The 56,269-nt window shown below is 56.1% G+C and carries 64 protein-coding genes and 4 tRNA genes (1 of these 68 cut by a window edge); 13 read left to right on the top strand and 55 right to left on the bottom strand.

Annotated elements, in window-relative coordinates:
* Both clsB and FQ185_RS27475 read left to right on the top strand, forming a co-directional pair.
* Positions 1-1,141, top strand: the 3' portion of a protein-coding gene (clsB, locus tag FQ185_RS27480) for a cardiolipin synthase ClsB (RefSeq protein WP_149420171.1). It extends 155 nt beyond the left edge of the window; 1,141 of the gene's 1,296 nt are visible here — the last part of the coding sequence; its start codon lies beyond the left edge, outside the window; it ends in the stop codon at positions 1,139-1,141.
* Entirely contained in the window at positions 1,128-2,114 is a 987-nt protein-coding gene (locus FQ185_RS27475) for a lysylphosphatidylglycerol synthase domain-containing protein (RefSeq protein ID WP_149420170.1), read from the top strand. Before clsB ends, FQ185_RS27475 begins: the two co-directional genes overlap by 14 nt.
* A 32-nt stretch (positions 2,115-2,146) precedes the next feature.
* Here FQ185_RS27475 and FQ185_RS27470 read toward each other — a convergent pair whose 3' ends face one another.
* From FQ185_RS27470 to FQ185_RS27460, 3 genes are all read right to left on the bottom strand, one after another.
* Entirely contained in the window at positions 2,147-2,905 is a 759-nt protein-coding gene (locus tag FQ185_RS27470; RefSeq protein ID WP_149420169.1) for a S9 family peptidase, read from the bottom strand.
* Positions 2,895-4,004, bottom strand: a complete 1,110-nt coding sequence (locus FQ185_RS27465) for a DUF3182 family protein (RefSeq protein ID WP_149420168.1) — start codon at positions 4,002-4,004, stop codon at positions 2,895-2,897. Before FQ185_RS27465 ends, FQ185_RS27470 begins: the two co-directional genes overlap by 11 nt.
* A 203-nt stretch (positions 4,005-4,207) precedes the next feature.
* Positions 4,208-5,203: a GlxA family transcriptional regulator gene (locus FQ185_RS27460; RefSeq protein WP_149420167.1), complete on the bottom strand. Its 996-nt coding sequence runs from the start codon at positions 5,201-5,203 to the stop codon at positions 4,208-4,210.
* A gap of 102 nt (positions 5,204-5,305) precedes the next feature.
* On the opposite strand from FQ185_RS27460, the gene FQ185_RS27455 reads away from it, so the two are divergent.
* The 10 genes from FQ185_RS27455 to FQ185_RS27405 all read left to right on the top strand — a co-directional run bounded on the left by FQ185_RS27455 (position 5,306) and on the right by FQ185_RS27405 (position 14,447).
* Entirely contained in the window at positions 5,306-5,860 is a 555-nt protein-coding gene (locus tag FQ185_RS27455) for a cysteine hydrolase family protein (protein WP_149420166.1), read from the top strand.
* 36 nt (positions 5,861-5,896) lie between these two features.
* Positions 5,897-6,721, top strand: a complete 825-nt coding sequence (locus tag FQ185_RS27450; RefSeq protein WP_149420165.1) for an alpha/beta fold hydrolase — start codon at positions 5,897-5,899, stop codon at positions 6,719-6,721.
* A 273-nt stretch (positions 6,722-6,994) separates the two neighbouring features.
* Complete coding sequence (locus FQ185_RS27445) at positions 6,995-7,576, top strand: YjfI family protein (protein ID WP_178113613.1); 582 nt, start codon at positions 6,995-6,997, stop codon at positions 7,574-7,576.
* A 24-nt stretch (positions 7,577-7,600) separates the two neighbouring features.
* Entirely contained in the window at positions 7,601-8,299 is a 699-nt protein-coding gene (locus FQ185_RS27440; protein WP_149420163.1) for a PspA/IM30 family protein, read from the top strand.
* 155 nt (positions 8,300-8,454) lie between these two features.
* On the top strand, positions 8,455-9,018 hold the full coding sequence (locus FQ185_RS27430) for a rhomboid family intramembrane serine protease (RefSeq protein ID WP_149420161.1): 564 nt from the start codon (positions 8,455-8,457) through the stop codon (positions 9,016-9,018).
* Positions 9,019-9,069: 51 nt separating this feature from the next.
* Positions 9,070-9,744, top strand: a complete 675-nt coding sequence (locus FQ185_RS27425; RefSeq protein ID WP_149420160.1) for a DUF2491 family protein — start codon at positions 9,070-9,072, stop codon at positions 9,742-9,744.
* Positions 9,745-9,758: 14 nt separating this feature from the next.
* Positions 9,759-10,187, top strand: a complete 429-nt coding sequence (locus FQ185_RS27420) for a DUF350 domain-containing protein (protein ID WP_149420159.1) — start codon at positions 9,759-9,761, stop codon at positions 10,185-10,187.
* A gap of 18 nt (positions 10,188-10,205) precedes the next feature.
* Positions 10,206-10,916 carry a DUF1190 domain-containing protein gene (locus FQ185_RS27415; protein ID WP_149420158.1) on the top strand — a complete coding sequence of 237 codons (711 nt, stop codon included), beginning with the start codon at positions 10,206-10,208 and terminating at the stop codon, positions 10,914-10,916.
* A 12-nt stretch (positions 10,917-10,928) separates the two neighbouring features.
* Positions 10,929-12,086, top strand: a complete 1,158-nt coding sequence (locus tag FQ185_RS27410; RefSeq protein ID WP_149420157.1) for a glutathionylspermidine synthase family protein — start codon at positions 10,929-10,931, stop codon at positions 12,084-12,086.
* A gap of 156 nt (positions 12,087-12,242) precedes the next feature.
* On the top strand, positions 12,243-14,447 hold the full coding sequence (locus FQ185_RS27405) for an OsmC domain/YcaO domain-containing protein (protein ID WP_149420156.1): 2,205 nt from the start codon (positions 12,243-12,245) through the stop codon (positions 14,445-14,447).
* A 65-nt stretch (positions 14,448-14,512) separates the two neighbouring features.
* On the opposite strand, the gene FQ185_RS27400 is transcribed toward FQ185_RS27405, so the two are convergent.
* Both FQ185_RS27400 and FQ185_RS27395 read right to left on the bottom strand, forming a co-directional pair.
* Positions 14,513-15,043, bottom strand: a complete 531-nt coding sequence (locus FQ185_RS27400) for a single-stranded DNA-binding protein (protein WP_149420155.1) — start codon at positions 15,041-15,043, stop codon at positions 14,513-14,515.
* A 9-nt stretch (positions 15,044-15,052) separates the two neighbouring features.
* Positions 15,053-16,450, bottom strand: a complete 1,398-nt coding sequence (locus tag FQ185_RS27395; protein ID WP_149420154.1) for an MFS transporter — start codon at positions 16,448-16,450, stop codon at positions 15,053-15,055.
* Positions 16,451-16,641: 191 nt separating this feature from the next.
* On the opposite strand from FQ185_RS27395, the gene uvrA reads away from it, so the two are divergent.
* Entirely contained in the window at positions 16,642-19,476 is a 2,835-nt protein-coding gene (uvrA, locus tag FQ185_RS27390; protein WP_149420153.1) for an excinuclease ABC subunit UvrA, read from the top strand.
* Positions 19,477-19,541: 65 nt separating this feature from the next.
* Here the strand turns inward: uvrA and bfr are convergent, their stop codons facing one another.
* The 50 genes from bfr to birA all read right to left on the bottom strand — a co-directional run bounded on the left by bfr (position 19,542) and on the right by birA (position 56,066).
* Positions 19,542-20,006 (bottom strand): bacterioferritin, encoded by a 465-nt coding sequence (bfr, locus tag FQ185_RS27385; RefSeq protein ID WP_007943775.1) that lies wholly within the window; start codon positions 20,004-20,006, stop codon positions 19,542-19,544.
* 155 nt (positions 20,007-20,161) lie between these two features.
* On the bottom strand, positions 20,162-21,610 hold the full coding sequence (locus tag FQ185_RS27380; RefSeq protein WP_149420152.1) for a catalase: 1,449 nt from the start codon (positions 21,608-21,610) through the stop codon (positions 20,162-20,164).
* A 188-nt stretch (positions 21,611-21,798) separates the two neighbouring features.
* Entirely contained in the window at positions 21,799-22,185 is a 387-nt protein-coding gene (gene rplQ / locus FQ185_RS27375) for a 50S ribosomal protein L17 (protein ID WP_008145500.1), read from the bottom strand.
* 42 nt (positions 22,186-22,227) lie between these two features.
* Entirely contained in the window at positions 22,228-23,229 is a 1,002-nt protein-coding gene (gene rpoA, locus FQ185_RS27370) for a DNA-directed RNA polymerase subunit alpha (protein ID WP_003186012.1), read from the bottom strand.
* 22 nt (positions 23,230-23,251) lie between these two features.
* The gene (rpsD, locus tag FQ185_RS27365; protein ID WP_003210056.1) at positions 23,252-23,872 is read right to left on the bottom strand and encodes a 30S ribosomal protein S4; all 621 of its coding nucleotides are present in this window, start codon (positions 23,870-23,872) and stop codon (positions 23,252-23,254) included.
* An 18-nt stretch (positions 23,873-23,890) separates the two neighbouring features.
* Positions 23,891-24,280, bottom strand: a complete 390-nt coding sequence (gene rpsK / locus FQ185_RS27360; RefSeq protein WP_002555466.1) for a 30S ribosomal protein S11 — start codon at positions 24,278-24,280, stop codon at positions 23,891-23,893.
* Positions 24,281-24,310: 30 nt separating this feature from the next.
* Entirely contained in the window at positions 24,311-24,667 is a 357-nt protein-coding gene (rpsM, locus tag FQ185_RS27355; protein ID WP_003186020.1) for a 30S ribosomal protein S13, read from the bottom strand.
* A gap of 130 nt (positions 24,668-24,797) precedes the next feature.
* A complete protein-coding gene (rpmJ, locus tag FQ185_RS27350; RefSeq protein ID WP_002555468.1) occupies positions 24,798-24,914 on the bottom strand; it encodes a 50S ribosomal protein L36 in 117 nt (38 codons plus the stop codon).
* A 27-nt stretch (positions 24,915-24,941) separates the two neighbouring features.
* Complete coding sequence (gene secY / locus FQ185_RS27345; RefSeq protein WP_007896784.1) at positions 24,942-26,270, bottom strand: preprotein translocase subunit SecY; 1,329 nt, start codon at positions 26,268-26,270, stop codon at positions 24,942-24,944.
* Entirely contained in the window at positions 26,271-26,708 is a 438-nt protein-coding gene (gene rplO / locus FQ185_RS27340) for a 50S ribosomal protein L15 (protein ID WP_007896782.1), read from the bottom strand.
* 3 nt (positions 26,709-26,711) lie between these two features.
* On the bottom strand, positions 26,712-26,888 hold the full coding sequence (gene rpmD / locus FQ185_RS27335) for a 50S ribosomal protein L30 (protein ID WP_003186033.1): 177 nt from the start codon (positions 26,886-26,888) through the stop codon (positions 26,712-26,714).
* 2 nt (positions 26,889-26,890) lie between these two features.
* Complete coding sequence (rpsE, locus tag FQ185_RS27330) at positions 26,891-27,391, bottom strand: 30S ribosomal protein S5 (RefSeq protein ID WP_007943782.1); 501 nt, start codon at positions 27,389-27,391, stop codon at positions 26,891-26,893.
* Between the two features lie 3 nt (positions 27,392-27,394).
* Positions 27,395-27,745 (bottom strand): 50S ribosomal protein L18, encoded by a 351-nt coding sequence (gene rplR / locus FQ185_RS27325; protein WP_003186037.1) that lies wholly within the window; start codon positions 27,743-27,745, stop codon positions 27,395-27,397.
* A 10-nt stretch (positions 27,746-27,755) separates the two neighbouring features.
* Complete coding sequence (gene rplF, locus FQ185_RS27320) at positions 27,756-28,289, bottom strand: 50S ribosomal protein L6 (RefSeq protein ID WP_007896774.1); 534 nt, start codon at positions 28,287-28,289, stop codon at positions 27,756-27,758.
* Positions 28,290-28,301: 12 nt separating this feature from the next.
* A complete protein-coding gene (gene rpsH, locus FQ185_RS27315; protein WP_003186040.1) occupies positions 28,302-28,694 on the bottom strand; it encodes a 30S ribosomal protein S8 in 393 nt (130 codons plus the stop codon).
* A gap of 208 nt (positions 28,695-28,902) precedes the next feature.
* On the bottom strand, positions 28,903-29,208 hold the full coding sequence (rpsN, locus tag FQ185_RS27310; protein WP_003176414.1) for a 30S ribosomal protein S14: 306 nt from the start codon (positions 29,206-29,208) through the stop codon (positions 28,903-28,905).
* A 13-nt stretch (positions 29,209-29,221) separates the two neighbouring features.
* On the bottom strand, positions 29,222-29,761 hold the full coding sequence (rplE, locus tag FQ185_RS27305) for a 50S ribosomal protein L5 (RefSeq protein WP_003176415.1): 540 nt from the start codon (positions 29,759-29,761) through the stop codon (positions 29,222-29,224).
* A 20-nt stretch (positions 29,762-29,781) separates the two neighbouring features.
* Entirely contained in the window at positions 29,782-30,096 is a 315-nt protein-coding gene (gene rplX, locus FQ185_RS27300) for a 50S ribosomal protein L24 (protein WP_033059465.1), read from the bottom strand.
* 11 nt (positions 30,097-30,107) lie between these two features.
* Positions 30,108-30,476 carry a 50S ribosomal protein L14 gene (rplN, locus tag FQ185_RS27295; RefSeq protein ID WP_002555479.1) on the bottom strand — a complete coding sequence of 123 codons (369 nt, stop codon included), beginning with the start codon at positions 30,474-30,476 and terminating at the stop codon, positions 30,108-30,110.
* 23 nt (positions 30,477-30,499) lie between these two features.
* Positions 30,500-30,766, bottom strand: a complete 267-nt coding sequence (rpsQ, locus tag FQ185_RS27290; protein WP_003176419.1) for a 30S ribosomal protein S17 — start codon at positions 30,764-30,766, stop codon at positions 30,500-30,502.
* A gap of 2 nt (positions 30,767-30,768) precedes the next feature.
* On the bottom strand, positions 30,769-30,960 hold the full coding sequence (gene rpmC / locus FQ185_RS27285; RefSeq protein ID WP_008030901.1) for a 50S ribosomal protein L29: 192 nt from the start codon (positions 30,958-30,960) through the stop codon (positions 30,769-30,771).
* A complete protein-coding gene (gene rplP, locus FQ185_RS27280) occupies positions 30,960-31,373 on the bottom strand; it encodes a 50S ribosomal protein L16 (protein WP_008145497.1) in 414 nt (137 codons plus the stop codon). The genes rpmC and rplP overlap by 1 nt, the downstream gene beginning before the upstream one ends.
* Positions 31,374-31,385: 12 nt before the next feature.
* Positions 31,386-32,072 carry a 30S ribosomal protein S3 gene (rpsC, locus tag FQ185_RS27275; protein ID WP_003176422.1) on the bottom strand — a complete coding sequence of 229 codons (687 nt, stop codon included), beginning with the start codon at positions 32,070-32,072 and terminating at the stop codon, positions 31,386-31,388.
* A 13-nt stretch (positions 32,073-32,085) separates the two neighbouring features.
* Positions 32,086-32,418, bottom strand: coding sequence for a 50S ribosomal protein L22 (gene rplV, locus FQ185_RS27270; protein ID WP_003103908.1), 333 nt, complete (start codon positions 32,416-32,418; stop codon positions 32,086-32,088).
* Positions 32,419-32,431: 13 nt separating this feature from the next.
* Entirely contained in the window at positions 32,432-32,707 is a 276-nt protein-coding gene (gene rpsS, locus FQ185_RS27265; RefSeq protein ID WP_002555486.1) for a 30S ribosomal protein S19, read from the bottom strand.
* Between the two features lie 16 nt (positions 32,708-32,723).
* Entirely contained in the window at positions 32,724-33,548 is an 825-nt protein-coding gene (gene rplB, locus FQ185_RS27260) for a 50S ribosomal protein L2 (protein WP_003176423.1), read from the bottom strand.
* Between the two features lie 14 nt (positions 33,549-33,562).
* Positions 33,563-33,862 carry a 50S ribosomal protein L23 gene (rplW, locus tag FQ185_RS27255; protein WP_002555488.1) on the bottom strand — a complete coding sequence of 100 codons (300 nt, stop codon included), beginning with the start codon at positions 33,860-33,862 and terminating at the stop codon, positions 33,563-33,565.
* Positions 33,859-34,461, bottom strand: a complete 603-nt coding sequence (gene rplD / locus FQ185_RS27250) for a 50S ribosomal protein L4 (RefSeq protein ID WP_007896707.1) — start codon at positions 34,459-34,461, stop codon at positions 33,859-33,861. Before rplD ends, rplW begins: the two co-directional genes overlap by 4 nt.
* A gap of 12 nt (positions 34,462-34,473) precedes the next feature.
* Positions 34,474-35,109 carry a 50S ribosomal protein L3 gene (rplC, locus tag FQ185_RS27245; protein ID WP_003186059.1) on the bottom strand — a complete coding sequence of 212 codons (636 nt, stop codon included), beginning with the start codon at positions 35,107-35,109 and terminating at the stop codon, positions 34,474-34,476.
* A gap of 80 nt (positions 35,110-35,189) precedes the next feature.
* Positions 35,190-35,501 (bottom strand): 30S ribosomal protein S10, encoded by a 312-nt coding sequence (gene rpsJ / locus FQ185_RS27240; RefSeq protein ID WP_003186070.1) that lies wholly within the window; start codon positions 35,499-35,501, stop codon positions 35,190-35,192.
* Positions 35,502-35,642: 141 nt separating this feature from the next.
* Positions 35,643-36,836 (bottom strand): elongation factor Tu, encoded by a 1,194-nt coding sequence (tuf, locus tag FQ185_RS27235; protein ID WP_008145495.1) that lies wholly within the window; start codon positions 36,834-36,836, stop codon positions 35,643-35,645.
* A gap of 31 nt (positions 36,837-36,867) precedes the next feature.
* Positions 36,868-38,973 carry an elongation factor G gene (gene fusA / locus FQ185_RS27230; RefSeq protein WP_010467261.1) on the bottom strand — a complete coding sequence of 702 codons (2,106 nt, stop codon included), beginning with the start codon at positions 38,971-38,973 and terminating at the stop codon, positions 36,868-36,870.
* 30 nt (positions 38,974-39,003) lie between these two features.
* Positions 39,004-39,474: a 30S ribosomal protein S7 gene (rpsG, locus tag FQ185_RS27225; protein ID WP_002555493.1), complete on the bottom strand. Its 471-nt coding sequence runs from the start codon at positions 39,472-39,474 to the stop codon at positions 39,004-39,006.
* Between the two features lie 118 nt (positions 39,475-39,592).
* A complete protein-coding gene (rpsL, locus tag FQ185_RS27220; RefSeq protein ID WP_002555494.1) occupies positions 39,593-39,964 on the bottom strand; it encodes a 30S ribosomal protein S12 in 372 nt (123 codons plus the stop codon).
* A gap of 216 nt (positions 39,965-40,180) precedes the next feature.
* On the bottom strand, positions 40,181-44,380 hold the full coding sequence (gene rpoC, locus FQ185_RS27215) for a DNA-directed RNA polymerase subunit beta' (RefSeq protein WP_123365583.1): 4,200 nt from the start codon (positions 44,378-44,380) through the stop codon (positions 40,181-40,183).
* A gap of 64 nt (positions 44,381-44,444) precedes the next feature.
* Positions 44,445-48,518 carry a DNA-directed RNA polymerase subunit beta gene (gene rpoB / locus FQ185_RS27210; protein WP_149420151.1) on the bottom strand — a complete coding sequence of 1,358 codons (4,074 nt, stop codon included), beginning with the start codon at positions 48,516-48,518 and terminating at the stop codon, positions 44,445-44,447.
* 220 nt (positions 48,519-48,738) lie between these two features.
* Positions 48,739-49,104, bottom strand: a complete 366-nt coding sequence (gene rplL / locus FQ185_RS27205; RefSeq protein ID WP_010467258.1) for a 50S ribosomal protein L7/L12 — start codon at positions 49,102-49,104, stop codon at positions 48,739-48,741.
* A gap of 80 nt (positions 49,105-49,184) precedes the next feature.
* Positions 49,185-49,685 carry a 50S ribosomal protein L10 gene (gene rplJ, locus FQ185_RS27200; protein WP_028621539.1) on the bottom strand — a complete coding sequence of 167 codons (501 nt, stop codon included), beginning with the start codon at positions 49,683-49,685 and terminating at the stop codon, positions 49,185-49,187.
* Between the two features lie 198 nt (positions 49,686-49,883).
* Entirely contained in the window at positions 49,884-50,579 is a 696-nt protein-coding gene (gene rplA / locus FQ185_RS27195) for a 50S ribosomal protein L1 (RefSeq protein ID WP_019693883.1), read from the bottom strand.
* Positions 50,579-51,010: a 50S ribosomal protein L11 gene (gene rplK, locus FQ185_RS27190; protein WP_003210097.1), complete on the bottom strand. Its 432-nt coding sequence runs from the start codon at positions 51,008-51,010 to the stop codon at positions 50,579-50,581. Before rplK ends, rplA begins: the two co-directional genes overlap by 1 nt.
* Positions 51,011-51,127: 117 nt before the next feature.
* Positions 51,128-51,661, bottom strand: a complete 534-nt coding sequence (gene nusG, locus FQ185_RS27185; protein WP_007896622.1) for a transcription termination/antitermination protein NusG — start codon at positions 51,659-51,661, stop codon at positions 51,128-51,130.
* 9 nt (positions 51,662-51,670) lie between these two features.
* The gene (secE, locus tag FQ185_RS27180) at positions 51,671-52,039 is read right to left on the bottom strand and encodes a preprotein translocase subunit SecE (protein ID WP_008145488.1); all 369 of its coding nucleotides are present in this window, start codon (positions 52,037-52,039) and stop codon (positions 51,671-51,673) included.
* 45 nt (positions 52,040-52,084) lie between these two features.
* A tRNA-Trp gene (locus FQ185_RS27175) sits at positions 52,085-52,160 on the bottom strand.
* Between the two features lie 53 nt (positions 52,161-52,213).
* Entirely contained in the window at positions 52,214-53,407 is a 1,194-nt protein-coding gene (gene tuf, locus FQ185_RS27170; protein ID WP_007896619.1) for an elongation factor Tu, read from the bottom strand.
* An 84-nt stretch (positions 53,408-53,491) separates the two neighbouring features.
* A tRNA-Thr gene (locus tag FQ185_RS27165) sits at positions 53,492-53,567 on the bottom strand.
* 26 nt (positions 53,568-53,593) lie between these two features.
* Positions 53,594-53,667, bottom strand: a tRNA-Gly gene (locus FQ185_RS27160).
* Between the two features lie 25 nt (positions 53,668-53,692).
* A tRNA-Tyr gene (locus FQ185_RS27155) sits at positions 53,693-53,777 on the bottom strand.
* 142 nt (positions 53,778-53,919) lie between these two features.
* The gene (locus tag FQ185_RS27150) at positions 53,920-54,360 is read right to left on the bottom strand and encodes a hypothetical protein (protein ID WP_149420150.1); all 441 of its coding nucleotides are present in this window, start codon (positions 54,358-54,360) and stop codon (positions 53,920-53,922) included.
* Between the two features lie 7 nt (positions 54,361-54,367).
* Complete coding sequence (locus FQ185_RS27145; RefSeq protein ID WP_149420149.1) at positions 54,368-55,117, bottom strand: pantothenate kinase; 750 nt, start codon at positions 55,115-55,117, stop codon at positions 54,368-54,370.
* Positions 55,107-56,066, bottom strand: a complete 960-nt coding sequence (birA, locus tag FQ185_RS27140; protein ID WP_149420148.1) for a bifunctional biotin--[acetyl-CoA-carboxylase] ligase/biotin operon repressor BirA — start codon at positions 56,064-56,066, stop codon at positions 55,107-55,109. The genes FQ185_RS27145 and birA overlap by 11 nt, the downstream gene beginning before the upstream one ends.
* Between the last annotated feature and the right edge of the window lie 203 nt (positions 56,067-56,269).

The following is a 56,269-nucleotide window of genomic DNA, read 5'->3' as shown; positions in this document are numbered from 1 at the left end:
CGAGGTCATGCGCCAGGCAAAGAGCGAAATCCTCCTGGAAACCTTCATTGTGTTTGAGGACAAGGTGGGTGATGAGCTACAGAAAGTGCTCATCGACGCCGCTCAACGTGGCGTGCGGATCACCGCCAGTCTTGATGGTTTTGGCTGCGGCGAATTGAGCACGGGATACCTCGCTGCCCTGAGCGAGGCCGGCGTGCACATCCAGATTTTCGATCCGGCGCCAAAGCATCTGGGCATCCGCACCAACTGGTTCCGCCGCCTGCACCGCAAGATCGTGGTGGTCGATGGCGAGATCGCGTTCGTCGGCGGGATCAACTTTTCCGCCGACCATTTGGCCGATTTCGGCCCCGAGGCCAAGCAGGATTATTCCGTTGAAGTGCAAGGTCCCGCGGTGGCCGACATCCATCACTTCGCGCTGCTGCAAAGCGGTCGCCGCGCGAGGGCCAAATATTGGTGGCAGCGCAGGCGGCAACGGCGCGCGGAACTGGCGTTCAGCGATCACGACGGCCAGGTTCGGCTGGTGTACCGCGACAACGGTGAGCACCCGACCGATATCGAAGAGGTTTACCAGCAAGTGCTGCGCAGCGCCCGGCGGCGGGTGGTGATCGCCAACGCCTACTTCTTTCCGGGCTATCGGCTGCTGCGCGAGATCCGCAATGCCGCTCGCCGTGGCGTTGAAGTGCGGCTGATTTTGCAAGGTCAACCGGACATGCTGGTGGCCAAACTCGCCGCGCGCATGACCTACGACTACTTGCTCAAGTCGGGCGTAAAGATTTACGAATACTGCGACCGACCGCTGCACGGCAAGGTCGCGCTGGTGGACGAAGACTGGAGCACGGTCGGCTCCAGCAACCTCGACCCGCTGAGCCTGTCGATGAACCTGGAAGCCAACGTGTTGATCCGCGACCGGGCCTTCAACCGTGAACTGTTCGAACGCCTCGACGAACTGAGCAACAACCACTGCAAGGCCATGTCCGCAGACAAGTCCCCTCGCGGACGGGTCTGGCACATGACCATCGGCTTTCTGGTGTTTCACTTTCTGCGCCACTTCCCGGCGTGGGCCGGTTGGCTGCCGGCGCATAAGCCGCGCCTGAAACCCTTCACCCATCCAAGCGGGAGCGACAACCATGAGCCGCGCTGACGCCCCCTCGACAACCCACGCCGACAGCCCGGGCAAATCGCGCTGGAGCCGCTGGAAACGGCCGCTGACGATGTTGTTTTTTTTGGCGCTGATCGTGCTGTTCACGATGCTTGCCCAGCGGATCGAATGGAACGAAGTGTTCGAGACGCTGGCCGATTTCAAGGTACGCACGCTGATCATCGCGTCAGGTCTGACCTTGGTGAGTTTTCTGGTGTACGCCTGCTTCGACCTGATCGGCCGCACTTACATCCGCCAGGATTTGACCTGGAAGCAGATCCTGCCGGTCGGAATTATCAGCTACGCCTTCAACCTCAACCTGAGCGCCTGGGTCGGCGGCATCGCCATGCGCTATCGGCTGTATTCGCGACTCGGGGTGAGCAAAAGCAACATCGCGAAAATCCTCGGGTTGAGCCTGGCGACTAACTGGTTCGGTTACATGGTGATTGCCGGCACTGTGTTCAGCAGCGGGCTGGTGCGGATGCCGCCAGGGTGGAAGTTGAGCAGCGGGTCGTTGCAAGTGGTGGGGGTGTTGTTGCTGCTGGTGAGTGCCGGGTATCTGGCGGCGTGTCAGTTTTCCAAGCGTCGGGTGTGGGCGATACGCGGGGTGGAAATCAACCTGCCGTCGCTGCGTATGGCGGTCCTGCAATTGGCGCTCGGGGCGCTGAACTGGTCGCTCATGGCCGCGGTGATTTTCACCCTGCTGCCGAGCAAGCTGGACTATCCGCTGGTACTGGGTGTGCTGCTGATCAGCGCGATCGCCGGGGTCATCACGCACATTCCTGCCGGGCTTGGGGTGTTGGAGGCGGTGTTCGTGGCGCTGCTGCAGCATGAAGCCTCGCGGGGGAGTCTGGTGGCGGGGTTGCTGGCTTATCGTGCGATCTATTTCATCTTGCCGCTGCTGATTACGGTGGTGATGTATTTGATTGTGGAGGCCAAGGCCAAGTCGTTGCGGATCCAGAAGAAACCCAAGTGATGGTTGTGTTTGTGAGGACGCCATCGCACAGTTCAGCTCGATTGAATAATGCTCAACCGCTCACCCACCACCATCTCGGTTATCCAGTCCACCAGGATCGAGGTGTACGCTTGTTGCGAAATGGGGGTACTCAATGCGTGATCGGAACCGTCGATGATGCGGTGAGTCAGGGAGTGGGTCTGCTGACAGGCCGCGCGGTAACTCATGATGGTTGAGTGGGGCACATAGTCGTCGGTCTCGGACTCCACCAGCAGCACATCCCCGGTAAATTGCGAACAGGCATGCAGTGCTCGATTGCTGTCGGCGCGGACCAGCGTACTGCGGTAATCGCGTAAATCGACCTTGTCCAATTCACGCTTGGGCGTGTGCCACAAGTCGTCGCGATACAGCGCCGGCACCCGCAGCGCCAGCCAGCGAACCGGGCGCAACGAGGTCAGGATCGAGGCCAGATAACCGCCATAACTGGTGCCGACCACGGCAATCGCCGACGTGTCGAGCGCCGGGTGCGCAAGCAAGCGGTCATATGCGGCCAGAAGGTCGCGCAGGTTATCTTCACGGGTTACGCGCGACAACGGAATTCCGGTCCCGCCAGTGTGCCCGCGCAAATCGAAGGTCAGGCATACGCAACCCAACCCGGCGATGCCTTTGGCTCGCTCCAGATCCCGCTCCTGACTACCGCCCCAGCCGTGCACAAATAGCACACCGGGGACTTTCGATTTGGGGCTGAGAAAAGTCCCGCTCATCTGTTCATCATCGATGTCGATCTGAATGGTTTCACTTCTAGCCGTCATAGGATTTAACCGTTACGTACTTGAGAAGAAAGTCACTGCTTTGCGCCGGCCCGCGGTACACCTCGATAGCGTCCGCCGGCAGCGGTTGATCGGTGTAGGTCTCCACCGAAGAGACGCGAATCGCGCGCATCCCCGGATCATTGACGAAGCTCTGCAAGGCTGCTACTTCGGCGCTGCTGGCACCGCCCATGCGCCAGGATTGTTCGAGCACACCGCTGCGTTGCTTGCCGTTACTGGCCAGGCCTTGGGCGATGTCATAGTTGCGCCGCGAGGCGTAGAAACCGGGATAGGCTTCATCCGCTGCATTGTCGAATACCTGTGCCTGCTGGATCGCCAACCGCACATCGTCAGGCAGTTCCAACTCAAGCAGGTCGTCGTAATAACCCTGCACCACCAACAGATTGGAACCTCCATAAACCTGCTCGCCCTGACCGTCGTTGGTCAAGTATTGATCACCGCAATAACTCAGCACCTTGTCGCCGAAAAAGCTCTGGCCGACGCTGTGGGTGATGACCTGGTCCAGGTCCTGTTCCAGCACCACGCCTTCGGTGAACAGCTTTTTGGCATCGGGCCTGGCGAGAATGGCATCGAACTGGTCGAGATTTTTGATCACTTCCTGACCGCGCCCGGCGCAGGCGTGAATCGGCTTGATGCGAATCGGCCCGCTGTAGAGCAGGTGTTCCGCCGCGGGACGTGCATCGTCGAGGGAAAAAACGCTGAGACCGTCGAGCACCACGTTACGCACTCGCTCGGAAAACAGCGGCGCCCAGCCGTCGGGGGCAAAAGCATACCTGTTCAGCAACCCGTGGCTAATGGCTTTGGTGCAGATGAAATCATGATCGACATAACCGCCCCACAAATCTTCCGGCCCCTTCACCCCGAGTTTCCGGGCGGCCACCACGCCGACCAGGGTTTGCGTCGGTAACAGGTAAAGGTCTCGATCGTTGTGAAGTTCGGGGTCAAAACTGCCGCCGTATTTGAGCCCTAGAATGTGCGCCAGCCAGCGGGCCAGCGCGCGATTGGTTTCAACTTCGTGCAGCGGAGCTTCGGGGCACACCGAATGGGCGACCACCAGCTTCTTGCGGTTTGTTGGGGTCATGCATCCCCCTTCAATCTGCGCGTGATGAATGTAGTTGAGTGGGTGCAGAGATCAGGCCAAGGGTGGCTGAAAGGAAACGTTTTGCGAATCAGTCAGTTGCACAAAAAGTGATGGCAACAGGCCTGTCTTATTCTGCACGACCGCCTTCAAGACGCCGGCATTTTGCACGACTTCAACCTTTCGTTTGATCTGCTGTACTCTGACTACCGAGCAACAACTGCACTCGGTGTCACTCCGAACCGTGCCCGGTAATCACTCGGCGCCAGCCCGGTAATTTTCTTGAACGTCGTCCGAAATGCACTCGGGTCCTGATACCCCACGGTCCAGGCGATGTGATCGATGGTGCCATTGGTGAATTCGAGCATTTCCCGAGCCTTGCCGACCCGCAAATGCTGGCAGTACTCGGTGGGTTTGAGGCCGGTCGCCGCGCGGAATCGACGCAGGAATGTGCGTTCCTCCAGCGCTGCCCGTTCGGCCATCGAAGTCAGCGATACGTCGGTCGCGCCGGTGCTTTGCAGCCAATGCTGAACCTTGAGAATCGACGCATCGCCATGGCTGAGAATCGGTGAGAAATTGCTGCCGCACTCGCTCGCGCTGTCGCTGTGTTCCACCACCAGAAAACGCGCCGTGCCGGTGGCGATGCTCGGCCCCAGCAGACGATCGACCAGACGCAAACCCAGTTCAGACCAGGCCATCAACCCGGCAGTCGTAATCAGGTCGCCGTCGTCGACGATGGGCGTATCGGCCTTGAGTTTGATCGCCGGGTAACGCTCGGCAAACGATTTGGCCGAAGTCCAATGGGTGGTGGCGCTGCGACCGTCGAGCAGGCCACTTTCGGCCAGCAGGATCGAACCCACGCAAACGCCGCCGAGGGTTGCGCCATTAGCGTGTTGCTGACGAAGCCAGCGGATCAAACCCTGCGGAGCCTGACCTTCGGAAAAACCGGCGATCGATGGCGGGATCAACACCGCTACCAACGCGTTGTCCGGCCCCGAATGACTGTCGAAAACCCGCTCGGGCGCCTGATCGCCATCGACCTGCCAATGGCTGACCCGCAGTAGCGGTAACTGCGCCGTCTGATGCTCGGCGGCAATCCGGTTCGCCACTGCGAACAAGTCCGTCAGCCCGTGCACCGCGGCCATCTGCGCGCCGGGATAGATCAGCACGCCCAGCTCGGCGATTGATCTTTCTACGCCCATTGTCAGTTTTCCCCTTTCTATTGTCGGTGCGGCCAATCCTCGGACGGCCTGCCAGAGCCAATACTACATTCCACACCCAACACACACTTCGAGGAAACAGTCATGGCCAAGCAAGCACTCATCGTAGTCGATATCCAAAATGACTACTTCCCCCAAGGCAAGTGGCCGCTGGTCGGCGCCGATGCCGCGGCGGACAACGCCGTACGTCTGATCAAAGCCTTTCGCGACGCCGGTGATTCGGTGGTGCACATCCGCCACGAATTCACCTCCGACGCCGCACCGTTCTTCACTCCGGGCTCCGAAGGCGCGAAATTGCACCCCAAAGTCCTCAACCGCGCCGACGAGCCGGTGGTGCTCAAGCACTTCGTCAACTCGTTCCGCGAAACCGAACTGAAATCGATCCTCGACGAGCAAGGCATCGACAACCTGGTGGTCGTCGGCAGCATGAGCCATATGTGCGTCGACGGCATCACTCGCGCTGCTGCGGATATGGGCTATACCGTCACGGTGATCCACGACGCTTGCGCCTCCCGTGATTTGGAGTTCAACGGCGTCACCGTTCCGGCAGCCCACGTTCATGCCGCCTTCATGTCGGCCCTGGGTTTTGCCTACGCCAGCGTGGTGTCCACTGACGAATTCCTGGTGGCCAGCCGCTAAGCCTTACCCAACGCAATCTCACTGGAGATGATCGACATGGCTACTCTGACGACTCGCGAGGGCAACACGCTTTATTACAAGGACTGGGGCAGCGGCCAACCGGTGGTGTTCAGCCACGGCTGGCCCTTGAGCGCCGACAGTTGGGAATCGCAGATGCTGCACTTGGCAAACAACGGTTTCCGCGCCATCGCTCACGACCGTCGGGGCCATGGCCGATCGAGCCAGCCGTGGGACGGCAACGACATGGATCACTACGCCGACGACCTGGCAGAGCTGATCGAACACCTGAACCTGAAGAATGTCATTCTCTTTGGCTTCTCCACTGGTGGCGGTGAAGTCGCTCGCTACATCGGCCGTCATGGCACTAAACGCCTGGCGAAAGTCGGGCTGATCTCCGCCGTGCCGCCGCTGATGCTGAAAACCGAGAGCAACCCCAAAGGTCTGCCGATCGAAGTGTTCGACGGCATCCGCGCCGGCGCCATTGCCGACCGTTCACAGCTCTATAAAGACATCGCCAGCGGCCCGTTCTTCGGCTTCAACCGCCCCGGCATCAAACCGTCACAAGGGCTGATCGATTCGTTCTGGATGCAAGGCATGATGGGCGGCCACAAAAATACCCTGGACAGCATCAAGGCGTTTTCGGAAACGGATTTTCGCGAGGACCTGAAGAAGTTTGATGTGCAGACGCTGATCATCCACGGTGATGACGACCAGATTGTACCGATTCAGGCAGCCGGGCTGGAGAGCAAGCGGTTGATCGAACATGCCAAGTTGCTTGTGTATCCGGGGGCGCCGCATGGGCTGACGGACACACATAAAGAGAAGGTGAATGCGGATCTGCTGGCGTTTGCCAAGAATTGATCGAACCCCGAAAAATAATAAGGCCCGCAGCGTTTGAGCGCTGCGGGCCTTTTTTCGTTAACCCATGCACGGCGGTCATAAAATCTCACGCGTGAGCTATTGTGAGTCACAAAAATTGACTGTAGTGTTTCCCACGCGTGAGATTTTCATAACGGAGTAACTGCGATGAAAAGCCGCTCTTCATCCGGTTCGCCGGTCGAGCCTGTTACTGCGTCAGAGAGCAAAAAAGGAGAGCGCTCGAAACCGTCCGCGAAAAAACCATCGAGCTTTTACATGAAGCAGATGCGCGCGGGCCTGGGTGCCGCCGGTTATGTGAAACACGAGACTTGGGTGCTTCCCGAAAATCGAAGCCTGCTCAAGCAGATGGAGAAACAGCTACGCCAACCGATTCTGGCTGGCTCATTCATGTCGGAGAATTACATGAGCGCAGGTACCAACTGGAACATCGACCGCCTCTTCAGCGCCCTTCAGGCCCTTGATGAAGTGGTTTCCAACGACATCACCCTTTCCCTCGTCCAAGGTTCCGAATCCAGCATCAAGCTGGAAATGAACGATTTCGGTGGCTTGCCCATTTACATCGCGGTGGTTGGCGAACAGATCATCGTGGATACCGTCCTGGTCGATGTCGAGTCCATCAAGGATGTACCGGCCTTCAACGATGCCGTACTGCGCAGCCGGGAAATGTTCCCGCTGTCTTCGATCGGTATCGAGTCGATGCCTAACGGGCAGGTTGTTTACAACATGTTCGGCGCGCTGAGCTCCGACTCCAGCCTGACCAACATCGTGACCGAGGCCAAAACCCTCGTCGACAACGTGCAGCGCGCCAGCGAAGCCTTCGAACGCTTCTTCAATTAATTATTCGGGAATAGGCAATATCCAATGACTCAGTCTATCTGGAGCAAACTGTTCACCGCGCTGCGCGGCGGTGCCAACGAAGTCGGCGAATCGATCGTCGACCAACAGGCCCTGCGTATCCTCGACCAGGAAATTCGCGATGCTGACAGCGCCTTGGCCAACGCCAAGCGTGAGCTGGTCACCATCATGGCCAAACACAAACTGTCGGCGGATCGCGTCAGCGAGTACAACGCCAAGATCAAGGATCTGGAGTCCAAGGCGATGGCCGCGATCCAGGCCAACCGCGAAGACCTGGCTTTGGAAGTGGCCGAAGCCATTTCGACCCTGACCAATGAACTGGATGTCGAGCAAAAGCAGGCCACCGAATTCGGCGGTTACGCTGACAGCATGCGCAAAGACATCACCAAGGCCGAAAACCGCATCAAAAGCCTGCGCCAGCAAGTGGACATGGCCAAGGCCCGCGAAAGCGTGCAGAAAGCCCAGGTCAGCGCGTCCATCGCCAGTGGCGGCGCCAACGGCAAGCTGGAAACCGCCGTCGGCACGCTGAACCGCCTGCAGGCCAAGCAGCAGCAACGTGCTGCTGAACTGCAAGCCCAGGACGAACTGGCCGATGCGTCGACCGGCACCGATCTGGAACGTAAGCTTCGCGAAGCCGGCATCACCCCGGATACGGGCAGTGCCAACGCGATTCTGGAACGCCTGAAGCAAAAATCGGCCGAGTAATCGACCCAGGTGCTGGATGCATAACCTGTGGGAGCGAGCCTGCTCGCGAAGAGGGAGTGTCAGTCGACATCGATGTTGCCTGACAAAAACGCTTTCGCGAGCAGGCTCGCTCCCACATGGGTTGCGTACCAGTTTTTTGTTGATTCGAGGTCAAGATGGATGCCCTGAAGGGTTTCAAAACAATCGCAGGCCTGGCCCTCTTCATGGTCGCGCTGCAACTGCTCAATGTTGCGACCGGCTACAGCCTCATTACCTTCGGCCTCGTGCCAAGAACAGTGCACGGCCTGACCGGCATCATCACCTCGCCTTTCTTGCACGCCTCTTTTGCGCACCTGAGCGCCAATCTGATTGCCTTTTTGATCCTCGGCACGCTGGTCATTATCGATGGGCTCAAGCGGTTCCTGGCCGTCAGCGCCATCATTATTCTGCTAGGCGGCTTGCTGGTCTGGCTGTTCGGTTTTGCTGGCGTACACGTCGGTGCCAGCGGCTGGATATTCGGGCTGTGGGCGTACATCCTGTCGCGCGCCTGGTTCCAGAGAAGCTGGGGCAACCTGATCATCGCCAGCGTCGTCGTCCTGCTTTATGGTGGTTTGATTTTTGGTTTCCTGCCTCGCCGGGGCGTTTCCTTCGAAGGGCATATCTTTGGTGCGTTCGCCGGGTTTATTGCCGCCAAGGTACTTTTATCCGTGCCGCGCAGCAGGTTAAATGCCGCCCGATAACCGCACTCGAACGCGTCTACCTCGCCTCTACTCGCCTCAAGGAAGTCTTCAATGGGATGGTTAAAACAGTTGATGGGGCTTGAGGCCCCGAACGCGAATACAGATTCGAAATGGACAGCCAACGAAACCCCGCCAGCCACCGGTCCGCTAGGCCTGGGGCTGGGCAAGGGCGTGATGTTCGACTCGACCCTGAGATTGTTGCTCGACGGAAAAACCACGGTGGCCATACCGGGTTCCCAGCAGATCTGGAGCAATGGCACCATTGATCTCGGGCAGTCGACCTGGCTGTCGCGCTATTACATGAACGATGAAGACCACTGGTTGCAGGTGCACACCACCGGTGACATCGCCGGGCAGATCGAGTCGGTGATCCTGTTCAACTACCTCAGTTACATCCCCATCAGCAGTGAAGCCGAACTGCGTCGGCTGGCCGGTCCGCAAAGCCTGATCGGGCTGCCGACCTACACCCACAACGGCGTCGAATACACCCGCGAATGGGGGACCGAGAACGGCCAGACGGAATTGGTGGCGCTGAGCGAACACCTGAAAAATCCGGATCAGTCCTACAACATCGAGCACCGTTCGATGCTGTACGCCCGCGAAACAGGCCTGACCGATCGCCGGGAGTTCCTGCTGTTTTCCGTCGAAGAAGACGCCGAAGGCACCATCAGTTTGAGTACGTCGCTGGGAATCTCGCTGTACACAACCGACCTGAACACGTTTTAACAAGGAAGAAGTCCATGCTCGAAGCACTCTCCATCTCCCTGAACAAAGCCGCCGTACTCGGTTTTGTTTCGTACATCCTCGGCGCCGCCGTGTTGTTCGCACTCTTCCAGTTCATCTACACCCGCATCACCCCGCACAAGGAGTTCGAACTGATCCGTGCCGGTAACGTTGCGGCTGCGATTGCCCTGGGGGGTGCCATCATCGGTTTCGCCATTCCGGCCAGCAACGTCATTGCCTACTCGATCAACATCGTCGACTTCGTCGTCTGGGCAGTGATTGCCGCTTTCGTCCAATTGCTGGCGTTTCTGATGACCAGTCTCGTACTCAAAGGCGCTTCAGAGCGCATCAAAAAAGGTGAGATCGCGGCAGGTATCTATGTCGCGGCAGTGGCCATCAGCGTCGGCATGTTGAACGCCGCGTGCATGACCCCTTCCCAGAACTGATTGCGCACGGAGCTCCTGATGAAACGAAGCAAGTACGTTCAGCTGTCTCTGGCAGCGTCGGTCGCCATGGCGATATCAGGCTGTGGGCCGACGGAAAAAACCTACGCGGTACAAAAGAAGTACAACTTCCAGTCCGTTCAGCAATGCGCCGATGAAAAACTACCGGTGGACGTCTGCTCGGACGCCTACATGACGGCCATGACCGAGCATCGCCGCATTGCGCCGGTGTATGACAACCAGGCCGATTGCGACGCCGACTTTGTCGCCGACTGGTGCCAGCAGGATTCCGCCGGCAAGTTCATCCCCAAGCTGGGCGGGTTCGAACTGACCGCCGATGGCCAGGTCACGCAATCCCAGGTCGACGCCGCCAAGGCTCAATTACCAGCCTCGGAAGCGAACACGGGGGGCTCGGGCTTCTCCACCGGCAGCCTGCTGACCGGCCTGCTGATCGGCAACATGCTGAGCAGTAACCGCAATAGCTACCACTCCGAGCCGGTGTATCGCTATCGCGATGATCGCGGCAGCTACTCATCCTCAACGCTCGGCCAGCGGATTTCCAAGGGCTCAACCTTTACCAAATCCAATCAGGCGCGATACGGCAGCAGCAACTACTCCGACTCAATCCGTTCCGCCAGCAAGCCGGTTTCCGTTGCCTCGTCCACCTCCCGAGGCGGCTTCGGCAGCAAGGCCAGCGCACGCAGCGGCTGGGGCGGCGGGTCGAGCAGTTAAGGAAACAAGGCCATGAAGAAAATTCACTGCGCAGAACGTCATGACTGGAAACAAACCGCCGACAGTCTCGGCTTTTTGTTCCACACCATCGACGATGAGCCCTACTGGGACGAGAGCGCGTATTACCAGTTCACGCTCAAACAGATCGAAAACGATCTCGAAGACCCGACCACCGAGATTCATGAGATGTGCATGGACTTGGTCAGTCGGGTGGTTCAGAGCGAGCAAATGCTGGAGCGCCTGAGCATTCCCCCGCCGTTCTTCGACATGGTTCGCACTTCATGGCTCGAAGGCCACCCGCACTTGTACGGACGCATGGACTTCTCCTACAACGGCACCGGGCCTGCCAAGTTGCTGGAACTCAACTACGACACGCCGACCAGCCTGTACGAAGCTGCGGCGTTTCAGTGGGGCTGGCTGGAACAATGCATCGAACGCGGCTTGCTGCCCAAGCACGCAGATCAGTTCAACAGCATCGACACCAAACTGCATCAAGCCTTGGCTCAACTTCAGCTCAAACAGCCCTTTTATTTCGCCTCGATGAAAAACTCGGTCGAAGACAAGGGCACCACCGACTACCTTCGCCTGATCGCGGAAAAGGTCGGAATAGAATCACGGCATATCGATATCGAGGACATTGGCCTCACCAGTGAAGGACGTTTCGTCGACCTCGAAGATCGCTGGATTCCTCACCTGTTCAAGCTGCATGCCTGGGAGTTCATCTTCCACGAGCCCTTTGGTGCCGCGATTGCCCAGAGTGATACGCAGTTTTTTGAGCCGGCCTGGAAATCCATCATTTCCAACAAAGGCATCCTGCCGCTGCTGTGGGAGTTCAATAAAGGTCACCCGAACCTGCTCGCGGCTCACCTGGATACCGATCCGAGCAAAGCAGTGCCCAAGGGCTGGGTGCGCAAGCCGTTCTTCTCGCGCGAAGGCGCCAATATCGAGCTGCAAACCGCCGAAGGTCTGATCGTGAAAGAGGACGGGCCCTACACCGACGCGCCATTCATCCTTCAGGAGTTTGCGCCGCTGCCGCAATTTGGCGACAGCTTTACGCTGGTTGGCTCCTGGGTGATCGGCGACCAGGCAGCCGGTATCGGCGTGCGGGAAGACAACAGTTTGATCACCAAGGATTCGAGCCGTTTCTTGCCGCACCTGATACTCGACTGAAAAACTCATCGCCCATGAAAAGGCCCGGTGCCGTGCATCGGGCGTTAGGGGTGAAACAGGTGCAAACCTGTCTCGGGACCAGACAACCACAAGACTTACCGCTGAAAAGCCGGATAATGGCGGCCAATTCGTCTGCCGCTATTCTGGTAATCCCCCATGGAAATCAAGGTCAACTTTCTCGACAACCTTCGACTTGAAGCCAAGTTCGACGACTTCACGGTGGTGGCCGATCAACCTATCCGCTACAAGGGCGATGGCTCCGCACCGGGTCCGTTCGATTACTTTCTGGCTTCATCGGCGTTGTGCGCGGCTTATTTCGTGAAGTTGTACTGCGACACTCGCAGCATTCCCACCGATAACATCCGCCTGTCGCAGAACAATATTGTTGACCCGGAAAACCGTTACAACCAGATTTTCAAGATCCAGGTCGAGCTACCGGCGGACATCTCCGATAAGGACCGCCAGGGCATCCTGCGTTCCATCGACCGTTGCACCGTGAAAAAAGTGGTGCAAGCCGGGCCTGAGTTTGTGATCGAAGAAGTGGAGAACCTCGACGCCGATGCCCAGGCGTTGCTGATGCCTGCTTCTAATTCAGAGGCGCACACCTATATCGCGGGCAAGGATCTGCCGCTGGAGCAAACCATCGCCAATATGTCGGCCATTCTGGCGGACCTGGGCATGAAGATTGAAATCGCTTCGTGGCGCAATATCGTGCCTAACGTGTGGTCGCTGCATATCCGCGACGCGCACTCACCGATGTGCTTTACCAACGGCAAGGGTGCGACCAAGGAAGGCGCGTTGGCGTCGGCGTTGGGCGAGTTTATCGAGCGACTCAACTGCAACTTCTTCTACAACGACCAGTTCTGGGGCGAAGACATCGCCAACGCTGAGTTTGTGCATTACCCGAACGAGCGCTGGTTCAAGCCTGGTCGTAAAGATGAGCTGCCGACTGAGATTCTCGACGAGTACTGCCTGAAGATTTACAACCGCGACGGCGAGCTGCGTGGTTCCCACCTGATCGACACCAACTCGGGCAATGAAGAGCGCGGCATCTGCTCGTTGCCGTACGTGCGCCAGTCGGACGGCGAGGTGGTGTACTTCCCGTCCAACCTGATTGAAAACCTTTTCCTGAGCAACGGCATGAGTGCCGGTAACACACTGGCCGAAGCCCAGGTGCAGTGCCTGTCGGAGATCTTCGAGCGCGCGGTAAAGCGCGAAATCATCGAAGGCGAATTCGCACTCCCGGATGTACCGGCCAGCGTGCTGGCGAAGTACCCCGCCATACTGGCCGGTATTCAGGCGCTGGAAGAGCAGGGATTCCCTGTGTTGGTGAAGGATGCATCCCTGGGAGGTGAATTCCCGGTGATGTGCGTCACGTTGATGAACCCGCGTACCGGCGGTGTGTTCGCCTCATTCGGCGCGCACCCGAGCCTGGAAGTAGCGCTGGAACGCAGCCTGACCGAATTGTTGCAGGGCCGCAGCTTCGAAGGCCTCAACGACCTGCCCCAGCCGACGTTTGAAGGCCATGCGGTGACCGAGCCGAATAACTTCGTCGAGCACTTTATCGATTCCAGCGGCGTGGTGTCGTGGCGTTTCTTCAGCTCCAAGTCCGATTACGAATTCGTGGAGTGGGACTTCTCAGGCCAGGGTGAAAACTCCAATGCCGAGGAAGCCACAACCTTGTTCAGCATTCTCGAAGGCATGGGCAAGGAAGTGTACATGGCGGTCTATGAGCATATCGGCGCCAAGGCGTGCCGCATCCTCGTACCGGACTATTCGGAAATCTATCCTGCGGACGATCTGATCTGGGATAACACCAACAAAGCGCTGTTCTTCCGCGCCGATATCCTCAACCTGCATCGCCTGGACGAAGACGAACTGCGCGCGCTGGTTGAGCGTCTGGTGGAAAGTGAGCTGGACGACTACACCGATATCACCTCCCTGATCGGCATCGAATTTGACGACAATACGGCGTGGGGCCAGCTGACGATCCTGGAGTTGAAGCTGCTGATTTATCTCGCCTTGCAGCAATTTGAAGAGGCGAAAGAGGCGGTGGAGATGTTCCTGCAGTACAACGACAACACGGTTGAGCGCGGCTTGTTCTACCAAGCCGTCAACGCGGTGCTGGAGATGAAGCTGGACGAAGACCTGGAGCTGGAAGACTACGAGGCTAATTTCCGTCGGATGTTTGGTAACGAGCGGATGGATGCAGTGATCGGCTCGGTGGCCGGCAGTGTGCGCTTTCATGGTTTGACGCCGACCAGCATGAAACTGGAGGGGCTCGACAGGCACCTGCGATTGATCGACAGCTACAAAAAACTGCACACCGCGCGAGCCAACGTGACGACGTTATCCAGTTAACGGCGCCAACAAAAAAGCGAAGCCAGATGGCTTCGCTTTTTTGTTACTGACTGGATAGCTGCTTTTTAGAACGGGATATCGTCATCGAAGCTGTCGAAATCCGGAGCCGGCTGTGGAGCGGCCTGCTGTGGAGCCGGAGCCTGACGCGACTGTTGCGGTGCCGACGACTGCTGCGGACGCGGAGCCTGTTGGCGTGGGGCCGGGGCGGACTGCTGGTAGTTATTGCCCCCGCCTTGTTGGTCGCCCTGCTGCGGACGGCCGCCCAGCAGCTGCATGGTGCCTTGCATATCGACCACGATTTCGGTGGTGTAACGCTTGATACCGTCTTTTTCCCACTCGCGGGTTTGCAGCTTGCCTTCGATGTAGACCTGCGAACCTTTACGCAGGTACTCGCCGGCGATTTCGGCAACCTTGCCGAACATCGACACACGGTGCCATTCGGTCTTCTCGACCTTCTGACCGGTTTGCTTGTCGGTCCACTGTTCGCTGGTCGCCAGACTCAGGTTGGTCACGGCGTTACCGTTAGGCAAGTAGCGAACTTCGGGATCCTGGCCGCAAGTGCCGACCAATATGACTTTGTTAACCCCACGGGCCATAACGTTCTCCTAGGCTACGCACGCTGCCCCGGCCGGGTTGTTCACCAGGCGTTCAAGGGTGGTGCGATCCAATAGTTCGGTGTCCAATTTGATGTAAATCGCCGCTTCATCCTCGACGATCACTGCATCTGTTACCCCTACGACGGCCATCAGGCGCTCGACCAGACCCGCTTCGCGGATCGCCTCGGGCGACAACGGCAAGCGCAGGCTCGTCACGTAGGGAGGTTCGCGCATGGTAACAGCAAAGACCAGCCAGAGGGCAGCCAGACCGGCGCATCCAAGGAACACAACCGATAAGCCGCCATGCTGGAACAACCAGCCGCCGAGTATCCCGCCCAGTGCCGAACCGAGGAACTGGCTGGTGGAATAAACCCCCATCGCCGTGCCCTTGCCGCCTGCCGGTGAAACCTTGCTGATCAGCGATGGCAACGAAGCTTCCAGCAAGTTGAACGCGGTAAAGAACACCACTGTCCCGATCACCAGAGCCCGCAAGCTATCGCCGAACTGCCAGAAGAATAGCTCAGTGAGCATCAGCGTCGCGACGGCACCGAGTAAAACTCGTTTCATTTTGCGTTTCTTCTCGCCGTAGATAATGAACGGGATCATGGCGAAGAAGGAAATCAGCAGCGCGGTCAGGTACACCCACCAGTGCTGCTCTTTGGGCAGCCCGGCCTTTTCGACCAGGGCCAGCGGCAATGCAACGAAGCTCGACATCAACATCGCGTGCAACACAAAAATACCGAAGTCCAGGCGCAGCAGGTCCGGATGCTTGAGCGTCGGTATCAGCGCCTGGCGCGCAACACCGGATTCGCGGTGCTGCAACGGCCCGGTCGAGCGAGGCACCATGAACATCACGATCACGATGCCGAACAACGCCATGCCACCCGTGGCGAAGAACAACCCCGACAGGCCGAAGGCGCGCGTCACCAACGGTCCTACAACCATGGCGACAGCGAACGACAGACCAATCGTCATGCCGATCATGGCCATGGCTTTGGTCCGATGCTGTTCACGGGTCAGGTCTGACAGCAACGCCATCACCGCCGCGGAAATCGCCCCGGCGCCTTGCAGGATTCGTCCGGCGATCACGCCCCAGATCGAATCGGCATTGGCCGCCAGCACGCTACCGAGGGCGAAAATAATCAACCCCAGGTAAATCACCGGACGACGGCCGATGCGATCGGAAATAAAGCCGAAAGGAATTTGAAAGATCGCCTGAGTCAGGCCGTAAGCGCCAATCGCCAACCCGATAAGGGCCGGGGTCGCTCCTGCCAGATCCATCCCATAGGTCGCCAATACCGGCAACACCATGAACATGCCAAGCATACGGAAGGCGAACACCAGGGCCAGACCGCTTGCTGCGCGGGTCTCACTGCCACTCATGCGTTCGCTGTGGGGATCGTGCATGGAAAAACCTCATGTGAACCGGCGGCGATTCTACCAGTCCCATCGATTGACAGGGTAAATCGCGACGCTTTGACGCGCTCCGCTGACAGACTCTTCATGTAAGACATAAACCCGCTCGTTTGATAGTGTGCATCCATCCAGTATTTGGCCGTATACTCCTACATTTTCGACGCCCGCCAAGCGAGGCCACTTTGGACAAGATCCTGATTCGTGGGGCCCGAACCCACAACCTGAAGAACATCGACCTGACCCTGCCCCGGGACAAACTGATCGTCATCACCGGCCTGTCCGGCTCCGGCAAATCGTCCTTGGCATTCGACACGCTGTACGCCGAAGGCCAGCGCCGCTATGTCGAATCGCTGTCGGCCTACGCCCGGCAGTTTTTGTCGATGATGGAAAAGCCTGACGTCGATACCATCGAAGGCCTGTCGCCAGCGATCTCCATCGAACAGAAGTCGACCTCGCATAACCCGCGCTCGACGGTTGGCACCATCACCGAAATCTACGATTACCTGCGCCTGCTTTATGCTCGCGTGGGTATTCCGCGCTGCCCGGATCACGACATTCCGCTGGAAGCCCAGACTGTCAGCCAGATGGTCGACCTGGTCCTGGCGCAACCGGAGGGCAGCAAACTCATGCTGCTGGCCCCGGTGATTCGCGAGCGCAAAGGCGAGCACCTTTCGGTCTTCGAAGAACTGCGCGCCCAGGGCTTTGTGCGGGCCCGGGTCAACGGCCGGCTCTGCGAGCTGGATGAATTGCCGAAGCTGGATAAACAGAAGAAGCACTCGATCGATGTCGTGGTCGACCGCTTCAAGGTCCGCGCTGATCTGCAACAACGCCTGGCCGAGTCGTTCGAAACCGCGCTGAAGCTGGCGGACGGCATCGCCCTGGTCGCACCGATGGATGACGAGCCCGGCGAAGAGATCATTTTCTCCGCGCGTTTCGCCTGCCCGATTTGCGGCCATGCCATCAGCGAACTGGAACCCAAGCTGTTCTCCTTCAACAACCCGGCCGGTGCTTGCCCGACTTGTGATGGTTTGGGGGTGAAGCAGTTCTTCGACATCAAGCGGCTGGTTAACGGCGAACTGACGCTGGCCGAAGGTGCGATTCGCGGCTGGGACAGGCGTAACGTCTATTACTTCCAGATGCTCGGCTCGTTGGCTTCGCACTACAAGTTCAGCCTGGAAGTGCCGTTCAACGAACTGTCGGCCGACCAGCAGAAGTTCATCCTGCACGGCAGCGGGTCGCAGAACGTCGACTTCAAATACCTGAACGACCGTGGCGACATCGTCAAACGCTCGCACCCGTTCGAAGGCATCGTGCCGAATCTGGAACGTCGCTACCGCGAAACCGAGTCCGCCTCGGTGCGTGAAGAGCTGGCCAAGTTCCTCAGCACCCAGCATTGCCCGGACTGCCGTGGCACCCGCCTGCGTCGCGAAGCGCGGCATGTGTGGGTTGGCGAGAAGACGCTACCGGTGGTGACCAACCTGCCGATTGGCGATGCCTGTGAATATTTCGGTGGGCTGAAACTCACCGGTCGCCGGGGTGAAATTGCCGACAAGATTCTCAAGGAAATTCGCGAGCGCCTGCAATTCCTGGTCAATGTCGGTCTCGACTATCTGTCGCTGGATCGTAGCGCCGACACATTGTCCGGTGGTGAGGCCCAGCGTATTCGACTGGCCAGTCAGATTGGCGCGGGCCTGGTGGGGGTTCTGTACATCCTCGATGAACCGTCGATTGGTCTGCATCAAAGGGACAACGATCGGTTGCTTGGCACGCTCAAGCACCTGCGCGACATCGGTAACACGGTGATCGTGGTCGAGCACGATGAAGACGCGATTCGCCTGGCCGATTACGTGGTCGATATCGGCCCGGGTGCTGGCGTGCACGGCGGGCATATCGTCGCCGAAGGTACGCCGGCCGAGGTCATGGCTCACCCTGACTCACTGACCGGCAAGTATCTGTCGGGCCGTGTGAAGATTGCAGTGCCGGCCAAACGCACGCCGCGAAACAAAAAGTTGTCGCTGTCCCTCAAGGGCGCTCGCGGCAATAACTTGCGCAATGTCGATCTGGATATTCCGATCGGTCTGCTGACCTGCGTGACCGGCGTGTCCGGCTCGGGCAAGTCGACGCTGATCAACAACACACTATTTCCTTTGAGCGCCACAGCACTCAACGGTGCCACAACTCTCGAAGCAGCCGCTCACGACAGCATCAAGGGCCTGGAGCATCTGGATAAAGTCGTCGACATCGACCAAAGCCCGATCGGTCGCACGCCGCGCTCCAACCCGGCGACCTACACCGGGTTGTTCACCCCGATTCGTGAACTGTTTGCCGGTGTGCCAGAGTCCCGCTCCCGCGGTTATGGTCCGGGACGCTTCTCCTTCAACGTGAAGGGTGGACGCTGTGAAGCTTGTCAGGGCGATGGCCTGATCAAGGTGGAAATGCACTTCCTGCCGGACATCTATGTCCCGTGCGACGTCTGCAAGAGCAAGCGCTACAACCGCGAAACCCTGGAGATCAAGTACAAGGGCAAGAGCATCCACGAAACCCTCGAGATGACGATCGAGGAAGCGCGGGTGTTCTTCGATGCGGTTCCGGCTCTGGCGCGCAAGCTTCAGACGCTGATGGATGTCGGCCTGTCGTACATCAAGCTGGGGCAATCGGCGACCACATTGTCTGGCGGTGAAGCTCAACGGGTGAAGCTGTCCCGCGAGCTGTCGAAGCGCGATACAGGCAAGACCCTGTATATCCTCGATGAGCCGACCACTGGCTTGCACTTCGCAGATATCCAGCAACTGCTCGACGTACTGCATCGACTGCGCGACCACGGCAACACCGTGGTGGTGATCGAGCACAACCTGGACGTGATCAAGACGGCTGACTGGTTGGTGGACCTAGGGCCGGAAGGCGGCTCCAAGGGCGGGCAGATCATTGCAGTCGGTACGCCGGAAGAAGTGTCCGAGATGAAGCAATCTCACACGGGCTTCTACCTCAAGCCGCTGCTGGCTCGCGACAAGGCCTGAATCAGGCCCACGAAAAAGCCCCTGTCACCTCATCGGTGACAGGGGCTTTTTTTGTATCGGTGCTATCAGGCGTGGGATTGCAGGTAGTTCTCGAGACCGATCAACTTGATCAGACCCATCTGCTTTTCAAGCCAGTAGGTGTGGTCTTCTTCGGTGTCATGCAATTGAACTCGCAGCATCTCGCGGCTGACATAGTCCTTGTGCTGCTCGCAGAGCTTGATGCCCTTGCAAAGCGCGGCGCGGACTTTGTATTCCAGTCGCAGGTCAGCGGCGAGCATGTCCGGCACGGTAGTGCCGACATCAAGGTCGTCCGGACGCATGCGCGGCGTGCCTTCGAGCATCAAAATCCGACGCATCAGGGCATCAGCGTGCCCGGCCTCTTCTTCCATCTCGTGGTTGATACGTTCGTAGAGCTTGGTGAAACCCCAGTCCTCATACATCCGCGAATGGACGAAATATTGATCACGCGCCGCCAGTTCGCCGGTCAGCAACGTGTTGAGGTAATCGATTACGTCTGGGTGGCCTTGCATCGCCCTACATCTCCCTGCTTGAAAGTCTGTAGTTTGAACCAAGCAGACTGTTTGGTCACTCAGCTTGCGAGATAAAAGCGAAGATATTCTGAGAAAAGTAGCTTAAATAACGCAAAAACCGCCCTAATGAGGGCGGTTCTGCTTCTCGTTTAGACTTAGTTAAGCGGTACGCCCAACGCCTTTGCGATTGCTTCTCCGTACGCCTGATCAGCTCTGAAGAAGTGTTGCAATTGACGGTCGATCACGTCGCTGGAAACTCCTGCCATCGCTCCCGCAATATTGTTGACCAGCAGGGTTTTCTGCTCATCATTCATCAGACGGAACAGCGCACCGGCGTGGCTGTAGTAGTCGGTATCTTCGCGATGATCGTAACAATCAGCAGCACCGCTCAGCGCCAGAGCTGGCTCGGCATAGCGAGGTGCTTGCTTCGGCGACTCTACGTAACTATTCGGCTCGTAGTTTGGCGTCGCACCGCCGTTGCTGCCGAACGCCATGGAGCCATCGCGCTGGTAGCTGTTGACCGGGCTGCGAGGAGCGTTTACCGGCAGTTGCTGGTGGTTGGTGCCAATACGGTAGCGGTGAGCATCAGCGTAAGCGAATACCCGACCTTGCAGCATGCGATCCGGTGACAGACCAACACCCGGGACCATGTTGCTCGGACCGAAAGCTGCTTGCTCGACTTCAGCGAAGTAGTTCTGAGGATTGCGGTTGAGCTCCAGTTCGCCCACCTCGATCAGCGGAAACTCTTGCTGCGACCAGGTCTTGGTCACGTCGAACGGGTTCTCGTAATGCGCCGCGGCTTGGGCCTCGGTCATGATCTGGATGCACACGCGCCATTTCGGGAAGTCCCCGCGCTCAATCGCCCCGAATAAGTCACGCTGTGCGTAATCCGGATCGGTCCCTGCCAGCCGCGCAGCTTCCGAGGGCGCCAGGTTTTTGATCCCTTGCTGGGTCTTGTAGTGCCACTTCACCCAGTGCCGCTCGCCATTGGCGTTGAACAGGCTGTAGGTGTGGCTGCCGAAGCCGTGCATGTGACGGTAGCCGTCAGGGATGCCGCGGTCCGAGAACAGAATGGTGACCTGGTGCAGCGCCTCAGGGGAGTGCGACCAGAAGTCCCACATCATTTGCGCACTTTTCAGATTGCTTTGCGGCAGGCGTTTTTGGGTATGGATGAAGTCCGGGAATTTCAGTGGATCACGGATGAAGAACACTGGCGTGTTATTGCCAACGATGTCCCAGTTGCCTTCTTCGGTATAGAACTTCAGGGCGAAACCCCGTGGATCGCGCTCGGTATCAGCCGAACCGCGTTCACCGCCGACGGTTGAAAATCGCAGGAAAGTCGGAGTTTGCTTGCCAACGGATTCGAACAATTTGGCGCTGGTGTACTCGGTGATGTCGCGAGTAACGGTGAACGTACCGTAAGCACCTGAGCCTTTAGCGTGTACGCGACGCTCAGGGATGTTTTCACGGTTGAAGTGGGCAAGCTTCTCGATCAGGTGGAAGTCGTCGAGCAGCAGCGGGCCGCGAGGGCCGGCGGAGCGGGAATTCTGGTTGTCGGCGACAGGAGCGCCACTGGCGGTCGTAAGCGTTTTATTTTGGCTCATGCGATCTCTTCCTCTGTCAGTCATTTACTGCCGGCTAATCGGCTGAAAGAGAGTATCGATCACGAACGTTACACCTACAAATTCATTAACTTTTGGTAACCGATAGTAATAACCAATAAAGGAAAGGCTTTTCGAGCGCGCACAAAAAACCGGGCACTAGGCCCGGTTCTTCGTTTCAGACTGACGTCTTACTCAGCGGATACAGCTTCACCACCGGCAGGACGATCAACCAACTCGACGTACGCCATAGGCGCGTTGTCGCCAGTGCGGAAACCGCACTTGAGGATGCGCAGGTAGCCACCCTCACGGGTAGCGTAACGCTTGCCCAGGTCGTTGAAGAGCTTACCAACGATAGCTTTCGAACGAGTACGGTCGAAAGCCAGACGGCGGTTAGCCAGGCTGTCTGTCTTGGCCAAAGTGATCAGCGGCTCAGCAACGCGACGCAGTTCTTTAGCTTTCGGCAGTGTAGTTTTGATCAGCTCGTGCTCGAACAGCGACACTGCCATGTTTTGAAACATGGCCTTGCGGTGCGAGCTAGTGCGGCTCAGGTGACGACCACTTTTACGATGACGCATGGTTCATTCCTTACCAAACACAACGTTCGGTGATTACGACGATCAGGCAGTCGCCTTGTCGTCCTTCTTAAGACTTGCAGGCGGCCAGTTGTCGAGGCGCATGCCGAGGGACAGACCGCGGGAGGCCAGAACGTCCTTGATTTCAGTCAAGGATTTCTTGCCAAGGTTCGGAGTCTTCAACAGCTCTACTTCGGTACGCTGAATCAGGTCACCGATGTAGTAGATGTTTTCCGCCTTAAGGCAGTTAGCCGAACGTACAGTCAGTTCCAGATCGTCAACCGGGCGAAGCAGGATCGGATCGATCTCGTCTTCCTGCTCGACAACCACTGGCTCACTGTCACCTTTGAGGTCGACGAACGCAGCCAACTGCTGTTGCAGAATGGTTGCAGCACGGCGAATAGCCTCTTCAGGATCCAGGGTACCGTTGGTTTCCAGATCAATAACCAGCTTGTCCAGGTTAGTGCGCTGCTCGACACGGGCGTTTTCCACCACGTATGCGATACGGCGAACCGGGCTGAACGAAGAGTCAAGCTGCAAGCGACCGATGCTGCGGCTTTCGTCTTCATCGCTCTGACGCGAGTCTGCCGGTTCATAACCACGACCACGAGCTACGGTGAGCTTCATGTTCAGGGCGCCGTTAGACGCCAGGTTAGCGATTACGTGATCGGGGTTAACGATCTCGACATCATGATCCAGCTGAATATCGGCAGCGGTAACCACCCCCGAACCCTTCTTCGACAAGGTCAGCGTAACTTCGTCACGACCGTGCAGCTTGATAGCCAGACCTTTAAGGTTCAACAGGATTTCAATTACGTCTTCCTGTACGCCTTCGATGGCGCTGTACTCATGGAGTACACCGTCAATCTCGGCCTCGACTACTGCACAGCCGGGCATTGAGGACAACAGGATGCGGCGCAGCGCGTTGCCCAGGGTGTGGCCAAAACCACGCTCGAGAGGCTCGAGAGTGATCTTGGCGCGGGTTGGACTGACAACCTGCACATCAATATGGCGGGGTGTCAGGAACTCATTTACCGAAATCTGCATGGATGCACCTATTTTCTAGCCCTTACTTGGAGTAGAGCTCGACAATCAGGCTTTCGTTGATGTCGGCGGACAGATCACTGCGAGCTGGAACGTTCTTGAAAACGCCCGACTTCTTCTCAGTGTCTACTTCTACCCATTCTACGCGGCCACGTTGGGCACACAGATCGAGAGCTTGGACAATGCGAAGTTGGTTCTTTGCTTTCTCGCGAATCGCGACCACGTCACCAGCACGAACCTGGTAGGACGGAACGTTTACGGTCTGACCGTTAACGCTGACGGATTTGTGCGATACCAGCTGACGGGATTCGGCACGAGTAGAGCCAAAACCCATACGGTATACAACGTTGTCCAGACGGCATTCGAGCAGTTGCAGCAGGTTTTCACCGGTTGCACCTTTCTTGCCAGCAGCTTCTTTGTAGTAGCCGCTGAATTGACGCTCGAGAACGCCGTAGATACGACGGACCTTCTGCTTTTCACGCAGTTGGGTGCCGTAATCGGACTGGCGACCGCGGCGTTGGCCGTGGATACCAGGTGCTGCTTCGATGTTGCACTTCGATTCGATCGCGCGCACGCCGCTCTTCAGAAAGAGATCGGTGCCTTCGCGACGAGCGAGTTTGCATTTTGGACCAATGTAACGAGCCATTCTTTACAATCTCCTGGATTACACGCGGCGCTTCTTCGGCGGACGGCACCCGTTGTGCGGGATTGGCGTCACGTCGGTGATGCTGGCGATCTTGTAGCCACAGCCGTTCAAAGCGCGGACTGCAGATTCACGACCTGGGCCTGGACCTTTGACGTTAACGTCGAGGTTTTTCAGGCCGTATTCCAGCGCAGCTTGACCAGCACGTTCAGCAGCTACTTGAGCAGCAAACGGGGTGGACTTGCGGGAACCGCGGAAACCCGAACCACCGGAGGTAGCCCAGGAAAGAGCGTTACCTTGACGGTCGGTGATGGTCACGATTGTGTTGTTAAAAGACGCGTGGATGTGGGCGATGCCATCAACCACTGTCTTTTTGACTTTTTTACGAGGACGAGCAGCAGGTTTAGCCATGATTAATTTCCTGTCGATTCGCTGGGGCGATTACTTGCGGATCGGCTTACGCGGACCTTTACGGGTACGCGCGTTAGTCTTGGTACGCTGACCGCGCACTGGAAGACCACGACGATGACGCAGACCGCGATAGCAACCGAGGTCCATCAAACGCTTGATTTTCATGTTGATTTCGCGACGCAGGTCACCTTCAGTGGTGAACTTCGCCACTTCGCCACGCAGCTGTTCAATCTGCTCGTCGCTCAGATCTTTGATCTTTGCTGCTGGGTTTACCCCAGTCACCGCACAGATCTTCTGTGCAGTAGTGCGACCAACACCATAGATGTAGGTCAGCGAGATAACAGTATGCTTGTTATCTGGAATGTTAACGCCTGCAATACGGGCCATTCAGTGGGACTCCAATTGACAGCTACCTACGCCCCGGAAGCCAAGAAATAGGGCGCGAGATAATATCGCTGTAATAACAAATAATCAACCCGGTAGCGCACTAGCTACCGGGCTTGAAGCACAATCACACTCAGCCTTGGCGCTGTTTGTGACGCGGTTCCGCGCTGCAAATTACTCGAACAACACCTTCGCGGCGAATAATCTTGCAGTTACGGCACAGCTTTTTCACCGATGCACGAACTTTCATCACCAACTCCTCGAACCTTATGGGTACTCAGCGCAACATGCCGCTGCCGTAACCCTTCAGGTTGGCTTTCTTCATCAGGGATTCGTACTGGTGCGAAACGAGGTGTGATTGTACTTGGGACATGAAGTCCATCACAACCACGACGACGATCAGCAACGAGGTCCCGCCAAGGTAGAACGGAACGTTTGCCGCAACCACCAGGAATTGGGGCAACAGACACACGGCCGTCATATATAGAGCACCGAACAGGGTCAAACGAGTCAGAACGCCATCAATGTAGCGCGCAGACTGCTCGCCTGGACGGATGCCCGGAATAAAGGCACCGGACTTCTTCAGGTTTTCCGCTACGTCTTTCGGATTGAACATCAACGCCGTATAGAAGAAGCAGAAGAAAATAATCCCTGCACTAAACAGCAGAATATTCAACGGCTGACCAGGAGCGATCGACTGCGAGATGTCCTGCAGCCAGCCCATACCTTCAGACTGACCAAACCAGGTACCCAACGAAGCCGGGAACAGCAAAATGCTGCTCGCGAAAATGGCCGGAATAACACCGGCCATGTTCACCTTCAGCGGCAAGTGGCTAGTCTGCGCGGCGAAGACCTTGCGGCCCTGCTGACGCTTGGCGTAATGAACAGCAATACGACGCTGACCACGCTCAATGAACACCACAAAACCGATAATCGCTACTGCCAGCAAACCGATGGCAACCAGGGCGAAGATGTTGATATCCCCCTGACGCGCAGACTCGAAAGACTGCCCGATCGCTCTCGGAAGACCGGCGACGATACCTGCGAAAATCAACATCGAGATACCGTTGCCAACACCACGCTCAGTAATCTGCTCACCCAGCCACATCATGAACATCGCACCAGCCACAAAAGTGGATACCGCGACGAAATGGAAGCCAAAGTCACCAGTGAACGCAACGCCCTGCCCCGCCAGACCAATGGACATGCCAATTGCCTGAACGAGAGCGAGGACGACGGTGCCGTAGCGGGTGTACTGAGCAATCTTGCGACGCCCAGCTTCACCTTCCTTCTTCAACTGCTCCAGTTGCGGGCTGACGGCGGTCATCAACTGCATGATGATCGATGCCGAAATGTACGGCATGATCCCCAGTGCAAAGATACTCATCCGCTCCAGCGCGCCGCCGGAAAACATGTTGAACAAGCTAAGAATGGTCCCCTCATTCTGTCGAAACAGGTCCGCGAGTCGGTCCGGGTTGATACCTGGAACCGGGATGTGTGCGCCTATTCGGTAGACGATAATCGCCAGGAACAGAAAACGCAGACGAGCCCAGAGTTCAGACATACCGCCTTTGCCGAGCGCAGAGAGAGCACCTTGCTTAGCCATTTATTCCTCGAACTTGCCGCCAGCTGCTTCGATAGCCGCACGCGCACCTTTGGTGGCGCCGATTCCCTTTCCGATGGTAACAGCGCGAGTAACTTCGCCGGACAGCATGATTTTCACACGCTGTACGTTGACGTTGATCACGTTGGCATCTTTCAGGGACTGCACGGTGACGATGTCGCCTTCCACTTTAGCCAGCTCGGACAAACGCACTTCTGCGCGATCCATGGCTTTCAGGGAAACGAAACCGAATTTCGGCAGGCGACGATGCAGCGGCTGTTGACCGCCTTCAAAGCCTGGAGCAATGGTGCCACCGGAGCGGGAGGATTGACCTTTGTGGCCACGGCCACCGGTCTTGCCCAAACCACTACCGATACCACGGCCCGGACGATGCTTTTCGCGACGGGAACCCGGCGCTGGACTCAGATCATTGAGTTTCATCGATTAACCCTCGACACGCAGCATGTAGTAAGCCTTGTTGATCATCCCGCGATTCTCGGGAGTATCAAGTACTTCTACAGTGTGACCGATGCGACGCAGACCCAGACCCTTAACGCACAGTTTGTGGTTAGGGATGCGGCCGGTCATGCTTTTGATCAGCGTAACTTTAACGGTAGCCATGATCAGAAGATCTCCTTGACGCTTTTGCCACGCTTGGCGGCAATGGACTCAGGAGACTGCATAGCTTTCAAACCTTTGAAAGTGGCGTGAACCACGTTTACCGGGTTAGTCGAGCCGTAGCACTTGGCCAGAACGTTCTGAACGCCAGCAACTTCGAGGACAGCACGCATAGCGCCGCCAGCGATGATACCGGTACCTTCAGATGCAGGCTGCATGTACACCTTCGAAGCGCCGTGACCGGACTTCATTGCGTACTGCAGAGTGGTGCCGTTCAGATCAACTTGGATCATGTTGCGGCGAGCAGCTTCCATTGCCTTCTGGATCGCAGCAGGCACTTCACGTGACTTGCCACGGCCGAAGCCAACACGCCCTTTACCATCACCAACCACGGTCAACGCGGTGAAAGTGAAGATACGGCCGCCTTTTACGGTTTTGGCTACGCGGTTAACTTGAACCAGCTTCTCAATGTAGCCTTCGTCGCGCTTTTGGTCGTTATTTGACATAACTTAGAACTCCAGCCCAGCTTCACGAGCAGCATCAGCCAGCGCCTTGACGCGGCCGTGGTACTTGAAGCCAGAGCGGTCGAAAGCCACCTGCGAGACGCCAGCGGCTTTAGCACGCGTAGCGACCAGCTGGCCAACCTTAGTGGCCGCGTCGATGTTGCCAGTGGCGCCATCACGCAGTTCTTTATCCAAAGTCGAGGCAGATGCCAGGACTTTGTTGCCGTCGGCCGAAATGACCTGGGCGTAGATGTGCTGCGACGAACGGAACACGCAGAGACGCACGACTTCGAGTTCGTGCATTTTCAGGCGTGCTTTGCGAGCGCGACGCAGTCGAGTAACTTTTTTGTCGGTCATTTGCTATGCCCTACTTCTTCTTGGCTTCTTTACGACGGACGACTTCGTCCGCGTAGCGCACACCTTTGCCTTTGTACGGCTCTGGTGGACGGAAGTCGCGGATCTCGGCGGCCACTTGACCTACTAGCTGCTTATCGATACCCCGAATCAGGATGTCGGTTTGGCTAGGAGTCTCAGCGGTGATGCCTTCCGGCAGTTCATAATCCACTGGGTGCGAGAAGCCAAGAGCCAGGTTCAGCACTGTGCCTTTTGCTTGCGCTTTGTAACCAACACCGACCAGCTGGAGCTTGCGCTCGAAGCCTTGGCTTACGCCTTGGACCATGTTGTTTACCAACGCACGAGTGGTACCAGCCATTGCGCGAGTTTGTTGATCGCCATTGCGAGCAGCGAAACGCAGCTCACCAGCTTCTTCAACGATCTCAACGGACGAATGGATGTTCAGTTCGAGAGTGCCCTTGGCACCCTTCACCGAAAGCTGTTGACCTGCGAATTTGACTTCGACACCGGCTGGCAGCTTAACGGGGTTCTTAGCGACGCGTGACATGCTTACCCCCCCTTAGAACACAGTGCAAAGAACTTCGCCGCCGACACCGGCAGCGCGCGCAGCACGATCCGTCATCACACCTTTGTTGGTGGAGACGATAGACACACCGAGACCGCCACGAACTTTTGGCAGATCATCGACGGACTTGTACTGACGCAGGCCTGGACGGCTAACGCGCTTCACTTCTTCGATGACCGGACGGCCTTCGAAGTACTTCAGCTCGATGGACAGCAGTGGTTTGATTTCGCTGCTGATCTGATAACCCGCAATGTAACCTTCGTCTTTCAGGACTTTGGCAACAGCTACCTTCAACGTGGAAGATGGCATGCTTACGACGGACTTTTCAGCCATCTGGGCATTACGGATACGAGTTAGCATGTCCGCTAACGGGTCCTGCATACTCATGGGCTAGACGCTCCTAATACAAAAAAATTAGCCTTGCGGCTACATATGTCACCGAGAATCTCCGAGCATAAAACACTCGGGCTCAGGCGAGCCGCGTATTTTAGACATACTCCGGAAATGAAACAAGCCCCAAAGGGGGCTTGTTCCAGATTCAAGGCCACCGGTGGTCAGTATCTTGCGATCCTGACCACCGAGACTTCGAAAGTACTTACCAGCTGGCTTTAACCAGACCTGGTACGTCACCACGCATTGCCGCTTCACGCAGTTTGTTACGGCCGAGGCCGAACTTGCGGTAAACGCCGTGTGGACGACCGGTCAGGCGGCAGCGGTTACGCATGCGCGAGGCGCTTGCGTCACGTGGCTGCTTCTGCAGAGCTACTGTAGCTTCCCAACGCGCTTCTGGACTTGCGTTCAGATCAACGATGATAGCTTTCAGTGCTGCACGCTTTTTGGCGTACTTGGCAACCGTGAGCTGACGCTTCAGCTCGCGGTTTTTCATGCTCATCTTGGCCATTTTCCTACTCCAATCAGTTGCGGAACGGGAATTTGAAAGCACGCAACAGGGCGCGACCTTCATCATCGTTCTTGGCAGTGGTGGTCAGGGTAATGTCCAGACCGCGGAGAGCATCGATCTTGTCGTAGTCGATTTCCGGGAAGATGATCTGCTCTTTAACGCCCATGCTGTAGTTACCACGACCATCGAAGGACTTGGCATTCAGGCCGCGGAAGTCGCGAACCCGAGGCAGGGAGATCGACAGCAGACGATCCAGGAACTCGTACATACGCTCACGGCGCAGGGTCACTTTGACGCCGATCGGCCAACCTTCACGGACTTTAAAGCCAGCGATGGATTTCCGAGCGTAAGTCACAACGACTTTCTGACCGGTGATCTTTTCCAGGTCAGCAACAGCGTGCTCGATGACTTTTTTGTCACCGACCGCTTCGCCCAGACCCATGTTCAGGGTGATTTTGGTAACGCGTGGAACTTCCATCACGTTCGAAAGCTTAAGTTCTTCCTTAAGCTTCGGTGCGATTTCCTTCCAGTAAATCTCTTTTAGTCGTGCCATGGTCTTCTACCTAGCAGTGTTCAAGCATCAACCGCTTTTTGGGTCGACTTGAAGACACGAATTTTCTTGCCGTCTTCTACTTTGAAACCAACGCGATCAGCCTTGTTGGTTTCGCCGTTGAAAATGGCAACGTTGGAAGCGTGCAATGGCGCTTCTTTCTCGACGATACCGCCTTGTACGCCCGACGCAGGGTTAGGCTTGGTATGACGCTTAACCAGGTTCAGACCACCTACGACCAGACGGTCGTCAGCGAGAACCTTAAGCACCTTACCGCGCTTACCTTTGTCTTTGCCGGCGATCACGATGATCTCGTCGTCACGACGAATCTTTTGCATGTCGGATCTCCTTACAGCACTTCTGGGGCGAGCGAGACGATCTTCATGAACTTCTCAGTACGAAGTTCACGGGTCACTGGCCCAAAGATACGGGTGCCGATCGGCTCTTGCTTGTTGTTCAGAAGAACAGCAGCGTTGCCATCAAAGCGGATAATGGAGCCATCAGCACGACGTACGCCGTGACGAGTGCGGACCACAACAGCAGTCATCACTTGGCCTTTTTTCACTTTACCGCGAGGAATTGCTTCCTTCACGGTAACTTTGATGATGTCACCGATACCAGCGTAACGACGATGGGAGCCACCCAGCACCTTGATGCACATAACGCGGCGAGCGCCGCTGTTATCGGCCACATCGAGCATGGATTGAGTCTGAATCATATAATTTCTCCGACCCCTAGTCCTTAGACTTCCACAGCGCGTTCGAGAACATCAACCAGCGCCCAAGACTTTGTCTTGGCCAAAGGACGAGTTTCACGAATAGTGACTTTGTCGCCGATGTGGCACTGATTGGTTTCGTCGTGCGCGTGCAGCTTAGTCGAACGCTTAACGTATTTACCGTAGATCGGGTGCTTAACGCGACGCTCGATCAGAACGGTGATGGTCTTGTCCATTTTGTCGCTGACAACACGGCCAGTCAGCGTACGGACGGTTTTTTCGGCTTCAGCCATGATTACTTACCTGCCTGCTGTTTGAGCACAGTCTTCACGCGAGCGATGTCACGCTTAACTTGCCGGAGCAGGTGAGACTGCCCCAACTGGCCAGTTGCTTTCTGCATGCGCAGATTGAACTGGTCGCGCAGCAGGCCGAGCAGTTGCTCGTTAAGCTGCGGCGCGTCTTTTTCACGAAGTTCGTTCGCTTTCATCACATCACCGTCCGTTTAACGAAGGCAGTGGCGAGCGGCAGCTTTGCAGCAGCCAAGGCAAAAGCCTCACGCGCCAGCTCTTCAGTAACACCCTCGATTTCATACAGGACTTTGCCTGGCTGAATCTGGGCAACCCAGTACTCCACACTACCCTTACCTTTACCCATCCGAACTTCGAGTGGCTTTTTGGAAATAGGCTTGTCCGGGAATACACGGATCCAGATCTTGCCGCCACGTTTAACGTGACGGGTCAGAGCACGACGCGCTGACTCGATCTGACGAGCGGTGAGACGACCACGAGCTACAGACTTCAGCGCGAACTCGCCGAAGCTGACTTTGCTACCGCGCTGAGCCAGACCACGGTTGTGGCCTGTCATCTGCTTGCGGAACTTCGTACGCTTTGGTTGCAACATTTGGCGTACCCCTTACTTAGCAGCTTTTTTACGAGGCGCTGGTGCTTGTGGTTTCAGCTCTTCTTGGCGACCACCAATTACTTCGCCTTTGAAGATCCAAACCTTTACACCGATCACACCGTAAGTGGTGTGAGCTTCGTAGTTGGCATAGTCGATGTCGGCACGCAGGGTGTGCAGTGGCACACGACCTTCGCGATACCATTCAGTACGTGCGATTTCAGCACCGCCGAGACGACCGCTCACTTGGATTTTGATGCCTTTGGCACCAATGCGCATGGCGTTCTGTACAGCGCGCTTCATAGCGCGACGGAACATTACGCGGCGCTCCAGCTGCTGAGCTACGCTCTGCGCAACCAACATACCGTCGAGTTCCGGCTTGCGGATTTCTTCGATATTGATGTGCACAGGCACACCCATTTGCTTGGTCAGGTCCTGACGCAGTTTCTCAACATCTTCACCTTTCTTCCCGATAACGATACCTGGACGAGCAGTGTGGATGGTGATACGTGCTGTTTGAGCCGGACGATGGATATCGATACGGCTTACGGACGCGCTTTTTAGTTTGTCTTGGAGATACTCACGCACCTTCAGATCAGCGAACAAATAGTCCGCATAAGTCCGACCGTCTGCGTACCAGACGGAGGTGTGCTCCTTGACGATTCCCAGGCGAATGCCAATGGGATGTACTTTCTGACCCATCTCTTCGACTCCGTTACTTGTCAGCAACCTTGACAGTGATATGGCAAGACCGCTTGACGATGCGATCAGCACGGCCTTTGGCACGTGGCATGATTCGCTTCAGCGAACGCCCTTCGTTGACGAAAACGGTGCTGACTTTAAGGTCATCAACGTCTGCGCCTTCGTTATGCTCGGCGTTGGCTACGGCCGACTCCAGCACTTTCTTCATGATCTCGGCGGCTTTCTTACTGCTGAAAGCCAACAGGTTGAGCGCTTCGCCCACCTTCTTCCCGCGGATCTGGTCGGCGACCAAGCGGGCTTTCTGGGCGGAGATTCGAGCGCCCGACAACTTAGCGGCTACTTCCATCGTTCCTTACCCCTTAACGCTTGGCTTTCTTGTCTGCCACGTGCCCACGATATGTGCGGGTACCGGCAAACTCGCCTAGTTTGTGGCCGACCATGTCTTCGTTCACGAGAACTGGAACATGTTGACGACCGTTATGCACTGCAATGGTCAAACCGACCATTTGTGGCAGGATCATCGAACGACGCGACCAGGTTTTAACTGGTTTGCGATCGTTCTTTTCCGCCGCCACTTCGATCTTCTTCAGTAGGTGAAGATCAATAAAAGGACCTTTTTTCAGAGAACGTGGCACTGTCGTATCCCTCTATTTACTTGCGACGACGGACGATCATTTTGTCGGTACGCTTATTACCACGAGTCTTCGCGCCCTTAGTCGGGAAGCCCCATGGCGATACCGGATGACGACCACCAGAGGTACGACCTTCACCACCACCATGTGGGTGGTCAACCGGGTTCATGGCAACACCACGAACGGTTGGGCGAACGCCACGCCAGCGTTTGGCACCAGCTTTACCCAGCGAACGCAGGCTGTGCTCGGAGTTCGAGACTTCACCCAGGGTCGCGCGGCATTCAGCCAGCACTTTACGCATCTCACCAGAACGCAGACGCAGGGTCACGTAGACACCTTCACGAGCGATCAGCTGAGCCGAAGCACCAGCGGAACGAGCGATTTGCGCGCCTTTACCTGGCTTCAATTCGATGCCGTGTACGGTGCTACCAACTGGAATGTTACGCAGTTGCAGAGCGTTGCCCGGCTTGATCGGCGCCAGAGCACCTGCGATCAGCTGGTCACCAGCACTCACGCCTTTAGGGGCGATGATGTAGCGACGCTCGCCATCTGCGTACAGCAGCAGAGCGATGTGAGCAGTACGGTTTGGATCGTATTCAATGCGCTCGACAGTGGCAGAGATGCCATCTTTGTCGTTGCGACGGAAATCGACCAGACGATAATGCTGCTTGTGGCCACCACCGATGTGACGAGTGGTAATACGACCATTGTTGTTACGACCACCAGTCTTCGATTTTTTCTCGAGCAGCGGTGCGTGAGGAGCGCCTTTATGCAGCTCCTGGTTGACCACCTTGACCACAAAACGGCGGCCAGGGGAAGTCGGTTTGCATTTAACGATTGCCATGATGCACCCCTTCCTTACTCAGCACTGCTGCTGAAATCGAGATCTTGGCCTGGCTGAAGGGAGATAACTGCCTTCTTCCAGTCATTACGCTTGCCCAGACCGCGAGCAGTGCGCTTGCTCTTACCCAGAACATTCAGGGTAGTAACACGCTCTACTTTCACGCTGAACAGGCTTTCGACGGCCTTCTTGATTTCCAGCTTGGTTGCGTCAGTTGCAACCTTGAAAACGAACTGGCCTTTCTTGTCAGCCAGAACCGTAGCCTTCTCGGAAACGTGCGGGCCAAGCAGAACTTTAAATACGCGTTCCTGGTTCATCCCAGCAGCTCCTCGAATTTCTTCACGGCCGACACGGTGATCAACACCTTGTCGTATGCGATCAGACTAACTGGATCGGAACCTTGCACGTCACGTACATCAACGTGTGGCAGGTTGCGAGCAGCCAGGTACAGGTTCTGATCAACCACTTCAGACACGATCAAGACGTCAGTCAGGCCCATGCCGGTCAGTTTGTTCAGCAGATCTTTGGTCTTCGGTGCATCAACAGCGAAGTCCTGAACCACAACCAGACGATCAGTACGCACCAGCTCAGCAAGGATGGAACGCATTGCTGCGCGATACATCTTCTTGTTCAGCTTTTGGGTGTGATCCTGAGGACGAGCTGCGAAAGTGGTACCGCCGCCACGCCAGATTGGGCTACGGATAGTACCGGCACGAGCACGGCCAGTACCTTTCTGACGCCATGGGCGCTTACCGCCACCACGAACGTCGGAACGGGTCTTTTGCTGCTTGCTACCTTGACGGCCGCCGGCCATGTAGGCCACGACTGCTTGGTGAACCAGCGTCTCGTTGAATTCGCCGCCAAATGTCAGTTCGGAAACTTCGATCGCTTGAGCGTCATTTACATTTAATTGCATGTCAGCTTCCCCTTAACCGCGAGCCTTGGCTGCTGGACGTACAACCAAGTTGCCGCCAGTAGCGCCAGGAACAGCACCCTTGACCAACAACAGATTGCGTTCAGCGTCCACGCGCACTACTTCGAGGGACTGCACGGTCACGCGCTCAGCGCCCATATGACCGGACATTTTTTTGCCCTTGAATACACGACCAGGAGTCTGGCACTGGCCGATAGAGCCTGGAACGCGGTGGGACACGGAGTTACCGTGGGTATTATCTTGCCCGCGGAAGTTCCAACGCTTGATCGTACCCTGGAAGCCTTTACCCTTGGACTGACCGGTTACATCAACCAGTTGACCAGCGGCGAAGATTTCAGCGTTGATCAGATCGCCGGCCTGGTACTCGCCTTCTTCAAGACGAAATTCCATTACGGTACGACCAGCGGCAACGTTCGCTTTAGCGAAGTGGCCAGCCTGAGCAGCTGTAACACGCGAAGCACGACGCTCGCCTACAGTGACTTGCACTGCACGATAGCCATCGGTCTCTTCAGTTTTGAACTGGGTGACGCGATTCGGCTCGATCTCAATGACCGTGACCGGAATGGAGACACCTTCTTCGGTGAAAATACGGGTCATACCGCATTTACGACCGACTACACCAATAGTCATGTTGTAAACCTCATGAGTGTACGGGGCTTTCACCCGCTATGGCCGCCCATTTCAGAGCGTTACACGACTAAGACCGAGTCTTAGCCGAGGCTGATCTGCACTTCCACACCGGCCGCAAGATCAAGCTTCATAAGAGCATCAACGGTTTTATCCGTTGGCTGGACGATGTCCAGAACGCGCTTATGAGTACGGATCTCGTACTGGTCACGCGCGTCTTTGTTGACGTGCGGGGAGACCAGAACGGTGAACCGCTCTTTACGGGTAGGCAGTGGAATTGGACCACGCACTTGAGCACCAGTACGTTTCGCGGTTTCCACGATTTCCTGGGTGGATTGGTCGATCAGGCGATGGTCAAAAGCCTTCAACCTGATACGGATTTGCTGATTTTGCATTGGATTTCAGACTCCGGCTGCTATTCCCAGCGAGCGCAATACGCCCGTTAAAAGGAGGCGCAATTCTATAGACGGGCTACCACAGTGTCAACCCAATAAAAAAGCCCCCGCTAGGCGGGGGCTTTTTCAAGTCATCACTTATTAAGCGATGATTTTGGCTACGACGCCAGCGCCGACGGTACGACCGCCTTCACGAATAGCGAAACGCAGACCATCTTCCATTGCGATGGTTTTGATCAGGGTGACAACCATTTTGATGTTGTCGCCCGGCATTACCATTTCAACGCCTTCCGGCAGTTCGCAGTTACCGGTCACGTCAGTGGTCCGGAAGTAGAACTGTGGACGGTAGCCTTTGAAGAACGGAGTGTGGCGACCGCCTTCTTCTTTGCTCAACACGTACACTTCGGCTTCGAAGGTAGTGTGCGGCTTAACCGAACCTGGCTTGACCAGAACCTGGCCACGCTCAACGTCGTCACGCTTGGTGCCGCGCAGCAGCACGCCGCAGTTCTCGCCAGCACGACCTTCGTCGAGCAGCTTACGGAACATTTCAACACCGGTGCAGGTGGTGACGGTAGTGTCACGCAGACCAACGATTTCCAGTGGATCCTGAACCTTGACGATACCGCGCTCGATACGACCAGTTACAACAGTACCGCGACCGGAGATCGAGAATACGTCTTCGATTGGCATCAGGAACGGCTTGTCGATAACACGGACTGGATCTGGGATGTAGCTGTCCAGAGTCTCAACCAGTTTACGAACGGCAGTGGTGCCCATTTCGTTGTCGTCTTGGCCGTTCAGAGCCATCAGAGCCGAACCGATGATGATCGGGGTGTCGTCGCCCGGGAAGTCGTAAGTGCTCAGCAGATCGCGCACTTCCATCTCAACCAGTTCCAGCAGTTCAGCGTCGTCAACCATGTCAGCCTTGTTCAGGAAGACAACGATGTACGGAACGCCAACCTGACGGGACAGCAGGATGTGCTCACGGGTTTGTGGCATCGGACCATCAGCGGCCGAGCAAACCAGAATAGCGCCGTCCATCTGAGCAGCACCGGTGATCATGTTCTTCACATAGTCAGCGTGACCTGGGCAGTCAACGTGAGCGTAGTGACGGATCAGCGAGTTGTATTCAACGTGCGCGGTGTTGATGGTGATACCACGAGCCTTTTCTTCTGGAGCGCTGTCGATTTTATCGAAAGCAACAACAGCCGAACCGAAAACTTCGGAGCAGACGCGAGTCAGAGCAGCGGTCAGCGTGGTTTTACCGTGGTCGACGTGACCGATGGTGCCAACGTTGACGTGCGGGAGGGTACGGTCAAATTTTTCTTTAGCCACGACAATTAACTCCTAGCCTAAAGGGGCTGAATCAGCCTTGTTTTTTGGTAACGGTTTCGACGATGTGCGACGGAGCCGTATTGTATTTTTTGAATTCCATAGAGTAGCTTGCGCGACCTTGGGACATGGAGCGTACGTCGGTTGCGTAACCGAACATCTCACCCAGCGGAACCTCGGCGCGAATCACTTTGCCGGAAACCGTGTCTTCCATACCCAGGATCATGCCGCGACGACGGTTAAGGTCGCCCATCACGTCACCCATATAGTCTTCAGGCGTAACAACCTCTACCGCCATGATCGGCTCAAGCAACTCACCACCGCCCTTCTGGGCCAGTTGCTTGGTCGCCATGGAAGCAGCCACCTTAAACGCCATCTCGTTGGAGTCGACGTCGTGGTAGGAACCATCAAACACGGTAGCCTTCAGGCCGATCAGCGGATAGCCGGCCACAACGCCGTTCTTCATCTGCTCTTCGATACCCTTCTGGATAGCCGGGATGTATTCCTTAGGAACCACACCACCCACTACTTCGTTCAGGAATTGCAGACCTTCCTGACCTTCATCAGCAGGAGCAAAACGAATCCAGCAATGGCCGAACTGGCCACGACCGCCGGACTGACGAACGAACTTGCCTTCAATTTCGCAGCTCTTCGTGATGCGCTCACGGTACGAAACTTGAGGCTTACCGATGTTGGCTTCGACGTTGAACTCACGGCGCATCCGGTCAACCAGGATGTCCAGGTGCAACTCGCCCATGCCAGAGATGATCGTTTGACCAGTCTCTTCATCAGTCTTGACGCGGAAAGATGGGTCTTCCTGAGCAAGCTTGCCCAGAGCGATACCCATTTTTTCCTGGTCGTCCTTGGTCTTAGGCTCTACGGCAACCGAAATAACCGGCTCCGGGAAGTCCATGCGAACCAGGATAATTGGCTTGTCAGCGTTGCACAAAGTTTCACCAGTGGTGACGTCCTTCATGCCGATCAAGGCCGCGATGTCACCAGCGCGTACTTCCTTGATTTCTTCACGGGCGTTTGCGTGCATTTGCACCATACGACCCACGCGCTCTTTCTTGCCTTTAACCGAGTTGATCACGCCGTCGCCGGAGGCCAACACGCCCGAGTAAACTCGAACGAAGGTCAAGGTACCCACGAATGGGTCGGTAGCGATCTTGAACGCCAGAGCCGAGAACGGCTCGCTGTCGTCTGCGTGACGCTCCATTTCCTTGGTCTCGTCATCCGGGTCAGTACCCTTGATGGCAGGAATGTCGGAAGGAGCAGGCAGGTAGTCGATAACGGCGTCGAGAACCAGGGGAACACCCTTGTTCTTGAAGGAAGAACCGCAAACAGCCAGAACGATCTCACCAGCGATAGTACGCTGACGCAGAGCGGCCTTGATTTCCGCGTTGGTGAGTTCTTCACCTTCGAGGTACTTGTTCATCAACTCTTCGCTGGCTTCGGCCGCAGCCTCAACCATGTTACCGCGCCACTCGTCAGCCAGTTCCTGCAATTCAGCAGGGATAGGCTTGCGAACTGGAACCATGCCTTTGTCAGAATCATTCCAGTAAACAGCTTCCATGGCCATCAGATCGATCTGACCCTGGAAGTTGTCTTCGGAACCGATAGCCAACTGGATAGGCACCGGGGTGTGACCCAGACGCTGCTTGATCTGACCGATCACGCGCAGGAAGTTCGCACCAGCACGGTCCATCTTGTTTACGTAAACAAGACGTGGAACGCCGTATTTGTTGGCTTGACGCCATACGGTTTCCGACTGAGGCTCAACGCCCGAAGTACCACAGAACACAACGACCGCGCCGTCGAGTACACGCAGGGAACGCTCAACTTCAATAGTGAAGTCAACGTGGCCCGGGGTGTCGATGACGTTGAAGCGGTATTGGTCTTTGTGCTGCTTCTCGGAACCCTGCCAGAAGGCGGTAATGGCAGCAGAAGTAATGGTAATACCACGCTCCTGCTCCTGCACCATCCAGTCTGTGGTCGCGGCGCCGTCATGCACCTCGCCCATTTTGTGACTTTTGCCAGTGTAAAAAAGGACGCGCTCGGTGGTGGTGGTTTTACCAGCATCCACGTGAGCAACGATACCAATGTTACGGTAGCGGTTAATCGGTGTAGTACGAGCCATAAAGCCCTCGCAAAATTAGTGACGCTAAAATTAGAAGCGGTAGTGCGAGAAAGCCTTGTTGGCTTCAGCCATACGGTGCACGTCTTCACGCTTCTTAACTGCAGCACCTTTACCTTCAGCGGCGTCCAACAGTTCGCCAGCCAAACGCAGAGCCATAGACTTCTCGCCGCGCTTACGGGCGAAGTCTACCAACCAGCGCATTGCCAAGGCGTTACGACGGGACGGACGAACTTCAACCGGAACCTGGTAAGTAGCACCGCCTACACGGCGCGACTTCACTTCGACCAGCGGAGCGATGGCGTCGAGAGCTTTCTCGAAGATTTCCAGGGGGTCGCTGTTCTTGCGTTCTTTAACCTTTTCCAGCGCGCCATAAACGATACGCTCGGCAACGGCTTTCTTGCCGCTTTCCATCACGTGGTTCATGAACTTGGCCAGGATCTGGCTGCCGTATTTTGGATCGTCAAGCACTTCGCGCTTGGCTGCTACGCGTCTTCTTGGCATGGATAAGCCCTCAAACGGTCTTCAGGTTCGCTCGGAATCGGTGCCCTTTCGGGACGCCTCCGACCTTACTCTTATCGACTCAGAAAAATAGAAAATCAGTTCTTACAAAAAGCCACTACTACTTAGGCTTCTTGGTACCGTACTTCGAACGACCCTGGTTACGACCTTTAACGCCGGAAGTATCCAAAGAACCGCGAACGGTGTGGTAACGAACACCTGGCAAGTCTTTTACACGGCCGCCGCGGATCAGTACGACGCTGTGCTCTTGCAGGTTGTGGCCTTCACCGCCGATGTACGAGGAAACCTCGAAACCGTTGGTCAGACGCACACGGCATACTTTACGCAGTGCCGAGTTAGGTTTTTTCGGCGTGGTGGTATACACACGGGTGCATACGCCACGACGTTGCGGGCAGTTCTGCAGCGCAGGCACGTCGGATTTCTCGACGATACGCTTACGCGGCTGACGTACCAGCTGGTTGATAGTTGCCATCTACTAGCTCCACTGTTGTCTTGCGACGCTATTGTCTTGCAAGAAAAGCAAAATGGCAGGAACGAATTCCCGCCAAATTTAGGGGTACAAGAGTCTAAAGAGGATCTTGCCCCCAGTCAAGGCAAGGCCCCGATCTCCCCGCTCACCCAACCTCGACAAATTGTCTCGATTCGATAAACGGAGCGACCGGGGCCCCACGCTTATTTACTGCAGAACTCAGTTACCGCTCGAGTTCAGTGCTTCAGTCAGTGCAGCTTCCACTTCACTGGCGCTTACGCGCAACGGTTTGTCAGCATCACGACGGCGCTTGCGCTCGCTGTGATAAGCCAGACCGGTACCGGCCGGGATCAGACGACCCACGACCACGTTTTCTTTCAGGCCGCGCAGGTAATCGCGCTTGCCGGTTACCGCCGCTTCGGTCAGTACGCGAGTGGTTTCCTGGAAGGAAGCCGCCGAGATGAACGATTCGGTGGACAACGACGCCTTGGTGATACCCAGCAGCACGCGAGTGAACTTGGAAACGAATTTCTCGTCGCCAGCCAGACGCTCGTTTTCTACCAGAACGTGAGTCAACTCCATCTGGTCGCCCTTGATGAAAGTCGAGTCGCCGGATTCAGCGATTTCAACCTTACGCAACATCTGACGCAGGATGGTCTCGATGTGCTTGTCGTTGATCTTCACGCCTTGCAGACGATAAACGTCCTGGATCTCGTTCACGATGTACTTGGCCAGCGCACTCACACCCAGCAGACGCAGGATGTCGTGTGGATCGCTCGGGCCGTCGGAGATAACTTCGCCGCGGTTTACCTGTTCGCCTTCGAAGACGTTCAGGTGACGCCACTTCGGAATCAGCTCTTCGTACGGATCGCTACCGTCATTCGGGGTAATGACCAGACGGCGCTTGCCTTTGGTCTCTTTACCGAACGCGATGGTGCCGCTGACTTCCGCCAGAATCGACGCTTCTTTCGGACGACGGGCTTCGAACAAGTCGGCAACACGCGGCAGACCACCGGTGATGTCACGGGTCTTCGAAGTCTCTTGCGGAATACGAGCGATAACATCACCGATCGCGATTTTCGCACCATCCGCTACACCGACCAGGGCGTTGGCAGGCAGGAAGTACTGAGCAATTACGTCGGTACCCGGCAGCAAGAGATCTTTGCCATTGTCATCAACCATCTTCACAGCAGGACGGATATCTTTACCGGCAGCTGGACGGTCTTTGGCGTCGAGTACTTCAATGTTGGTCATACCGGTCAATTCGTCAGTCTGACGCTTGATCGTGATGCCTTCTTCCATGCCCACGTAGGTCACGGTACCTTTCATTTCGGTAACGATTGGGTGAGTGTGCGGATCCCACTTGGCCACGATTGCGCCAGCGTCGACCTTGTCACCTTCTTTAACCGAAATCACAGCACCGTACGGCAGCTTGTAACGCTCGCGCTCACGACCGAAGTCATCAGCGATCGCCAGCTCACCGGAACGGGACACAGCAACCAGGCAACCATCCACTCGCTCAACGTGCTTCAGGTTGTGCAGACGGACGGTACCGCCATTCTTCACCTGAACGCTGTCGGCTGCGGAGGTCCGGCTTGCCGCACCACCGATGTGGAACGTACGCATGGTCAGTTGGGTACCCGGCTCACCGATGGACTGGGCAGCGATAACGCCGACCGCTTCACCGATGTTCACCTGGTGACCACGAGCCAAGTCACGGCCGTAGCACTTGGCGCAAATGCCATAGCGGGTTTCGCAGCTGATCGGCGAACGCACGATCACTTCGTCGATGCTGTTCAGCTCGATGAACTCGACCCACTTCTCGTCTACCAGCGTACCGGCAGGAACGATGATTTCTTCGGTACCTGGCTTGAACACGTCACGGGCGATAACTCGACCCAATACGCGCTCGCCCAATGGCTCAACAACGTCACCGCCTTCAATGTGCGGAGTCATTACCAGGCCATGCTCGGTGCCGCAATCGATCTCGGTCACAACCAGATCCTGCGCCACGTCTACCAGACGACGGGTCAGGTAACCGGAGTTCGCAGTTTTCAACGCGGTATCCGCCAAACCTTTACGAGCACCGTGAGTGGAGATGAAGTACTGAAGTACGCTCAAACCTTCACGGAAGTTCGCAGTAATCGGCGTTTCGATGATGGAACCGTCCGGCTTGGCCATCAGGCCACGCATACCGGCGAGCTGACGGATCTGCGCAGCAGAACCCCGTGCGCCCGAGTCGGCCATCATGTACATCGAGTTGAAGGACTCCTGGTCGACTTCGACGCCATGACGGTCGATGACTTTCTCTTTCGAGAGGTTGGCCATCATCGCCTTGGAAACTTCGTCGTTCGCCTTGGACCAAAGGTCGATCACTTTGTTGTACTTCTCGCCCTGGGTTACCAGGCCGGAGGCGTACTGACTTTCGATCTCTTTCACTTCATCAGTAGCAGCATTGATGATGCGGGCTTTTTCATCCGGGATAACGAAGTCGTTAACACCGATGGAAACGCCGGAAATGGTCGAATAGGCAAAACCGGTGTACATCAACTGGTCAGCGAAGATCACGGTCTCTTTCAAACCAACCACGCGGTAGCACTGGTTGATCAGCTTGGAGATCGCTTTTTTCTTCATTGGCTGGTTGACGACGTCGTACGACAGGCCAGGTGGAACAACCTGGAACAACAGCGCACGGCCGACAGTGGTGTCGACGATACGGGTGTTCTTGACGCTGCCACCATCACGATCGTTGACGGTTTCGTGGATCCGCACTTTGACTTTAGCGTGCAGTGCGGCTTCGCCGGCACGGAACACACGGTCAACTTCTTGCAGATCCGCGAACACACGACCTTCGCCCTTGGCGTTGATCGCTTCACGAGTCATGTAGTACAGACCCAATACAACGTCCTGCGACGGAACGATGATTGGCTCACCGTTGGCTGGCGACAGAATGTTGTTGGTCGACATCATCAACGCACGCGCTTCCAACTGGGCTTCCAGTGTCAGCGGTACGTGCACGGCCATTTGGTCGCCGTCGAAGTCGGCGTTGTACGCAGCACAGACCAGAGGGTGCAGCTGGATAGCCTTACCTTCGATCAGTACCGGTTCAAACGCCTGGATACCCAGACGGTGAAGGGTCGGTGCACGGTTGAGGAGAACCGGGTGTTCGCGAATCACTTCAGCGAGAACGTCCCAAACCTCTGGCAGCTCGCGCTCAACCATTTTCTTGGCAGCTTTAATGGTGGTCGCGAGACCACGCATTTCCAGCTTGCCGAAGATGAACGGCTTGAACAGCTCGAGAGCCATTTTCTTCGGCAGACCGCACTGGTGCAGACGCAGTGTCGGGCCTACGGTAATTACCGAACGACCGGAGTAGTCAACACGCTTACCGAGCAAGTTCTGACGGAAACGACCTTGCTTACCCTTGATCATGTCAGCCAGGGATTTCAGAGGACGCTTGTTGGAACCGGTGATAGCGCGGCCACGACGACCGTTGTCGAGCAGTGCGTCGACAGCTTCCTGCAACATACGCTTTTCGTTGCGCACGATGATGTCCGGAGCGGACAGATCGAGCAGACGCTTCAAGCGGTTGTTACGGTTGATCACTCGACGATACAGATCGTTGAGGTCGGAAGTCGCGAAACGACCGCCATCCAGCGGGACCAGTGGACGCAGATCTGGCGGCAGAACCGGCAGAACGGTCAGCACCATCCATTCTGGAAGGTTGCCGGAACCCTGGAAGGCTTCCATCAACTTCAGACGCTTGGACAGCTTCTTGATTTTGGTTTCAGAGTTGGTTTGCGGAATTTCTTCGCGCAGACGGCCAATCTCGTGTTCCAGGTCGATCGCGTGCAGCAGTTCACGGACAGCTTCGGCACCCATGCGGGCATCGAAATCGTCGCCGAACTCTTCCAGCGCTTCGAAGTACTGCTCGTCGTTGAGCAACTGACCTTTTTCAAGGGTGGTCATGCCTGGATCGATAACGACGTAGCTCTCGAAGTAGAGAACGCGCTCGATATCACGCAGGGTCATGTCCATCAGCAAGCCGATACGCGACGGCAGTGATTTCAGGAACCAGATGTGGGCAACCGGCGAGGCCAGTTCGATGTGCGCCATGCGCTCACGACGAACTTTAGCCAGCGCGACTTCAACGCCGCACTTCTCGCAGATCACACCACGGTGCTTCAAGCGCTTGTACTTACCGCACAGGCACTCGTAATCCTTTACCGGGCCAAAGATCTTGGCGCAGAACAGGCCGTCACGCTCAGGTTTGAACGTACGGTAGTTGATGGTTTCCGGCTTTTTAACTTCACCGAACGACCACGAACGGATCATCTCAGGCGATGCCAATCCAATACGGATGGCGTCGAACTCTTCGACTTGACCCTGGTTTTTCAGCAAATTCAGTAGGTCTTTCAAGGCCTTTCCTCCTGGCGGAGCAGAGAGCGGGCAATCCTGCCCCGCTCTCGATTCGCGTCACGTGTTATTCGGTTTCCAGATCGATATCGATGCCGAGGGAACGAATTTCCTTGATCAACACGTTGAAAGACTCGGGCATGCCCGGCTCCATACGGTGATCGCCATCCACGATGTTTTTGTACATCTTGGTACGGCCGTTCACATCGTCCGACTTCACTGTGAGCATTTCTTGCAGAGTGTAAGCAGCACCGTATGCTTCCAGTGCCCAGACCTCCATCTCTCCGAAACGCTGACCACCGAACTGCGCCTTACCACCCAGCGGCTGCTGAGTAACCAGGCTGTACGAACCGGTAGAACGAGCGTGCATCTTGTCGTCTACCAAGTGGTTCAGCTTCAGCATGTACATGTAGCCAACAGTAACCGGGCGCTCGAACTTGTTGCCGGTACGGCCGTCGGTCAGCTGCATCTGGCCGCTTTCTGGCAGGTCTGCCAGTTTCAGCATGGCCTTGATTTCGCTTTCCTTGGCGCCGTCGAACACTGGAGTGGCCATTGGAACGCCGCCACGCAGGTTCTTCGCCAGATCCAGGATTTCCTGGTCGGAGAAGCTATCCAGATCTTCGTTACGACCGCCGATCTGGTTGTAGATCTCGTCGAGGAATTTACGAAGCTCAGCGACTTTGCGCTGCTCTTCGATCATCCGGTTGATCTTCTCGCCCAAGCCTTTAGCCGCAAGGCCGAGGTGGGTTTCAAGGATCTGACCAACGTTCATACGTGAAGGTACGCCCAACGGGTTGAGAACGACGTCGACCGGGGTGCCATTGGCATCGTGCGGCATGTCTTCAACCGGCATGATCACGGAGACCACACCTTTGTTACCGTGACGACCGGCCATCTTGTCGCCCGGCTGGATGCGGCGACGGATTGCCAGGTAAACCTTGACGATTTTCAACACGCCTGGAGCCAGGTCATCGCCCTGCTGCAGTTTGCGCTTCTTGTCTTCGAACTTGTCGTCCAGCAGACGGCGGCGATCAACGATGTAGGCCTGAGCCTTCTCGAGCTGCTCGTTCAGAGCATCTTCAGCCATGCGCAGTTTGAACCACTGACCATGCTCAAGACCGTCGAGAACTTCGTCGGTGATTTCCTGACCTTTCTTCAGACCGGCGCCGCCTTCGGCTTTGTGGCCGACCAAAGCGGAGCGCAGACGTTCGAAAGTCGCGCCTTCAACGATACGGAACTCTTCGTTCAGATCTTTGCGAATCTCGTCGAGCTGAGTCTTCTCGATCGACAGTGCACGAGCATCACGCTCAACGCCGTCGCGGGTGAAGACCTGTACGTCGATGACGGTACCCTTGGTGCCGGTAGGCACGCGCAGGGAGGTGTCTTTAACGTCGCTGGCTTTTTCACCGAAGATGGCACGCAGCAGTTTTTCTTCCGGAGTCAGTTGGGTCTCGCCTTTCGGAGTGACCTTACCCACCAGGATGTCGCCTGCGCCTACTTCAGCACCTACGTAAACGATACCGGCTTCGTCCAGCTTGTTCAGTGCAGCTTCACCCACGTTCGGGATGTCTGCAGTGATTTCCTCTGGCCCAAGCTTGGTGTCACGCGCCACACAGGTCAGTTCCTGAATGTGGATCGTGGTGAAGCGATCTTCTTGAACAACTCGTTCCGACAAGCAGATGGAGTCTTCGAAGTTGTAACCGTTCCAGGCCATGAACGCGATGCGCATGTTCTGACCCAGCGCCAGTTCACCCATGTCGGTGGACGGGCCGTCAGCCATGATGTCGCTGCGCTGAACCCGATCACCTTTACGCACCAGCGGACGCTGGTTGATGCAGGTGTTCTGGTTGGAGCGGGTGTATTTGGTCAGGTTGTAGATGTCGACACCAGCTTCACCGGTTTCAACTTCATCATCAGCAACACGAACCACGATACGGCTGGCGTCGACGGAATCGATAACGCCACCACGACGAGCCACGACGCAAACGCCGGAGTCACGGGCTACGTTACGCTCCATGCCAGTACCGACCAGCGGCTTGTCAGCGCGCAGGGTTGGTACAGCTTGACGCTGCATGTTCGAACCCATCAACGCGCGGTTGGCGTCATCGTGCTCAAGGAACGGGATCAGCGACGCAGCAACCGAAACAACCTGCTTCGGCGATACGTCCATCAAGGTGACGTCTTCCGGCGCCTTGACGGTGAACTCGTTCAAGTGACGAACAGCTACCAGCTCGTCGATCAGCATTTTCTTGTCGTTCATCGTGGCCGAAGCCTGAGCGATCACGTGATCAGCTTCTTCGATGGCGGACAGGAACACGATCTCGTCGGTGACCAGAGCGTCTTTCACCACACGGTACGGGCTTTCGAGGAAGCCGTACTGGTTGGTGCGCGCATAAGCGGCCAGGGAGTTGATCAGACCGATGTTCGGACCTTCCGGCGTTTCAATCGGGCATACACGACCGTAGTGAGTCGGGTGTACGTCACGAACTTCAAAGCCAGCACGCTCACGAGTCAAACCGCCAGGGCCGAGTGCAGACACACGACGCTTGTGGGTGATCTCGGACAGCGGGTTGTTCTGGTCCATGAACTGGGAAAGCTGGCTGGAACCGAAGAACTCTTTCACCGCCGCAGCCACTGGCTTGGCGTTGATCAGGTCTTGCGGCATCAGGCCTTCGCTTTCAGCCATCGACAGACGCTCTTTGACCGCACGCTCGACACGTACCAGGCCAACGCGGAACTGGTTCTCGGCCATTTCGCCTACGCAGCGAACACGACGGTTACCCAGGTGGTCGATGTCATCGACGATGCCTTTACCGTTACGGATGTCGACCAGAGTCTTCAGAACCGCGACGATGTCCTCTTTGCACAACACGCCCGAACCTTCGATCTCGGTACGACCGATACGACGGTTGAACTTCATCCGGCCGACCGCAGACAGGTCATAGCGCTCAGGGCTGAAGAACAGGTTGTTGAACAGCGTTTCGGCAGCGTCTTTGGTTGGCGGCTCGCCTGGACGCATCATGCGATAGATCTCGACCAGCGCTTCCAATTGGTTGCTGGTGGAATCGATCTTCAGAGTGTCGGAGACGAACGGACCGCAGTCGATATCGTTGGTGTACAGAGTTTCGATGCGAACAACCTGGGACTTGGCGATTTTCGCCAGAATCTCAGTGTTCAGCTCGGTGTTGCACTCTGCCAGGATTTCGCCGGTTGCCGGATGCACGATAACCTTGGCGGTAGTGCGACCCAGGACGTAGTCCAGAGGCACTTCCAGGGTCTTGAGACCGGCTTTTTCGATCTGGTTGATGTGGCGCGCGGTAATACGGCGACCAGCCTCAACGATGACCTTGCCCTTCTCGTCCTGAATATCAAGAACAGCGATTTCACCACGCAGACGCGAAGCAATCAGTTCCAGACTGAGGGTTTCGCCGCTCAGGTGGAAAACGTTGGTGGTGTAGAACGCGTCGAGCACTTCTTCAGTGGTATAGCCGAGCGCGCGCAGCAGTACCGATGCAGGCAGCTTGCGACGACGGTCAATACGCACGAACACGCAGTCTTTCGGGTCGAACTCGAAGTCCAGCCACGAACCGCGGTAAGGAATGATGCGCGCGGAGTAAAGCAGTTTACCGGAGCTGTGCGTCTTGCCACGGTCGTGGTCGAAGAACACGCCCGGGGAACGGTGCAGCTGGGAAACGATTACACGCTCGGTACCGTTGATTACGAAGGTACCGTTCTCAGTCATCAGGGGGATTTCACCCATGTAGACTTCTTGCTCTTTAATGTCCTTGATCGCTTTGTTCGACGATTCTTTGTCGAAAATGATCAGGCGCACTTTTACCCGCAAAGGTACGGCGTAAGTTACACCGCGCAATACGCATTCTTTGACATCAAATGCCGGTTCGCCCAGGCGATAACCGACGTACTCCAGCGCAGCATTGCCGGAGTAGCTGATGATCGGGAAAACGGATTTGAAGGCCGCATGCAGGCCCACGTCGCGGAACTGATCTTTAGTCGCTCCCGCTTGCAAGAATTCACGATACGAATCCAGCTGGATGGCCAGGAGGTAAGGCACATCCATGACGTCCGGCAACTTGCTAAAGTCCTTGCGGATACGTTTTTTCTCAGTATATGAGTAAGCCATCAGCGTTCCCCAGCTTGGTCACCTGCTTGTTTGGCCCCTCCCGACGGGAGCAGCCAGAAAATCGTGCAAACCCCATGGTTTGCGCCACCGCATCGGGTGGTTACAGCTCGTTATCAGCACCGACCCAGTCGGCTGCCAATAACGGAAAAAGGCCGGTGGCAAGAGCCACCAGCCATCAGCCTTTCGCTTAACGCTCGGGCTGGAGGTGCAAAGTCGATGCTTACTTCAGCTCGACTTTAGCGCCTGCTTCTTCCAGAGTGGCTTTGGCTTTGTCAGCTGCGTCTTTCGAAACAGCTTCCAGAACCATGCCAGGAGCGCCGTCAACTACAGCCTTGGCTTCTTTCAAGCCCAGACCGGTCAGTTCACGTACTGCCTTGATCACGTTAACTTTCTTCTCGCCAGCTTCCAGCAGCATGACGTTGAATTCAGTTTGTTCTTCAACAACAGCAGCGACAGCAGCTGGACCAGCGGAAGCAGCGGCAGCGGAAACGCCGAACTTCTCTTCCATGGCCTTGATCAGCTCAACGATTTCCAGAACGGATTTTTCGCCGATTGCTTCGATGATTTGGTCGTTAGTCAGAGACATGACTATAAATTCCTGTATTGGGGTGACAGCCTACGCGGCCATCGAAATAAACAATAAACGCTGAAAGGAGTCGCTCAGCCTTAGGCTGCGGCAGCTTCTTTCTGGTCGCGAAGGGCCGCCAGAGTACGAGCCAATTTGCTGGTTGCGCCTTGAATCACGCTCATCAGCTGAGAAATTGCTTCGTCACGGGTCGGCAGACTTGCCAGTACGTCGATCTGATTAGCTGCGAGGAACTTGCCCTCGAACGCAGCTGCCTTGATCTCGAACTTATCCTGACCTTTTGCGAACTCTTTGAAGATACGAGCAGCAGCGCCCGGATGTTCTTTGGAGAATGCAATCAAGGTCGGGCCGGTGAACACGTCGTTGAGCACGTCATATTGAGTGCCAGCAACGGCGCGCTTGAGCAGGGTGTTACGTACAACACGTACGTAAACGCCAGCTTCACGAGCCTCTTTACGGAGTCCGGTCATAGCGCTTACTGTCACGCCGCGGGCATCAGCCACAACAGCAGACAGGGCAACATTGGCAGCCTCGTTGACTTCAGCGACGATGGCCTTCTTGTCTTCGAGTTTAATTGCCACGGGTTTAACTCCTGCTTGTTACCGTTTCATCCAACCGGAGCTGGATGTCGTTTTGGTGTCTGATTCGGTAAGGAACCGGGAGCACCATCTGCGTAGGCTTGAGGTTTAAGACTTGCGTCGCCTACGGTCTTGGATAGCCCCCGCCAGGCAGGGACCCCAATCTTTCAATTGGCGCAATCACTTGCGCCAACCTGTGTCTTACGCGTCGAGCGAGCCTTGGTCGATGACCAGACCTGGACCCATGGTGGTGCTCAGGGTAACGCGCTTGACGTAAATACCTTTCGAGGAAGCTGGCTTGATACGCTTCAGATCAGCGATCAGGGCTTCAACGTTTTCCTTCAGCTTGACGGCGTCGAAACCGACTTTGCCAACGGAGGTGTGGATGATGCCGTTTTTGTCGGTGCGATAACGAACCTGACCAGCCTTGGCGTTCTTAACCGCGGTAGCTACGTCTGGGGTTACGGTGCCGACTTTAGGGTTAGGCATCAGGCCACGTGGGCCGAGGATCTGACCCAACTGACCAACAACGCGCATGGCATCCGGGGATGCGATAACTACGTCGTAGTTCAGGTCGCCGCCTTTCATTTCGGCAGCCAGATCGTCCATACCTACACGGTCAGCGCCGGCAGCCAGAGCGGCCTCAGCAGCTGGACCCTGGGTGAACACAGCAACGCGAACGGTCTTGCCAGTGCCGTGTGGCAGCACAGTAGCGCTACGAACGACCTGGTCGGATTTACGCGGATCAACACCCAGGTTTACAGCAACGTCGAAGGACTCGCTGAACTTGACAGTCGACAGCTCAGCCAGCAGAGCAGCAGCGTCTACAAAGTTGTAGGCCTTGCCTGCTTCGATTTTGCCGGCGATAGCCTTTTGACGCTTGGTCAACTTAGCCATTACACACCCTCCACGTTAAGGCCCATGCTACGAGCAGAACCGGCGATAGTACGCACGGCTGCATCCATATCAGCTGCAGTCAGATCCGCGTTTTTGGTTTTCGCGATTTCTTCCAGCTGAGCACGGGTCACGGTGCCAACCTTAACGGTGTTCGGACGAGCAGAACCGCTAGTCAGACCAGCAGCCTTCTTCAGCAGAACCGAAGCAGGCGTGGATTTAGTTTCGAAAGTGAAGCTACGGTCGCTGTAGACAGTGATGATCACTGGAGTCGGCAGACCTGGCTCAATACCCTGAGTACGGGCGTTGAAAGCCTTGCAGAATTCCATGATGTTCACGCCGTGCTGACCCAAAGCAGGACCAACAGGTGGGCTTGGGTTAGCCTGAGCGGCCTTCACTTGCAGCTTGATGTAAGCGGTAATCTTCTTGGCCATGAGGCACTCCAATTACGGGTTCGAACGCCTCGAAAGGCTCCCCGGTTACTTGCGCGTTTATCCCAGTGACGACAAAACCCCACAGCCTAGGGCTGCGGGGTTGGGATGCTTGTTCAGCTAGACCTTTTCGACCTGGCTGAACTCTAGCTCTACCGGAGTAGAGCGACCGAAAATGAGCACTGCCACTTGGATCCGGCTCTTTTCGTAGTTAACTTCTTCGACCGTGCCGGTAAAGTCGGCAAACGGACCGTCGTTGACACGCACCGACTCGCCCGGCTCGAACAACGTCTTCGGCTTCGGCTTGTCACTACCATCAGCAACACGACGCAGAATCGCTTCTGCCTCTTTATCTGTGATTGGTGCCGGCTTATCAGCAGTACCGCCGATGAAACCCATCACCCGAGGAGTATCCTTGACCAAGTGCCAAGTACCCTCATTCATGTCCATCTGTACCAGCACGTAACCTGGGAAGAACTTGCGTTCACTTTTGCGCTTCTGGCCATTACGCATTTCAACCACTTCTTCAGTGGGAACCAGAATTTCGCCAAAGCCATCTTCCATGCCAGCCAGCTTTACGCGCTCTACCAACGAGCGCATGACATGCTTCTCGTAACCGGAGTAAGCATGCACAACGTACCAACGCTTAGCCACGGGACACCCTTAGCCGACAATCAAGGAAACAAGCCAACCGAGCAGGGAATCAAGCCCCCACAACAGCAACGCCATAACCAGAACAACAGCCACTACAATCAGAGTGGTCTGCGTGGTTTCTTGGCGAGTTGGCCACACGACTTTACGAATCTCGGTGCGAGCTTCCTTAACCAGTACAAAGAAAGACTTGCCCTTGACCGTCTGCAGGCCTACAAAGGCAGCTACAGCAGCAATGGCAAGCAAAGCAAGTACGCGGTACAGGATCGGCGAAGCAGAGTAATACTGATTGCCAACAACGCCAACAACCACCAAAGCGACTACTACTAGCCACTTGAGCAGATCGAAGCGAGAGCCTTGAGCTTCAGCTTTAGGAGTCATCTATGAAGATCCTGTGAAAAGAAAGCCAGACACACCAAGTGAATCTGGCAGGTCAGGAGGGAATCGAACCCCCAACCTACGGTTTTGGAGACCGTCGCTCTGCCAATTGAGCTACTGACCTAAAACAAAATCAGGCCGACCATTATGCCGGCCCGAAAAAGACATTACAACAATTTACTCGATAACCTTTGCTACGACACCAGCACCGACGGTACGACCGCCCTCACGGATAGCGAAACGCAGACCATCTTCCATTGCGATGGTTTTGATCAGGGTGACTGTCATTTGGACGTTGTCACCTGGCATCACCATCTCAACACCTTCTGGCAACTCACAGTTACCAGTCACATCAGTTGTACGGAAGTAGAACTGTGGACGGTAGCCTTTGAAGAACGGCGTATGACGACCACCTTCTTCCTTGCTCAGAACATAAACCTCAGCAGTGAACTTGGTATGCGGCTTGACGGTGCCCGGCTTGACCAGAACCTGGCCACGCTCAACATCATCACGCTTGGTACCGCGCAGCAAAACGCCGCAGTTCTCGCCAGCTCGACCTTCGTCGAGCAACTTGCGGAACATCTCAACACCAGTGCAAGTAGTTTTGACAGTGTCACGAAGACCAACAATCTCAACTTCTTCCTGAATACGGACAATGCCACGCTCAACACGACCAGTCACAACAGTACCGCGACCGGAGATCGAGAAAACATCCTCGATCGGCATCAGGAACGGCTTATCAATAGCACGCTCAGGCTGCGGAATGTAGCTATCCAGAGTCTCGACCAACTTCTTGACGGCAGTAGTACCCATCTCGTTGTCGTCTTGACCATTCAGCGCCATCAGCGCCGAACCAATGATGATCGGAGTGTCATCACCCGGGAAATCGTAAGTGCTCAGCAGGTCGCGCACTTCCATCTCAACCAGCTCCAGCAGCTCCGCATCATCAACCATGTCAGCCTTGTTCAGGAAGACAACAATGTACGGAACGCCAACCTGGCGGGACAAAAGGATGTGCTCACGGGTTTGCGGCATCGGACCATCAGCGGCCGAACAAACCAGAATCGCACCATCCATCTGGGCAGCACCGGTAATCATGTTTTTTACGTAGTCGGCGTGACCAGGGCAGTCAACGTGTGCGTAGTGACGCACGGCCGAATCGTACTCAACGTGAGCGGTGTTGATGGTAATACCACGAGCTTTTTCTTCAGGGGCGCTATCGATCTTGTCGAAGTCAACCTTTGCCGAGCCGAAAACCTCGGAGCAGACGCGGGTCAAAGCAGCAGTCAGAGTAGTTTTACCGTGGTCGACGTGACCAATGGTACCCACATTGACGTGCGGCTTATTACGTTCGAACTTTTCCTTAGCCATCAAAATCACCCCTAGGAGAAGAATTGAGCAGGTCAAACAAGCCATTAAAACAAAGGCAGATATTTTCATATCTGCCTTGTTATATGGAGCTCTTGAGCGGATTTGAACCGCTGACCTCACCCTTACCAAGGGTGTGCTCTACCAACTGAGCTACAAGAGCGTAACACTGTGCAAAACCTGCAAACTTGGAGCGGGTAGCGGGAATCGAACCCGCATCATCAGCTTGGAAGGCTGAGGTTCTACCACTAAACTATACCCGCGAGCGCTTGCAGCTCTCGCTAAAAATGGTGGAGGGGGAAGGATTCGAACCTTCGAAGTCGTAGACGTCAGATTTACAGTCTGATCCCTTTGGCCGCTCGGGAACCCCTCCTAAGCGAGCCGGCATTCTATATTATGCCAGCCTTCTGTCAAGCATTTTCTCATTAAAAACCTGAGGTTAGCTGCGTTGACCTCGCTTCGAAGCGTTGACCGTTAAAGGTGTTCACTGCGAAGCGGGCGCCATTCTATGCAAACTATTCGGCGGGTGCAACCCCCTCGCACGGCATTATTTTATGTTTTAACTCATTGAATTCTCTAGAAAGGTTTTTCAGCTGCGAGTCATCCAGCCAGCGCCGGCTTTCTAGTGCCACACGCACCCAATAACCAGCAGACTCAGCGGGATCCTTCGGCAAGGATTGGAACTTGATTTCCATGCCACTCAAACGCCGCTCCACCGCCTGAGCAGCTTCCTGACGAGCAAAACCGCCTAAATAGAGGCAACCGGTGTCCGTCTGGACAGACTTTCCTTTATCGCGATTAGCGTCAGCCGTCTCGCTCAGCAAGCGGATATCCTGCTGCGACCCCCGATATAAACTCAAAGGCGTTACGTCTTTCGCACGAAGAGGAGCCTCTTGTTGGTGCCAGATGTAATAGAACACATTGAGAACGAGCAACAGCAGGAACAACCAACGCATAAAAACCTCAAGACAAGGGACATGCCATAGCCAAGCCTACAAACACCAGATCCGGGACCACACGAGCCTCCGGCACGATTTCGGAGACCAGGTCCGCATCCCCTCCAGTGAGAAACACATCAAAATCTTCCCCCCAGTAACTGCGCGCCAACTCTAGCTGAGTCAGAACAAAGCCTCTCAGCATCAGCAAGCACCCCCGTTCGACCGCCTCGACGGTCGTACGACCCGGGACGAGACTTTCCAGCGCGCGCTCCGCCGCCAGATCTCCATAACGAATTTTGCGGGTATGGGTTCGCAACTGGTTTCGCATCAAAGGCATTCCCGGGCATATGAACCCTCCGAGATGCCCTCCATCCATGGAGATGAAGTCAGCAGTAACGGCAGTACCAAAATCGAGTACAAGACACGCGCCCGCTGCAAGATGAAAACCTCCGAGCATCGCCAGCCAACGATCAAGCCCTAGCCGCTCGAACTCCTCGTAGCCATTACGAACCCCGGACATTTCGCGAGCTGGAGCCGCACACACCACCGACACACCGAAAGCGTCTTTAAGCAGAGCAATCAATGCCGCGGTTTCTTCGGTAGTCCTGACACTGACCAAACGACAAAACTTGAGAGCCAGCCCCTCGAGTATGTTCAAGCTTTCCAGCAGCGCAAGATCCGAATCAACGACACCCTCGCCAACCACCCGCCTAGCGTCCGCGCCGAGCACGCGCCACTTGATAAAACTGTTTCCGCAGTCGAGCTCAAGAATCATCACGCAGCCTCAGACTAAGCTCACCACCACTAAAGACTTTTTCCACACCACCCACCTTCAAGCGCAGAGCACCCTGACTATCGATACCAAGCACTTCGCCATCTATCTGGTTAACACCGGCAATCAACGACACAGCCCGCCCCTGCCATAGATGATTTTGCTCCCACTCTGCCTGGATAGCGGAAAATCCACCGACTTGATGACGGCTCAAATACCCCTGGAGCATCACACCCAACTCCGCGACCAAGTGATTGCGATCAAACACCTTGCCCGACTCGAGTCGCATAGACGTCCACTGCTGATCAACCTCATCGGTCATCTGCATGTTCACATTAATTCCAACACCCAGCACCACGTGACACACATCGCCAGGATCTCCCACCAACTCAAGCAATATTCCGGCGATCTTCTTCTGACCAACCAGCACATCATTGGGCCACTTTAACCCCGCACCCGAAACACCGAACTCTCGCAATGCCTGCATGACGGCGAGTCCAACAACAAGACTCAAGCCTTCCAGTTGGCGCATCCCACCTTCAATGCGCAGCACCAAGCTGTAATAGATGTTTTCCGCAAACGGACTAACCCATTTGCGCCCACGCCGGCCGCGGCCAGCAGTCTGCCGTTCAGCGAGCACCAGAAAGGGCGCGGCTTGACCCCGCTCTATGGCACGCAGTGCCTCAGCATTAGTGGAGTCTATGGAATCGAAAACCAGGACAGGCCAATCACAAGAAGGCGCCCGCGCTACTATCTCGACAGGATCAAGCAGTGTTAACGGCGCAGCCAACTGATAGCCGCGACCCCGCACTTTATGAATGGACAAGCCCAGCTCAGCCTCCAAATGCTGAAGCTGCTTCCATACGGCACTGCGACTGACACCCAAGGCAACGCCCAAGGCTTGACCCGAATGGAATCGGCCATCTTTAAGAAGCTTTAACAACGTCAGCATGCAAGTCTCGCCTCACAATGAGGCCCGCATAATAGCCATGCCCCGAGGCGTTGCATAGAAACCCTGGAGGTCAGATTTTCCTGCGGACAAAACAAAACCCCTACCTGCATACGCAGATAGGGGTTTCGGAATTTAATCTTGACGATGACCTACTCTCACATGGGGAAACCCCACACTACCATCGGCGATGCATCGTTTCACTG

Origin of the sequence: Pseudomonas sp. ANT_H12B (genome assembly GCF_008369325.1) — a bacterium.
Lineage (GTDB): Bacteria > Pseudomonadota > Gammaproteobacteria > Pseudomonadales > Pseudomonadaceae > Aquipseudomonas.
This window is presented reverse-complemented; position numbering and strand designations above follow the sequence as displayed.

Coding starts and splice junctions, on each gene's coding strand:
- rpsM (WP_003186020.1), bottom strand. CDS start 24,667: ATGGCCCGTATTGCAGGCGTTAACATTCCAGATAACAAGCATACTGTT.
- rplX (WP_033059465.1), bottom strand. CDS start 30,096: ATGCAAAAGATTCGTCGTGACGACGAGATCATCGTGATCGCCGGCAAA.
- FQ185_RS27395 (WP_149420154.1), bottom strand. CDS start 16,450: ATGCACGATCCCCACAGCGAACGCATGAGTGGCAGTGAGACCCGCGCA.
- fusA (WP_010467261.1), bottom strand. CDS start 38,973: ATGGCTCGTACTACACCGATTAACCGCTACCGTAACATTGGTATCGTT.
- rplC (WP_003186059.1), bottom strand. CDS start 35,109: ATGACTATTGGTGTAGTCGGTCGTAAATGCGGTATGACCCGTATTTTC.
- rplQ (WP_008145500.1), bottom strand. CDS start 22,185: ATGCGTCATCGTAAAAGTGGTCGTCACCTGAGCCGCACTAGCTCGCAC.
- rpmC (WP_008030901.1), bottom strand. CDS start 30,960: ATGAAAGCGAACGAACTTCGTGAAAAAGACGCGCCGCAGCTTAACGAG.
- rpmJ (WP_002555468.1), bottom strand. CDS start 24,914: ATGAAAGTTCGTGCATCGGTGAAAAAGCTGTGCCGTAACTGCAAGATT.
- rpsH (WP_003186040.1), bottom strand. CDS start 28,694: ATGAGTATGCAGGACCCGTTAGCGGACATGCTAACTCGTATCCGTAAT.
- rpmD (WP_003186033.1), bottom strand. CDS start 26,888: ATGGCTACCGTTAAAGTTACGCTGATCAAAAGCATGACCGGCCGCATC.
- FQ185_RS27425 (WP_149420160.1), top strand. CDS start 9,070: ATGGGATGGTTAAAACAGTTGATGGGGCTTGAGGCCCCGAACGCGAAT.
- rpsN (WP_003176414.1), bottom strand. CDS start 29,208: ATGGCCAAGATGAGCATGAAAAACCGCGAGCTGAAGCGTCAGCTCACG.
- FQ185_RS27150 (WP_149420150.1), bottom strand. CDS start 54,360: ATGCGTTGGTTGTTCCTGCTGTTGCTCGTTCTCAATGTGTTCTATTAC.
- FQ185_RS27380 (WP_149420152.1), bottom strand. CDS start 21,610: ATGAGCCAAAATAAAACGCTTACGACCGCCAGTGGCGCTCCTGTCGCC.
- rplK (WP_003210097.1), bottom strand. CDS start 51,010: ATGGCCAAGAAGATTACCGCTTACATCAAGCTGCAAGTGAAGGCCGCT.
- rpsL (WP_002555494.1), bottom strand. CDS start 39,964: ATGGCAACTATCAACCAGCTGGTACGTCAGCCGCGTAAGCGTATCGTC.
- FQ185_RS27420 (WP_149420159.1), top strand. CDS start 9,759: ATGCTCGAAGCACTCTCCATCTCCCTGAACAAAGCCGCCGTACTCGGT.
- FQ185_RS27440 (WP_149420163.1), top strand. CDS start 7,601: ATGACTCAGTCTATCTGGAGCAAACTGTTCACCGCGCTGCGCGGCGGT.
- rplA (WP_019693883.1), bottom strand. CDS start 50,579: ATGGCTAAGTTGACCAAGCGTCAAAAGGCTATCGCCGGCAAAATCGAA.
- FQ185_RS27450 (WP_149420165.1), top strand. CDS start 5,897: ATGGCTACTCTGACGACTCGCGAGGGCAACACGCTTTATTACAAGGAC.
- FQ185_RS27405 (WP_149420156.1), top strand. CDS start 12,243: ATGGAAATCAAGGTCAACTTTCTCGACAACCTTCGACTTGAAGCCAAG.
- rpsC (WP_003176422.1), bottom strand. CDS start 32,072: ATGGGTCAGAAAGTACATCCCATTGGCATTCGCCTGGGAATCGTCAAG.
- rplF (WP_007896774.1), bottom strand. CDS start 28,289: ATGTCACGCGTCGCTAAGAACCCCGTTAAGCTGCCAGCCGGTGTCGAA.
- rplB (WP_003176423.1), bottom strand. CDS start 33,548: ATGGCAATCGTTAAATGCAAACCGACTTCCCCTGGCCGCCGTTTTGTG.
- rpsK (WP_002555466.1), bottom strand. CDS start 24,280: ATGGCTAAACCTGCTGCTCGTCCTCGTAAAAAAGTCAAAAAGACAGTG.
- rpsG (WP_002555493.1), bottom strand. CDS start 39,474: ATGCCAAGAAGACGCGTAGCAGCCAAGCGCGAAGTGCTTGACGATCCA.
- tuf (WP_007896619.1), bottom strand. CDS start 53,407: ATGGCTAAGGAAAAGTTCGAACGTAATAAGCCGCACGTCAATGTGGGT.
- rpsE (WP_007943782.1), bottom strand. CDS start 27,391: ATGTCAAATAACGACCAAAAGCGCGACGAAGGCTACATTGAGAAGCTG.
- rpsQ (WP_003176419.1), bottom strand. CDS start 30,766: ATGGCTGAAGCCGAAAAAACCGTCCGTACGCTGACTGGCCGTGTTGTC.
- rplW (WP_002555488.1), bottom strand. CDS start 33,862: ATGAACCAGGAACGCGTATTTAAAGTTCTGCTTGGCCCGCACGTTTCC.
- rpsD (WP_003210056.1), bottom strand. CDS start 23,872: ATGGCTCGTTACATTGGTCCAAAATGCAAACTCGCTCGTCGCGAAGGC.
- rplN (WP_002555479.1), bottom strand. CDS start 30,476: ATGATTCAGACTCAATCCATGCTCGATGTGGCCGATAACAGCGGCGCT.
- FQ185_RS27470 (WP_149420169.1), bottom strand. CDS start 2,905: ATGACGGCTAGAAGTGAAACCATTCAGATCGACATCGATGATGAACAG.
- rplL (WP_010467258.1), bottom strand. CDS start 49,104: ATGTCTCTGACTAACGACCAAATCATCGAAGCAATCGGCGAAAAATCC.
- FQ185_RS27400 (WP_149420155.1), bottom strand. CDS start 15,043: ATGGCCCGTGGGGTTAACAAAGTCATATTGGTCGGCACTTGCGGCCAG.
- rplO (WP_007896782.1), bottom strand. CDS start 26,708: ATGAAACTCAATGATCTGAGTCCAGCGCCGGGTTCCCGTCGCGAAAAG.
- FQ185_RS27410 (WP_149420157.1), top strand. CDS start 10,929: ATGAAGAAAATTCACTGCGCAGAACGTCATGACTGGAAACAAACCGCC.
- birA (WP_149420148.1), bottom strand. CDS start 56,066: ATGCTGACGTTGTTAAAGCTTCTTAAAGATGGCCGATTCCATTCGGGT.
- secY (WP_007896784.1), bottom strand. CDS start 26,270: ATGGCTAAGCAAGGTGCTCTCTCTGCGCTCGGCAAAGGCGGTATGTCT.
- FQ185_RS27460 (WP_149420167.1), bottom strand. CDS start 5,203: ATGGGCGTAGAAAGATCAATCGCCGAGCTGGGCGTGCTGATCTATCCC.
- FQ185_RS27415 (WP_149420158.1), top strand. CDS start 10,206: ATGAAACGAAGCAAGTACGTTCAGCTGTCTCTGGCAGCGTCGGTCGCC.
- rpoB (WP_149420151.1), bottom strand. CDS start 48,518: ATGGCTTACTCATATACTGAGAAAAAACGTATCCGCAAGGACTTTAGC.
- FQ185_RS27455 (WP_149420166.1), top strand. CDS start 5,306: ATGGCCAAGCAAGCACTCATCGTAGTCGATATCCAAAATGACTACTTC.
- secE (WP_008145488.1), bottom strand. CDS start 52,039: ATGACTCCTAAAGCTGAAGCTCAAGGCTCTCGCTTCGATCTGCTCAAG.
- rplR (WP_003186037.1), bottom strand. CDS start 27,745: ATGACCGACAAAAAAGTTACTCGACTGCGTCGCGCTCGCAAAGCACGC.
- rplD (WP_007896707.1), bottom strand. CDS start 34,461: ATGCAATTAAATGTAAATGACGCTCAAGCGATCGAAGTTTCCGAACTG.
- FQ185_RS27445 (WP_178113613.1), top strand. CDS start 6,995: ATGAAGCAGATGCGCGCGGGCCTGGGTGCCGCCGGTTATGTGAAACAC.
- FQ185_RS27475 (WP_149420170.1), top strand. CDS start 1,128: ATGAGCCGCGCTGACGCCCCCTCGACAACCCACGCCGACAGCCCGGGC.
- rplE (WP_003176415.1), bottom strand. CDS start 29,761: ATGGCACGACTAAAAGAGATTTACTGGAAGGAAATCGCACCGAAGCTT.
- bfr (WP_007943775.1), bottom strand. CDS start 20,006: ATGCAAGGCCACCCAGACGTAATCGATTACCTCAACACGTTGCTGACC.
- FQ185_RS27145 (WP_149420149.1), bottom strand. CDS start 55,117: ATGATTCTTGAGCTCGACTGCGGAAACAGTTTTATCAAGTGGCGCGTG.
- FQ185_RS27430 (WP_149420161.1), top strand. CDS start 8,455: ATGGATGCCCTGAAGGGTTTCAAAACAATCGCAGGCCTGGCCCTCTTC.
- rpsJ (WP_003186070.1), bottom strand. CDS start 35,501: ATGCAAAATCAGCAAATCCGTATCAGGTTGAAGGCTTTTGACCATCGC.
- FQ185_RS27465 (WP_149420168.1), bottom strand. CDS start 4,004: ATGACCCCAACAAACCGCAAGAAGCTGGTGGTCGCCCATTCGGTGTGC.
- rplV (WP_003103908.1), bottom strand. CDS start 32,418: ATGGAAGTAGCCGCTAAGTTGTCGGGCGCTCGAATCTCCGCCCAGAAA.
- rpoA (WP_003186012.1), bottom strand. CDS start 23,229: ATGCAGATTTCGGTAAATGAGTTCCTGACACCCCGCCATATTGATGTG.
- rplP (WP_008145497.1), bottom strand. CDS start 31,373: ATGTTGCAACCAAAGCGTACGAAGTTCCGCAAGCAGATGACAGGCCAC.